The sequence below is a fragment of the Kitasatospora phosalacinea genome, assembly GCF_000716545.1.
GTDB lineage: Bacteria > Actinomycetota > Actinomycetes > Streptomycetales > Streptomycetaceae > Kitasatospora > Kitasatospora phosalacinea.
In genome coordinates, this window is sequence record NZ_JNWZ01000055.1 from 1 (window position 1) to 46,093 (window position 46,093).

37 protein-coding genes and 1 pseudogene are annotated in these 46,093 nt (G+C 75.8%); 10 read left to right on the forward strand and 28 right to left on the reverse strand.

All coding sequences use genetic code 11. The features are described 5' to 3' along the window. The 3 genes from OO48_RS24785 to OO48_RS24795 form a co-directional block, all read left to right on the forward strand. Positions 1 to 1,554 (forward strand): hypothetical protein (locus OO48_RS24785; protein WP_033220017.1); only part of this gene is annotated, 1,554 nt, incomplete at its 5' end. Positions 1,555 to 1,630: 76 nt separating this feature from the next. Then, positions 1,631 to 2,512: a hypothetical protein gene (locus OO48_RS24790; protein WP_033220018.1), complete on the forward strand. Its 882-nt coding sequence runs from the start codon at positions 1,631 to 1,633 to the stop codon at positions 2,510 to 2,512. Between the two features lie 81 nt (positions 2,513 to 2,593). Next, on the forward strand, positions 2,594 to 7,144 hold the full coding sequence (locus tag OO48_RS24795) for a hypothetical protein (protein WP_033220019.1): 4,551 nt from the start codon (positions 2,594 to 2,596) through the stop codon (positions 7,142 to 7,144). Between the two features lie 82 nt (positions 7,145 to 7,226). Here the strand turns inward: OO48_RS24795 and OO48_RS24800 are convergent, their stop codons facing one another. From OO48_RS24800 to OO48_RS24810, 3 genes are all read right to left on the reverse strand, one after another. Beyond that, the gene (locus tag OO48_RS24800; protein ID WP_033220021.1) at positions 7,227 to 10,079 is read right to left on the reverse strand and encodes an acyltransferase family protein; all 2,853 of its coding nucleotides are present in this window, start codon (positions 10,077 to 10,079) and stop codon (positions 7,227 to 7,229) included. A gap of 15 nt (positions 10,080 to 10,094) precedes the next feature. Continuing rightward, positions 10,095 to 11,786: a glycosyltransferase family 2 protein gene (locus tag OO48_RS24805; protein ID WP_033220023.1), complete on the reverse strand. Its 1,692-nt coding sequence runs from the start codon at positions 11,784 to 11,786 to the stop codon at positions 10,095 to 10,097. Between the two features lie 287 nt (positions 11,787 to 12,073). Beyond that, positions 12,074 to 12,418: an ArsR/SmtB family transcription factor gene (locus OO48_RS24810; protein ID WP_033220072.1), complete on the reverse strand. Its 345-nt coding sequence runs from the start codon at positions 12,416 to 12,418 to the stop codon at positions 12,074 to 12,076. Positions 12,419 to 12,529: 111 nt separating this feature from the next. Here OO48_RS24810 and OO48_RS24815 point away from each other — a divergent pair, with 111 nt between their 5' ends. Further along, entirely contained in the window at positions 12,530 to 13,624 is a 1,095-nt protein-coding gene (locus OO48_RS24815; RefSeq protein ID WP_033220026.1) for an NADH:flavin oxidoreductase/NADH oxidase, read from the forward strand. Positions 13,625 to 13,680: 56 nt separating this feature from the next. Here the strand turns inward: OO48_RS24815 and OO48_RS38515 are convergent, their stop codons facing one another. From OO48_RS38515 to OO48_RS24825, 3 genes are read right to left on the reverse strand one after another with little or no spacing between them, the layout of a single operon-like run. Next, the gene (locus OO48_RS38515; RefSeq protein ID WP_157845527.1) at positions 13,681 to 13,827 is read right to left on the reverse strand and encodes a hypothetical protein; all 147 of its coding nucleotides are present in this window, start codon (positions 13,825 to 13,827) and stop codon (positions 13,681 to 13,683) included. A 28-nt stretch (positions 13,828 to 13,855) separates the two neighbouring features. Then, positions 13,856 to 14,326: a PPOX class F420-dependent oxidoreductase gene (locus OO48_RS24820; protein WP_033220028.1), complete on the reverse strand. Its 471-nt coding sequence runs from the start codon at positions 14,324 to 14,326 to the stop codon at positions 13,856 to 13,858. Positions 14,327 to 14,336: 10 nt separating this feature from the next. Beyond that, complete coding sequence (locus OO48_RS24825) at positions 14,337 to 15,539, reverse strand: MFS transporter (protein ID WP_033220030.1); 1,203 nt, start codon at positions 15,537 to 15,539, stop codon at positions 14,337 to 14,339. Between the two features lie 55 nt (positions 15,540 to 15,594). Between OO48_RS24825 and OO48_RS24830 the strand changes: the two genes are divergently transcribed. Continuing rightward, complete coding sequence (locus tag OO48_RS24830) at positions 15,595 to 16,431, forward strand: helix-turn-helix domain-containing protein (protein ID WP_245194789.1); 837 nt, start codon at positions 15,595 to 15,597, stop codon at positions 16,429 to 16,431. 7 nt (positions 16,432 to 16,438) lie between these two features. Here the strand turns inward: OO48_RS24830 and OO48_RS24835 are convergent, their stop codons facing one another. Together OO48_RS24835 and OO48_RS24840 are read right to left on the reverse strand one after the other, a co-directional pair. After that, on the reverse strand, positions 16,439 to 16,735 hold the full coding sequence (locus tag OO48_RS24835; RefSeq protein ID WP_157845528.1) for a hypothetical protein: 297 nt from the start codon (positions 16,733 to 16,735) through the stop codon (positions 16,439 to 16,441). A 240-nt stretch (positions 16,736 to 16,975) separates the two neighbouring features. Further along, positions 16,976 to 17,674 carry a FadR/GntR family transcriptional regulator gene (locus OO48_RS24840; protein ID WP_033220034.1) on the reverse strand — a complete coding sequence of 233 codons (699 nt, stop codon included), beginning with the start codon at positions 17,672 to 17,674 and terminating at the stop codon, positions 16,976 to 16,978. 167 nt (positions 17,675 to 17,841) lie between these two features. On the opposite strand from OO48_RS24840, the gene OO48_RS24845 reads away from it, so the two are divergent. Both OO48_RS24845 and OO48_RS24850 read left to right on the forward strand, forming a co-directional pair. Further along, positions 17,842 to 18,366, forward strand: coding sequence for a gluconokinase (locus OO48_RS24845; protein WP_051732706.1), 525 nt, complete (start codon positions 17,842 to 17,844; stop codon positions 18,364 to 18,366). 62 nt (positions 18,367 to 18,428) lie between these two features. Then, positions 18,429 to 19,862, forward strand: a complete 1,434-nt coding sequence (locus OO48_RS24850) for a GntT/GntP/DsdX family permease (protein ID WP_051732708.1) — start codon at positions 18,429 to 18,431, stop codon at positions 19,860 to 19,862. A gap of 76 nt (positions 19,863 to 19,938) precedes the next feature. Here OO48_RS24850 and OO48_RS24855 read toward each other — a convergent pair whose 3' ends face one another. The 7 genes and pseudogenes from OO48_RS24855 to OO48_RS24885 all read right to left on the reverse strand — a co-directional run bounded on the left by OO48_RS24855 (position 19,939) and on the right by OO48_RS24885 (position 27,581). Beyond that, a complete protein-coding gene (locus tag OO48_RS24855; RefSeq protein WP_033220036.1) occupies positions 19,939 to 21,543 on the reverse strand; it encodes a glycerol-3-phosphate dehydrogenase/oxidase in 1,605 nt (534 codons plus the stop codon). A 73-nt stretch (positions 21,544 to 21,616) separates the two neighbouring features. Further along, the gene (gene glpK, locus OO48_RS24860; RefSeq protein ID WP_033220039.1) at positions 21,617 to 23,137 is read right to left on the reverse strand and encodes a glycerol kinase GlpK; all 1,521 of its coding nucleotides are present in this window, start codon (positions 23,135 to 23,137) and stop codon (positions 21,617 to 21,619) included. 209 nt (positions 23,138 to 23,346) lie between these two features. Further along, positions 23,347 to 24,114, reverse strand: a complete 768-nt coding sequence (locus OO48_RS24865; RefSeq protein WP_033220042.1) for an IclR family transcriptional regulator — start codon at positions 24,112 to 24,114, stop codon at positions 23,347 to 23,349. Between the two features lie 129 nt (positions 24,115 to 24,243). Continuing rightward, positions 24,244 to 24,540 (reverse strand): annotated as a pseudogene (locus OO48_RS24870) (class I SAM-dependent methyltransferase); the annotation flags it as partial. A 203-nt stretch (positions 24,541 to 24,743) separates the two neighbouring features. Beyond that, positions 24,744 to 25,928, reverse strand: coding sequence for a serpin family protein (locus OO48_RS24875; RefSeq protein WP_033220044.1), 1,185 nt, complete (start codon positions 25,926 to 25,928; stop codon positions 24,744 to 24,746). Positions 25,929 to 26,015: 87 nt separating this feature from the next. Next, positions 26,016 to 26,957 (reverse strand): homocysteine S-methyltransferase, encoded by a 942-nt coding sequence (gene mmuM, locus OO48_RS24880; RefSeq protein WP_033220046.1) that lies wholly within the window; start codon positions 26,955 to 26,957, stop codon positions 26,016 to 26,018. A 129-nt stretch (positions 26,958 to 27,086) separates the two neighbouring features. Beyond that, complete coding sequence (locus OO48_RS24885) at positions 27,087 to 27,581, reverse strand: carboxymuconolactone decarboxylase family protein (protein ID WP_051732710.1); 495 nt, start codon at positions 27,579 to 27,581, stop codon at positions 27,087 to 27,089. Positions 27,582 to 27,919: 338 nt separating this feature from the next. Between OO48_RS24885 and OO48_RS24890 the strand changes: the two genes are divergently transcribed. Next, complete coding sequence (locus OO48_RS24890; RefSeq protein WP_033220047.1) at positions 27,920 to 28,459, forward strand: EF-hand domain-containing protein; 540 nt, start codon at positions 27,920 to 27,922, stop codon at positions 28,457 to 28,459. A 145-nt stretch (positions 28,460 to 28,604) separates the two neighbouring features. Here OO48_RS24890 and OO48_RS24895 read toward each other — a convergent pair whose 3' ends face one another. Genes OO48_RS24895 through OO48_RS24920 form a run of 6 tightly spaced genes read right to left on the reverse strand, consistent with a single transcriptional unit; the run spans position 28,605 to position 34,590 of the window. Further along, on the reverse strand, positions 28,605 to 29,018 hold the full coding sequence (locus tag OO48_RS24895) for a DUF6917 domain-containing protein (RefSeq protein WP_033220049.1): 414 nt from the start codon (positions 29,016 to 29,018) through the stop codon (positions 28,605 to 28,607). Continuing rightward, positions 29,015 to 29,971 carry a Gfo/Idh/MocA family protein gene (locus OO48_RS24900; protein WP_033220051.1) on the reverse strand — a complete coding sequence of 319 codons (957 nt, stop codon included), beginning with the start codon at positions 29,969 to 29,971 and terminating at the stop codon, positions 29,015 to 29,017. The genes OO48_RS24895 and OO48_RS24900 overlap by 4 nt, the downstream gene beginning before the upstream one ends. Next, entirely contained in the window at positions 29,968 to 31,119 is a 1,152-nt protein-coding gene (locus OO48_RS24905; protein ID WP_033220053.1) for an Ldh family oxidoreductase, read from the reverse strand. Before OO48_RS24905 ends, OO48_RS24900 begins: the two co-directional genes overlap by 4 nt. A 54-nt stretch (positions 31,120 to 31,173) precedes the next feature. Then, positions 31,174 to 32,559, reverse strand: coding sequence for a M20/M25/M40 family metallo-hydrolase (locus OO48_RS24910; protein WP_245194790.1), 1,386 nt, complete (start codon positions 32,557 to 32,559; stop codon positions 31,174 to 31,176). After that, positions 32,549 to 33,556, reverse strand: a complete 1,008-nt coding sequence (locus tag OO48_RS24915; RefSeq protein WP_063830733.1) for a sugar phosphate isomerase/epimerase family protein — start codon at positions 33,554 to 33,556, stop codon at positions 32,549 to 32,551. The genes OO48_RS24910 and OO48_RS24915 overlap by 11 nt, the downstream gene beginning before the upstream one ends. Next, entirely contained in the window at positions 33,553 to 34,590 is a 1,038-nt protein-coding gene (locus OO48_RS24920) for a Gfo/Idh/MocA family oxidoreductase (protein WP_033220054.1), read from the reverse strand. Before OO48_RS24920 ends, OO48_RS24915 begins: the two co-directional genes overlap by 4 nt. A gap of 215 nt (positions 34,591 to 34,805) precedes the next feature. Here OO48_RS24920 and OO48_RS24925 point away from each other — a divergent pair, with 215 nt between their 5' ends. Together OO48_RS24925 and OO48_RS24930 are read left to right on the forward strand one after the other, a co-directional pair. Next, the gene (locus tag OO48_RS24925) at positions 34,806 to 35,987 is read left to right on the forward strand and encodes a DegT/DnrJ/EryC1/StrS family aminotransferase (RefSeq protein WP_033220059.1); all 1,182 of its coding nucleotides are present in this window, start codon (positions 34,806 to 34,808) and stop codon (positions 35,985 to 35,987) included. Positions 35,988 to 35,994: 7 nt separating this feature from the next. After that, positions 35,995 to 37,134, forward strand: coding sequence for a DegT/DnrJ/EryC1/StrS family aminotransferase (locus tag OO48_RS24930; RefSeq protein WP_033220061.1), 1,140 nt, complete (start codon positions 35,995 to 35,997; stop codon positions 37,132 to 37,134). A 52-nt stretch (positions 37,135 to 37,186) separates the two neighbouring features. Here the strand turns inward: OO48_RS24930 and OO48_RS24935 are convergent, their stop codons facing one another. From OO48_RS24935 to OO48_RS24965, 7 genes are all read right to left on the reverse strand, one after another. Further along, a complete protein-coding gene (locus OO48_RS24935; RefSeq protein WP_033220091.1) occupies positions 37,187 to 38,836 on the reverse strand; it encodes a class I adenylate-forming enzyme family protein in 1,650 nt (549 codons plus the stop codon). 70 nt (positions 38,837 to 38,906) lie between these two features. Beyond that, complete coding sequence (locus OO48_RS24940) at positions 38,907 to 40,490, reverse strand: CoA transferase (RefSeq protein ID WP_051732715.1); 1,584 nt, start codon at positions 40,488 to 40,490, stop codon at positions 38,907 to 38,909. Between the two features lie 29 nt (positions 40,491 to 40,519). Beyond that, complete coding sequence (locus OO48_RS24945; RefSeq protein ID WP_033220065.1) at positions 40,520 to 41,320, reverse strand: class I SAM-dependent methyltransferase; 801 nt, start codon at positions 41,318 to 41,320, stop codon at positions 40,520 to 40,522. Beyond that, positions 41,320 to 42,750, reverse strand: a complete 1,431-nt coding sequence (locus tag OO48_RS24950; protein ID WP_245194791.1) for a protoporphyrinogen/coproporphyrinogen oxidase — start codon at positions 42,748 to 42,750, stop codon at positions 41,320 to 41,322. The genes OO48_RS24945 and OO48_RS24950 overlap by 1 nt, the downstream gene beginning before the upstream one ends. Positions 42,751 to 42,777: 27 nt before the next feature. Then, positions 42,778 to 44,412 (reverse strand): class I adenylate-forming enzyme family protein, encoded by a 1,635-nt coding sequence (locus OO48_RS24955; RefSeq protein ID WP_209439539.1) that lies wholly within the window; start codon positions 44,410 to 44,412, stop codon positions 42,778 to 42,780. Continuing rightward, entirely contained in the window at positions 44,409 to 45,380 is a 972-nt protein-coding gene (locus OO48_RS24960; RefSeq protein WP_033220068.1) for a UbiA family prenyltransferase, read from the reverse strand. The genes OO48_RS24955 and OO48_RS24960 overlap by 4 nt, the downstream gene beginning before the upstream one ends. A gap of 243 nt (positions 45,381 to 45,623) precedes the next feature. After that, entirely contained in the window at positions 45,624 to 45,935 is a 312-nt protein-coding gene (locus OO48_RS24965) for a hypothetical protein (RefSeq protein ID WP_033220070.1), read from the reverse strand. Positions 45,936 to 46,093: the final 158 nt, after the last annotated feature.

The following is a 46,093-nucleotide window of genomic DNA, read 5'->3' on the forward strand; positions in this document are numbered from 1 at the left end:
GACCAGCCCACCCGGCCCGCCCCCGGCCCGGCCGCCGACGAGGGACTCGCCCGCCGGCTCAAGGCGCTGGCGTGCACCGCCCCGCTGCACGACCTGGACAGCCGCAAGGTCAACCTGGCCGGCGAGTACGCCTCGTACACCATGGCCGAGGTCGGCCTCGCCGCGATCGACCTGGTCACGCTCAACATGGACTTCGACACCGGCGCCGACCGGGACATAGTGCTGAGCCGGCTGCTGCCCCGGATCGCCGCCCAGAACCCGCGGCGGGCCGTCGCCGAGCACGAGCGGGTCGCCCGCTGGGTGCTGGAGTCGCTGATCAACGTCGGCAGCGTCGACCGCGGCTTCCGCGCCGTCTACGGCACCTTCGGTCCGGACGGCGAGTACACCCGCCGCGACTACGACTTCAAGCTGATCGAGGAGGTCCCCGGCCAGGACGGCGGGGTCTACCTGCGCACCACCGACGAGGCCGTCAACGTCCTGGTCGGCGCCCTCGACACCGACGTGACCAGCGCCCAGATCGCCGCCGAGGTCAAGCTGGAGGTGCTGATCCGGCGCGGCCGCCTCGCCGACGCCCAGCTCGCCGCCGAACAGGCCCGCTACCGCACCGTCCAGTACGCCGAGACGCTGCGCCGCGCCCTGGAGGCCACCCGGCGCAACGTCCGCGCGGTCGACTGGATGGAGACCGTCCCCGACCTGATCGACGAGGCGCTCGACCACATCGCCGACCGCTACCGGCACGAGAACGCGATCCTCACCAACATCCGCAAGGCCCGCGACGAGAGCATCGACGGCGAGCACAAGCGCCGCGCCGCCGAACTCGTCGACATCGTCAAGGACTGCATCCGCCGCCACACCCAGCTGCAGACCCGCCTGCTGGAGGCCGGCCCGCTGTTCCGCGCCGAACAGGACCGGCAGGCCTTCGCCGCGCCCGCCGCGCGCAGCGGCATCGACCTGTACGGCCAGTTGCTCGCCCCCGTCCTCACCCTGCCGCTCGGCGACGCCACCCGCCCCACCGACGCGTTCTTCGCCCGCGCCACCGGCCTGCGCACCCCCGTCTCGGTCCGGGTCACCGACCTGGTCGACCTGCTGCTCACCCCGCCCGTCGAGCGCGAGCACCTCGGCGCCGAGCTCCCCGAACCCGACCTGGTCGCCACCCCCGACGACAGCCGGTTCTCCGAAGCCCAGCTGGAGGCCGCCCTCGACCTGCTCGACCTGCCCGCCGACGCCCCCCGCCGGCTCTCCGGCCTGCTCGCCGACGCCCGCCGGCGGGCCCGCGACCTCGACGAGGAGGAGGACCGGGACGGCGACGAACTCGCCTACCTGGTCGCCCTGCTGGCCGTGCACGCGGCCAGCCCGCCGGTCGGCACCGCCTACCGGCAGGGCGAGGAGCGGCTGCTGTTCGCCGTCGACGACGGCACCCGGCTGGACGACCCCGGCTTCGGCGGCGCCGACCTGATCGTCGGCAGCGCCCTGCTGGACGCGGCGGGCATGGCCGCCGACCGCAAGGACGCCAAGGCCGCCAACGCCGCCCGGGACGCCGAGGGCGCCGGGTGACCCGTACCGCCCGCAGCGCCCGCAGTACCCGTACCGCCCGCACCACTCGCACCGCCCGGATCGAAGGAGCCCCCGGATGACCACCACCAGCGAGGCGTGGACACCGCCCGAGGGCGAACCGGCCGCCGCCGCCCCCGCGCCGATCAGCCCGGCGGACGTCGCCGAGGCCGCCCGGCTGGTCTCCTTCGGCCTGCAGGCCAAGCTGCTGCCCGCCCGGGACGCCGAGTACGGCGAACTGGTGCGCCGCTACCGGGATGACCCGCCGTTCGGGCGGCTCGCCGACGCCGTCGCCACCGGTATGGGCCTGGTCGTGCTGGAGGTCTCCGCCCGGGCCGGGATGGCCGTCGCCGCCGCCGAGGACTCGGTGTTCGCCGTCCGGATGGGCGACTACTCGCGGCGCGCCGCCTCCGAGTCCACCGACCGCTTCCTGCACGGCCTCGCGCACCTCGCGGTGGCCGCGCTCGCCTTCCCCCGCCCCGAGGACCTCGCCGACGACGGCTACCTCGGCCGGGTCACCGTCAACGGCGTGGACGCCTTCGTCCGGCAGGCCTGCCGCCGTCTGGAGGAGCGCGCCGAGGCCGAGGGCGCCAACACCGACCCGGCCAGCGACGCCCCCGGCCTGGAGGCCGCCTGGCGGGTCTGGGCCCGCCGCTCCGCGACCGGCGCCACCAAGGACGCCCGCCGCCTGGCCGGCTCCACCACCGGCATCGTCTCCAAGGCGGTGTCCTTCCTGGTCGACTCCGGCTTCCTGCAGAAGACCTCCGACGACTCCGGCGGCACCTACCGCACCACCGCCCGCTACCAGTTGCAGGTCCGCGACCTGGCCGGCAGCGCCGCGATGGCCGAACTCCTCGACCTGGGCGTCGTCCCGGTCAGCGACGGCACCCCCACCCTGGCCCCGCCCGACGAGAGCGACGAGCTGGTGGCCGACGCCGGCCTGCCGTTCCACGCCCTCTGACACGCCTGCCGACACGCCCGCCGACACGCACTCCGATCCACCCTCGGCACCGCCGAGACAGCTTCAGGAGAACCACCGCACATGTACGAGCTGAACCGGGTCCGCCTGTACTCGATCGGACCGGCGGGCGCCCGCTACGCCGACACGGTGCTCGACCTGCGCGGGGTCGGCGAGCCGGTGCCCGAGCCGCAGCCGCAGCAGATCGGCCTGTTCGGCGAGGAGCCCGAGGGCCCGCAGCGCCGCCCCGCGCCCGCCGGCGTGCTGTTCCTGGAGAACGGCGGCGGCAAGTCCGTGCTGCTCAAGCTGATCTTCTCGGTGATGCTGCCCGGCCACCGCAACACCCTGGGCGGCGCCTCCTCCGGCGTGCTGCGCAAGTTCCTGCTCGCCGACGACTGCGGCCACGTCGCCCTGGAGTGGCAGCACACCGTCACCGGCGAACTCATCGTGGTCGGCAAGGTCAGCGAGTGGCGCGGCCGCCAGGTCTCCTCCGACCCGCGGAAGTTCGCCGAACTCTGGTACTCCTTCCGGCCCGGCCCCGGCCTCACCCTGGACGGCCTGCCGGTCGCCGAGCGCCCCGCCCTCACCGGCGACCAGCAGGCCCGCGGCCGCCGCCGCACCATGAAGGGCTTCCGCGACGCGCTCACCGAGGCCGGCAAGGCGCAGCCCCACCTCGACGTCACCTTCGAGGAGATCCACGACCGCTGGATCGAGCACCTCGGCGCCCTCGGCCTCGACCCCGAACTCTTCCGCTACCAGCGCGAGATGAACGCCGACGAGGGCGAGGCGGCCGGCCTGTTCGCCGTCCGCAACGACGCCGACTTCACCGACCTGCTGCTGCGCGCCGTCACCGACACCCGCGACACCGACGGCCTCGCCGACCTCGTCCACGGCTTCGCCGCCAAGCTCGGCCGCCGCGCCGAACTCACCGCCGAACGCGACTTCACCGCCGGCTCGGTCGACCTGCTGCAGCGCATCGTCGACGCCACCGCCGCCCGCGAGACCGTCCGCGAGGGCCACCGCGCCGCCGAACGGCGCACCCGCAAGCTCGCGCTGTCGCTCGCCGCCCGCTCCGCCGTCGAACGCGACCGCGTCCACGACCTGGCCGTGGAGGTCGCCGCCGCCGCGAGCGCCGTCACCGCCGCCGAGACCGACCGCACCCGGCACTCCCTGATCGTCTCCGAACTGACCTACCGGCACGCCACCCTGGGCCTGGAGGCGGCCACCGGCGAAGCCGCCCGGCTGCGCCGCGAACTCACCGACGCCCGCTCCCAGTTCGCCGCCTGGCAGGCCGCCGAGGCGGTCCTGCGGCACCGCGCCGCCGCCGACCGGGCCGGCCGGGTCGCCGCCGCCATCCGCGAGGCCGAACTCGACGCCGCGCCCGCCCTCGCCGCCCGCGACCGCGCCGCCGGGGCCCTCGCCCGCGCCCTCGAAGCCGCCGCCGCGAACGCCGAGACCCGCGCCGACCAGGAGGAACTGCGCGCCGGGGAGCTCCAGGAGGACGGCGCCGCCGCCCAGTCCGAGGCCACCGCCGCCGCCACCGCCGCCCAGAAGGCCCGCTCCGAGGCCGAGCACCTGCGCCAGCGCCTCAGCGAGGTCGAGCAGGAGACCGCCGCCGCCGTCGAAGCCGGCTGGATCGACGACTCCGGCGCCGAACCCGACCCGGCCCGCGCCGCCCTGCACGCCGCCGACGCCGAGCAGGCCGCCACCGAGGCCCTCGGCCAGGCCCGCGCCGCCGCCGAGCAGAGCGCCGTCCGGGTCCGCGAGACCGCCGCCGCCGAGGCCCGCGCCGAACTGGCCGCCGCCCGCGCCGCCGACGCCCGCACCGCCGCCGAGCGCGCCCTGGCCGCCGAACAGCGCACCGCCGCCCAGCTCGCCGCCGAGCCCCGGCTCGCCGAACTGCTCTCCCTGACGCCCTATCAGGACGGCGCCGAGGAGACCGAGGGCTTCCTCACCCCGCGCGGCCTCGACACCTGCGCCGAGGACCTGCGCGAACTGCTCGACCAGTCCGTCGCCACCGCCGAACGCACCCTGTTCGACCTGCGCACCGCCGCCGCCGACGACTCCCGCATCCTGGCCGCCCTCGGCGACGGCGGGCTGCTGCCGCCCGGCCCGGACGTCCTCGCCACCGTCGAGCACCTCGGCGAACAGGGCATCCCCGCCCTGCCCGGCTGGCGCTACCTCGCCCAGTCCGTCGACCCCGCCGACCACGACGCCATCCTCGCCGCCCGCCCCGAACTCGTCGACGGCGTCGTGGTCACCGACCCCGCCTCGCTGGAGCGGGCCCGCGAGGCACTGGCCGCCGCCGCCCTGCTGCCGCGCTCCACCGTCGCCGTCGGCACCGCCGCCGCCCTGATCGCCCCCATCGAGGGCGAACCGGGGTTCTTCCTCGTGCCGCCCAACCCGGCCATGCACAACGAGACCGCCGCCGACGACGAGCGCCGCGCACTGCGCGCCCGCGCCACCGCCCGCGAGGAGCACATCCGCGAACTCGCCGCCCGGCTCGGCGGCGACCGCGCCCTGGCCGCCCGGCTCGCCTCCTGGCACGCCAGCTGCCCGCCCGGCACCCTCGCCGAACTCGCCGAGAACGCCGCCGCGGCCGCCCTGCACGCCGAGACCACCGCCGCCGAACTCGCCACCCTGCGCGCCGACCACGCCGACGCCGACGCCGAGCACCAGGCCGCCGCCGCCCGCCACGAGGAGTGCCGGGAGGCCGCCCAGCGCGCCCGCCGCCGCGCCGACGCCCTCGAAGGACTCGCCTTCCGCCTGCGCGAGCGCGCCAACTGGACCCGCCGCCTGCGCGAACTCGCCGACGACGCCGCCGAGTGCGAACGCCGCCAGGCCCAGTGCGCCGAACGCGCCCGCACCTGCGACGAGGACCGCCGCGCCGCCCAGCGCGCCGCCGACGACGCCCGCCGCACCGCCCGCACGCTGCGCGGCGAACGCGCCGAGATCGCCGCCGTCGGCTCCGGCGCCGAACCCGACCCCACCGTCGCGCCCACCTCGCTGCCCGCCCTGCGCGAGGCGTACCGGGCCGCCGCCCAGCTCTACGAGAAGGTCGGCGTCGGCGCCGACCTGCGCGCCGAACAGGCCCGCGCCGAGAGCGACGAGACCGCCGCCGCCGCCGAGCTGGACCGGCTCAGCAACAAGGTCAAGGCCCGCGCCGAGGAACTCCTCGCCAGCCCCGACGGCGCCGACGGCCCCGCCCGGCAGGCCGCCGCCGCCCGCGCCGAGGAACTCGTCGCCATCATCGAGGCCCGCTCCGGCGCCGCCTCCGAGGAGGTCGGCCGGCTGCGCGGCGACGCCGAACGCTCCGCGCCGGTCAACGGGGAGGCGCACACCGAACTCCCCGAGGACCTGCTCCCCGCCGACCCCGAGCACGCCCAGGCCCTGCTGCGCACCGCCACCGCCCTGCTCGCCGAACGCCGCGAGCGGGTCGACTCCGCCCGGACCGAGCACGGCGACCTGCAGCGGACGCTGGACCAGGCGCAGGCCGCCGCCGCGGACTTCGAGGAACTCGCCGGACAGCTGCGCGACGCGCTGCGCGACAACGGCGAGGAGACCGACCCCGAAGCCGACGCCTACCTCGGCTCGCTCGCCGCCGCCCGCGCCGCCGTCACCGACACCCGGCGCGCCATGCGGACCGCCGCCACCGAACTCACCGGCGCCGAACTCGCCGTCCGCGACGCCGCCGACGCCCTCGTCCGGCACGCCAACGCCGCCCGCTACGAGGCAGTCCGCACCCCCGCCCGCCAGCAGATCCGCGAGCTGCCCGCCGCCGCGCTGCCCGACCACGCCGCCGCCTGGGCCGCCGCGTTCGCGCCCCGGCTGCGCGTCCTCACCGACGAGCTCGCCCAGTTGGAGCGCAACCGCTCCTCCATCGTCGACCGCCTGCGCGGCCTGGTCGAGACCTCGCTCGGCACCCTGCGCGCCGCCCAGCGGCTCTCCCGGCTCCCCGAGGGCCTCGGCGACTGGTCGGGGCAGGAGTTCCTGCGGATCCGCTTCGAGGACCCGGACCACGCCGTCCTGGTCGAACGGCTCGGCGAGGTCATCGACGAGGCCACCCGCTCCGCCGTCAAGAAGAACTCCGACCTGCGCCGCGACGGCATGTCCCTGCTGCTGCGCGGCGTCGCCGCCGCGATCGGCCCCCGGGGCGTCTCGGTGGAGATCCTCAAGCCGGACGCGGTGCTGCGCGCCGAGCGCGTCCCGGTCGGCCAGATGTCGGACGTCTTCTCCGGCGGCCAACTGCTCACCGCCGCCATCGCCCTCTACTGCACGATGGCCGCGCTGCGCGCCAACGACCGCGGCCAGTCCCAGCTGCGGCACGCCGGAACGCTGTTCCTCGACAACCCGATCGGCCGCGCCAACGCGACCTACCTGCTGGAGCTCCAGCGCGCCGTCGCCGACGCGCTCGGCGTCCAACTCATCTACACCACCGGCCTGTTCGACACCACCGCGCTGGCCGAGTTCCCGCTCGTCATCCGCCTGCGCAACGACGCCGACCTGCGGGCCGGCCTCAAGTACATCTCGGTGGAGGAGCACCTGCGCCCCGGCCTCCCGGCCCCGCAGGACCCGGACGGGCCGGCCGTCCACGGCGAGATCACCGCGACGCGGATGTTCCGCAAGCCGGAGTAGGCGCGACGCGGGGATCGCGGCGCGGTGCACGCGGGGCACCGTGCCGCGATCCCGGACGTGCCGCGATCCTGCGGGGTCCTCGCTACCCCCTGGTGGAGACGGTGACGGAGGCGACCTTCATCGGGTGGCCCGGTTCCGTCCCGGCGGTGGGTGAACTGCCGTACGCGGCGGGGAGGTCGCCGCCGACGGCGACGTTCAGGATCAGGAAGATCCCGTGGTGGACGGCCTGGTCCCAGGCGGCCGGGTCGACCCGGTCGGCGGTGACCTCGAAGTACTCCCTGCCGTCACGCAGCCAGCGGACCCGTTCCGGGTCGGTGGAGCGGTCGATCTCGACGGCGTAGGTGTGGAAGGCGCCCCAGCAGTCCGCGCAGGGCTGCTCGCCGGAGCCCAGGCCGTTCGGCTCCCGGCACGGCCCGCCGGGGGTGGTGCCGCAGTGCACGGTGCCGAACACGCCGCGCCCGCCGACGGATTCGAGGACGTCCAGCTCGCCGACGCCGGGCCAGCCGGTGTACCCGTCGCGGAGCTTGCCGCCGAGCGCCCAGAACGCGGGCCAGTACCCGGCCGCGGCCCCGCCGTGCACGTCGGGGAGCGCCAACTCGGCCTCCACCCGCAGGATTCCGCCCGCCGGGGCGGCGAAGTCGGCCCGCCTGGACTCGATCCGCCCGGAGGACCAGCGGCCGGCCGCGTCCCGGGTGGGCGTGATCTCCAGCGCGCCCCTGCCGTCCAGGTGGACGTTCTCGGCGGAGTCGGTCATGGTCTCGATCTCGCCGGTGCCCCACCGCGGGGCCGGGCAGCCCGGGTAGCAGGTGCCCAGGTCGTACTGCCAGGCGGCCGGGTCGGGCCTACCGCCGGCCGGGCCGTCGAACTCGTCGCGCAGCAGCGTCGTCCAGCCGTCCTTGGGGCCGAACGCGCCGCTGTCGATCAGGAGTTGGTCCAGACGCGGGGTGAGCACCACGGCTGCGGCGTTGGTCAGGTGGGAGTCGTCGCGGTACAGCAGCACGTGCTCCAGGACGGCCGGGCAGCCGCGCCCGCTCGCCGGGCAGAGCACCGAGTTGACCTCGACCGTCCGCACGCCCGGGAACTTCCCGGCGGCGATCTCCTCGGCCAGCGGGTCGGCGTACAGGCCCGTGGTGCGCGGGAAGTCGCAGGCGGAGGTGGTGTCCGGGTGCCCGGAGACGCAGGCCGGGACGTCCAGGCCGGGGTTCGGGGTGTCCTGCAGGTAGACGACCGGGACGCCCAGCTCCCGCAGCGGGGTCAGGGTCCGCTCCCAGCCGCGCAGCAGCGCGGCCCGGTCGGCGGTGTAGCGGTTGAGCGTGGAGACGACGATCAGCTTGGGCCTCGGACCGTCCTTCAGCCTGGTCAGGGTGTTCGCCCGCCAGGTGTCGCACTCGTGGTAGGTGCGGCCCAACTGTGGGTTGGTGACCGTGATTTCGGGCAGCGGGCAGCCCTGCTTGACGAGCTCCTCGACGGACAGGCGGTGCTGGGCGGCGATGCCGAGCACGGCGGAGAACCACTGTCCGGCGTGCGAGTCGCCGAGCAGCACGATCCGGTCGTCGCCGGTGCCGAAGCGGCACGGCGGGCTGGTGGTGTCGGCCGGGTCCACCTCGCAGGCGCCGTCCGGCGGGAAGTCCTGCCGGGCCTGGACGGGGTTGGGCACGGTCGGCGCGTGCGGGGGCGGCGCGGCGGCCAGCAGGCTGCTGCCGGTGCGGGCGCCCGGCGGCAGGCCGGACGGGTCCGGGGGAGTGGCCGGGCCGAGGTTGCGGATGGTGCCGGAGCCGACGACCAGCGCCAGCAGCACCGGGAAGACCACCGCGGTCAGGCCCAGTGACAGCCCGCGGCGCGGGATCTCGCCCAGCACCCGGCTGCGGCGCAGCGGCTGCTCCAGCCAGCGCAGGGCGGCGTACGCGGGCAGCGCGGCGGCGGCGGTGAGGGCGGCCTTGACGCCCCAGTGCAGGGCGCCCCACCGGGCCTCGGCGAGGACCAGCACCGGCCAGTGCCACAGGTACAGGTTGTAGGAGAGCCGGCCGATCGCGCGCGGCGCGCCGAGCGACAGCGCCCGTCCGACCAGGTGGGCGCCGCCGGAGCCGGCCAGCAGGATCGCGGCGGTGCCGGCGGTCGGCAGCAGCGCGGCGTACCCGGGGTAGGGGGTGCGCCCGTCGAACAGCAGCAGTGCGGCGAGCACCGCAGCCAGGCCGCCGAGGCCCAGCAACTCCCTCGCCAGTCTGGGCAGCTGCCCGATCGGCAGCAGGGCGACGGCGGCTCCGGCGGCGAACTGCCAGGCCCGGGTGGGCGTGGAGAGGTAGGCGCCGGCGCTCCAGTGCAGGGAGAGCCAGAAGGAGCCGGCGCCGAGCAGCAGGGTCAGGCCGAGCAGGGTGCGGCGGCGCCAGGCCCAGCGGGCGGCGAGGGCCAGCAGCGGGGCCCAGAGCAGGTAGAACTGCTCCTCGACGGCGAGCGACCAGAAGTGCAGCAGCGCGCTCGGGTCGCGGCCGGCCGCCAGGTAGTCGGTCTGTTCGGCGATGAAGCGCCAGTTGGCGACGGACAGCGCGGAGGCGAGGACGTCGCGCTCCAGGTCGGCGCGGCGCAGCGGCGCGGTGAGCAGGGCGCCGACGACCGCGACCACGGCCAGCACGACGGCGGCGGAGGGCAGCAGCCGGCGGGCCCGGCGGGAGTAGAACTCGGTGAGCCGGACGCGCCCGGTGTGCGCGGTCTCGGTGCGCAGCAGGCCGGTGATCAGGTAGCCGGAGACGACGAAGAAGACGTCGACGCCGGCGAAGCCGCCCGCGAAACCGGGCACGGCGGCGTGGAAGGCGAGGACGGCGAGCACGGCGACGGCCCGCAGGCCCTCGATGTCGGGTCGGAACTTCGGCCGCTCGACCGGTGCTTGGCTCAGCACGACGGTGAGCGGGGCGGTACTCGGGGCGGTACTGGTGGACACGGGAGCGTGGACCTTTCAGCCCAGCCAGGGCAGCATCGGGGCTGCCCAGCCGGAGGCGAGCAGGGCGATCAGGGCGAGCGTGCTCGTGACGGCGAGGGCCTCGGGCCAGCGCCGCGGCCGCATCGCCGGGCGGGCCCCGGAGTCGGCGGAGTCGGTGGAGTCGGTGGAGTCGGTGGAGTCGGCGGTGCGGGGCCGGAGTTCGGCGTACAGGTCGCGGATCAGCGGCAGGCCGAGGTGCAGTTGCACGGCCAGGTACAGGGCCAGGCCCCAGGTGGTGTGCCAGCCGTGCAGCCAGGTCGCGGCGGCCACGCCGATGCCGGTGGCGGCCAGGGTGCCGGCCGTCCACAGCAGGGAGACCAGCAGCACCTTGCGGGCCATGCCGCCGGAGCGGCCGGGCTTGGCGACGCCGGTGGGCACCCAGGCGGCGCTGCGGCCGCGAACGGTGTGCCAGTAGGCGGTGGCGGCGGCGAAGCTCATCAGCACGTTGGCGCGCAGCACCTCGGAGCGCCAGCGGGTGCGGCTGACCCGGGGCAGCAGCACGTGCCACAGCCACAGCAGGGAGAGCATCGGCAGCACGTACCAGGCGCGGACTTCGCCGGGGAAGGCGAACAGCATGACCAGCGGCGGCAGCGGGGCGGTGAGCACGTTCACGGCGGCGGCCAGGTAGCCGACGATGCCCTCGTCGAAGCAGCGGCGCATCCGCCAGGTCATCGCCCTGCGGGTGGCCCGGTCGCCGATCAGGTGCAGGTTGCCCATCGTCCAGCGGTACTGCTGGTTGACGAAGCTGGTGGTGGAGTCCGGCGAGGTGCCCTTGGCGACCAGCACCGGCACGTACCGGGTGGTGTAGCCCTGCTGGTGCAGGGCGAGGCCGGTGTACATGTCCTCGCTGTGGTCGAGCCGGGCGAAGCCGCCCGCGGCGTCGATCGCGGCGCGCCGGTAGACGGCGTTGGAGCCGCAGCAGATGGCGGCGTCGGAGGCGTCCCGGCTGGGCTGCACCCAGCGGAAGAACCACTCCTGGGCGGAGCCGGCGGCGCGCTGCACCCAGCCCATCGAGGCGTCGGTGTCGAAGCACTGCGGGCTCTGCACGATGCCGACCTTCGGGTCGCCGAAGTACGGCAGCAGGTGCCGCAGCAGGTCGGCGCGCGGCGCGAAGTCGGCGTCCAGGATGGCGATGAACTCGCCGTCGCCGAGGGTCAGCGCGTGGTTGAGGTTGCCGGCCTTCTTGAACTCGCCGCGGTTCGGCCGGACCACGTAGTGGTAGCCGAACTCCTTTGCCAGGCGGGCGACTTCGGGACGGTCTGCGTCGTCGAGCACCCAGACGTCGAGGCGTCCCGGGTACTCGCTGCGGGCGACCGCGCGGTAGGCGTTCTCCAGGATGTCGAGCGGTTCGCCGCAGGTCGGCAGGTACAGGTCGACGGACGGCGGCCGGGTCGGCTGCCAGGCGGCGACCAGCAGTTCGTGGCCGGCCCGGGTGAAGCGGCGGCGGCGCAGCCCGTTCAGGCAGGTCAGCGCGAGTGCGACGGCGTTGATGCCGAGGACGGCGAGGAACGGCCACAGGGCCGGGTTGCGCAGCGAGAAGCTGAGCATGGTGCCGGCGCTGACCGTGAAGGCGAGCGCGGACAGCAGCGGGACCCAGCGGCGCTGAGGCCCGAAGTACCAGTAGAGCTCCTGATCGGAAGGTGGTGACGGAAGGTGATTGGCAGTCATTGGGCCCCCCACGGCCGGACATTGACACCTGTCGTCGGTCAGATTACCTGATTGGTATAGACCAAATGACCACGGTGGATGAACGCCGGGACAACTCGGGTGAAGGCGGCATGACCAGGCGTGACCAGGCATGACCGTGTCAGGAAAGATCGCCGCCGAGGTGCGTGCGGGGCCTCCGGGGCGGTTGACGCGCAATGTGGCGCAGTGGTTCCGGGCCCGGCGCGGCGGGCGTCCGCCGGATGAAGTGGCGGCGTTCCGCCAGGGCTTGACGGGGCGTCAGGTGGCCCTCAGTGACGGGCCGGGCATCCGGCGGCGGCCAGCACGGCGTCCAGCAGGCCGGGGAAGCGGGCGGCCAGGTCCTCCGCGCGCAGGGTGTTCATCTTCGAGGTGCCGCGCCGGTGCTGGCGGATCAGCCCGGCCTCCCGCAGCACCCGGAAGTGGTGCGTCATCGTCGACTTGGTGACCGGCAGCTCGAACGCCAGGCAGTTCAGCTCGTCGCCGCCCGCGTCCGCCAGCTCGGAGACGATCCGCAGCCGGATCGGATCCGCCAGCGCATGCAGGACGCACGCCAACTGCAGCTCCGCGGTGGGGGGTTCGGGGAGCAGCCCGGGGCAGTCCTGGTCGTGGTCGATGGTCACGCTGCCATAGTACGACATCTCTCGTAGTTTGACAGTTCTCGTAGTACGGTGGGTATCGTACGAAGTGGAAGAAGCCGTGTCGGACCACAGGAAGGACGGGCAGTCGTGAGCGCCCTGTTCGAGCCCATCACCCTCCGTTCGCTGACCATCCCCAACCGGATTTGGCTCAGCCCGATGTGCATGTACTCGGCCGCCCCCGAAGGCTCCGACACCGGCGTCGCCACCGACTTCCACCTCGCCCACCTCGGCTCCCGCGCCGCCGGCGGCGCCGGACTGGTGATGGTCGAGGCCACCGGCGTCCGCCCCGACGGCCGGATCTCCCCGTGGGACCTCGGCCTGTGGAACGACCGCCAGCAGGAGCAGCTGGCCCGGGTCGCCGCGCTGATCGCCCAGCACGGCTCCGTCCCGGCGATCCAGCTCGCCCACGCGGGCCGCAAGGCGTCCACCAACCGCCCCGGCCTCGGCGGCGGCCCGCTCCCGGTCGAGGAGGGCGGCTGGCCGGTGGTGGGCCCCTCCCCGCTGCCGTTCAAGGAGGGCTACCCCGTCCCGGCCGAGCTGACCGAGGAGCAGATCGCCGAACTGGTCGAGGACTTCGCCGCCTCGGCCCGCCGCGCCCTGGCCGCCGGGTTCAAGGTCGTCGAGGTGCACGGCGCGCACGGCTACCTCACCCACCAGTTCCTCTCCCCGGTCTCCAACCACCGCACCGACGGCTACGGCGGCGACTTCGCCGGGCGCAGCCGCTTCGCCCGCGAGGTCGCCGCGGCGGTCCGGGCCGTGTGGCCCGCCGAACTCCCGGTGTTCTTCCGGATCTCCGCCACCGACTGGCTCCCCGAGGAGCCCAGCTGGACGGTCGAGGAGTCCGTCCTGCTCGCCAAGGAGCTCCAGGCCCTCGGCGTCGACCTGATCGACGTCTCCACCGGCGGCAACGTCCCGCACGCGGAGATCCCCGTCGAGCCCGCCTACCAGGTCCCGTTCGCCGAGACCGTCCGCCGCGAGTCCGGCCTCCCGGTCAACGCGGTCGGCCTGATCACCGACGCCGCCCAGGCCGAGGAGATCGTCGCCGAGGGCCGCGCCGACGCGGTCATGCTCGGCCGCGAGCTGCTGCGCGACCCGTACTGGCCGCTGCACGCCGCCCGCGAACTCGACGTCCCCCGCAGCTGGCCCGCCCAGTACGGCTACGCGGTCGGCCCGCGCGGCTGACCCCCGCGCTGCACCACGGCGCGCAGGCCCCGGCCCGGGTCCGCGCGCCGTGGCGCTCAACGCGGGGCGTTGACCAGTGGCCCGGTCAGGACGCAGGCGAACCCGACCTCCACCTCGGCGCCGTCGTCGTGGCGCAGCTCCCGGTCGCACCGGGCGTCCAGCAGGTCCTCCAGCGGGACGACGACGGGCTCGGCGCCCGGCACGGTTCTCCGGCCCGCCGCCTGCGGGCGGCTACTGCTCGGGCGCCAGCCGGGCCGGGAAGCCGCCGGTGGCGATCGGGCCCCAGCGCCGCGGGGTGATCCGGATCAGCGACTTGTCCTGGCGGCGCATCGCCTCGCGGTACTCCTCCCAGTCCGGGTGCTCGCCGGCGATGTTGCGGTAGTACTCCACCAGCGGCTCCAGGGCCTCCGGCATGTCCAGCACCTCGGCCTCGCCGTCCACCTGCACCCAGGGGCCGTTCCACTCGTCGGAGAGCACGACCACGCTCACCGCGGCGTCCCGCTTGGCGTTGCGGGTCTTGGCCCGCTCGGGGTAGGTGGAGACGACGATCCGGCCGGCGTCGTCCACCCCGCAGGTCAGCGGGGAGGCCTGCGGGGTGCCGTCGGTGCGGCGGGTGAGCAGCAGCGCGCGGTGGCGGGGGCGGACGAACTCCAGCAGTTCGGCCAGGCCGACCCGGGTGTTGGTGGCGATCGAAGGACTCATGCCGCCCAGCCTAGGAGGCGGCGCTCCCGGCCGGTTCGAGGTCGGGGGCCGCGTCGTCCGTGTCCTTCCAGCGGCCCGGCTCGACCATGAACGCGCCGAGCGCCACGCCCAGCAGCGGGATCGCGGGCAGCACCGTCAGCACGCCCTGCGGGCCGTGGTGCTGGGCGAGCAGTCCGAACAGCGGGGCGGCCAGGCCGCCGATGCTGACGGCCAGGCCGAGGGTGACGCCGGCGGCGGTGCCGGGGCGGTTGGGCAGGTAGTCCTGGCCCAGCTTGACCAGCACGGCGAACGGCAGGTTCAGCACCGCGCCCGCCAGCACCGCGAACAGCAGCGGCGCCCACGCGCCGGGCGTCACCCGCAGCAGCACCAGCGCCGGGACGGTCAGCGCGGTGCCCCACTGCGCGGTGCGCACCATGCCGATCCGGTCGGCCAGCCGCCCGCCGCCCAGGGTGCCCGCGACGCCGCCGAGCAGGAAGCAGGTCAGCGCCGCGCCCGCCAGCAGGTGCGAGGCGTGCAACTGCCGCAGCCAGTACAGCTCGATGAAGGTGCTGACGCCGAAGAACACCACCGAGCGGACGACCTCCACCCCGGTCAGCACCAGGAACGGCCGCCAGCGGTCCTTCCCGGCGCGCCTCGCCCCGCCGCCCGGGTGCGGGTACGTCCGGTGCCGGGCCCGGAACAGCACCGCCGCCATCAGCAGCGCCGGCAGCACGAACACCGCCGTCGCCCGCACGCCCCACGCCGACAGCAGCGGGGTGGCCAGCACCGGCGCCAGGAAGAACCCGACGCTGCCGCCCGCCGCGAAGACGCTCATCGCCCCGGTGGAGTCGCCCGCCGCCTCCCGGGCCGCCCGCCCCGCCGCCGGGTGGAAGGCCGCCACCCCGAGGCCGGAGAGCAGCACCAGCAGCCACACCAGCGCGTACCCGTCGGCCAGCCCGCTCAGCCCCGCGCCCAGCCCGGCCAGCGCCAGCCCCGCCGCCGACAGCCAGGGCAGCGGGCGCCGGTCCACCAGCAGGCCCACCAGCGGCTGCGGGACGGCGCTGCCCAGCGTCGCCGCCAGGGTCAGCCCGCCCGCCGCCACGTACCCGTAGCCGCGCTCCAGGACGAAGTACGGCACCACCGCGGGCACCAGGCCCTGGTACAGGTCGTCCACGGCGTGCGCCGCGCCCCACATCCGCATCCGGCGCCACACGCCGGGCAGTTCGTTCGTCATGCGGACCAGACTGGCGGCCGCGGCCGGGTGCGGGCTTCCGCTACTCTGCCAACCTGTGTCGCCAACCCGCCAACCCGCCGAGGACGGCCCGCCGGACGCCATGCGCCCCGGCGGCGGTCCGCCGGACGCCGTGCGCCCCGGGGACGGCCCGTCGCGCGCCGCGCACCAGAAGGAGACCGGGCCCAGTCGGCACCCGCTGGCCCACCGGCAGCGGATCGACTGGCACTGGCACGACGTCGACCAGCTGATCACCCCCGGCCTGGGCGTGCTGGAGGTGAGCACCCCGCGCGGCCGCTGGGTCGTCCCGCCGCACCGCGCGGTGTGGCTGCCTGCCGGCGTCCCGCACGCCCAGCAGGCGTACGGGACGAGCGAGTTGCGCTGCCTGGTCTACCCGGCCGGTACCGACCCGCTGCGGCTCGCCGCGCCCGCCGTGCTCGCCGTCACCCCGCTGCTGCGCGAGATCATCGCCCACCTGACCGGCCCCGACGCACCCACCGGACGGCCCGCCCGGACGCTCGAACAGGCCGCCCTGGACCAGCTCGCGCACGCCCCCGAACTGCCGCTCGGCCTCCCGCGGCCCACCGACCCCCGGCTGCGCGACCTCGCCGCGCTGCTCGCCGCCGACCCGGCCGACGACCGCTCGCTGGCCGAACTCGGCCGCGCCGTCGGCGCCGCCGAACGCACCCTCAGCCGGCTGTTCCGGGCCGAACTCGGCCTGGGCTTCCCGCAGTGGCGCACCCAACTGCGGCTCCAGCACGCCCTGGTGCTGCTGGCCGGCGGCCGCTCGGTCACCGCCACCGCCGCCGCCTGCGGCTTCCGCTCGCCGAGCGCGTTCGTCGAGGCGTTCCGGCACGCCTTCGGCACCACTCCCGGCCGCTACCAGCGGGGCTGACGGGACGTCAGCGGTGCCGAGGGTGGCCGTGGTCGCGCGAACCCTCCAGCGGGGCGGCCGAGTTGGGGGCGCGGCGGCGGGAGGCGGCGACCTGCCGGGAGACCGCCACGTCGATCAGGCACCAGGCGAGCGCGAAGACGCCCAGCGCCATCAGCGCCAACGCCGGTGTCAGCAGCCCGGTGCGGGCCCAGGAGGCGAACAGCGCCACCACGAAGGTGAACACCGTGAAGGCGAACGACATGCCCGCCCGGACGGCGGCCGCCCGCACCTCGTCCGGCAGCCGACCGCGCCGACGAACGGCCATCGCCAACCCCCTGTCGGTCGCGCGCCCCGGTCGGGCGCCCCAAGACCAGCCTTGCCCCGTCCGGGGGGAGCCATGCCACCGGCCCGGCCGGTCCAGCCGATCCAGCTGATCCAGCCGGTCCGGCCGGTCCGGCCGGTCCGGCCGACCGCAGCCGTGTCGCGGCGGGGCCTCCCCGAGCACCCGTCAGGATCGTAACGGGGCCCGCAAGGGCGCCCCTGCGGCCGCTCCGGGTGGGGGAGTTCAGTCCGGCAGGGTGGCGTCGAGCTCCTCCAGGGCGCCGACCACGATGGTCCGCATCGCCCGTTCCGCCCGTTCCGGGTCGCCCGCGCAGACCGCCTCGGCGACCTCCCGGTGCAGCTGCACCGCGTACTCGCGCGGCCGGTGCGGCATCAGGCGGTGCTCGGTGCGGCCGGTGAGGACGGCGCCCACGGTGTCCTTCAGGTGCGCGAACATCTCGTTGCCGGAGGCCCGCAGCACCACCGCGTGGAAGGCGATGTCGTGCGCGAGGAACGCCTCCAGGTCGGCCGCCCGGGCGGTGACCGTCAACTCGACGGCCAGCGCGCTCAGTTCGCGCCGGTCGTCGTCGTCCGCGCAGCGGGCCGCCAGCGCCGCCGCGGCGGGCTCCACCGCGACCCGCAGCGAACCCAGCGAGCGCAGCTGGGCGGAGCGGTCCGCCCCGGCCAGCCGCCAGCGGATCACCAGCGGGTCGAACACGTCCCAGTCACCCTTCGGCCGGACGGTGATGCCGACCCGGCGGCGCGGCTCGACCATCCGCATCGACTCCAGGATGCGCACCGCCTCCCGGACCACCGTGCGGGACACCCCGTGCCGCTGCTCCAACTCCTCCGCGCGCAGCACCGTGCCCTCCGGCAGCGCGCCGGAGGCGATGGCCGGACCGAGGTCGGCGAGCAGGCGGCCGGGCAGGCCCTGGATCTCCATCCGGCCACCTTATCGGCGCGGTCAGGGGGAAGGCGGCCCTCGGTCCGGACCGGCTCCGCTCAGTCCGAACACTCAAAAGTATGACGATTAGGTTTCGGTCGCTTGAATAAGTCATACCTTTGCGCCAAGGTTGCCCACGCAAGCAGGCAAGGACAGGAGCACCACCCATGGCTCTCAGTGCCGAGAACCAGCAGCCGCCCGTCGTCGTGGTGATGGGCGTCTCCGGAGTCGGGAAGACCACCGTCGCCCGACTGCTCGCCGACCGCCTCGGCCTCCCGTACGCCGAGGCCGACGACTTCCACCCCGCCGCCAACATCGCCAAGATGAGCGCCGGCACCCCGCTCGACGACCACGACCGCCAGCCCTGGCTGCGCGCCCTCGGCGGCTGGCTGGGCGAGCGGGCCGCGGCCGGCAGCGGGGGAGTGGTCACCTGCTCCGCGCTCAAGCGCCGCTACCGCGACGTCCTGCGCGCCGCCTGCCCGGACGCGTTCTTCCTGCACCTGTCCGGCAGCCACGACCTGGTCGGCGACCGGCTGGCGCACCGCACCGGCCACTTCATGCCGCCCTCGCTGCTGGACTCCCAGTACGCCACCCTCGAACCGCTCCAGGCGGACGAGCGGGGCACCGTGCTGGACGTCGGCGCCGAGCCGGAGACGCTCGTCACCCGCGCCGTCGCCGCCCTGGCCCGCTGAGGCACCCGACCCCCACGTCACACCCCGCCACCGCCCGACAGCCCGGCGGTGCCGGCCCGTCAATGGAGACCCCCGTGACCCCCACCCTGCTGGCCGCCGGCGCACCGGCGCTGCCGCACACCGCGAGCAACGGCCAACTGCTGCTCGCCGTGCTGCTCAGCATCGGCGCGATCGTGCTGCTGATCACCCGGTTCAAGCTGCACCCGTTCCTGGCGCTCACGCTCGGTTCCGGGCTGCTCGCCGCCGTCGCCGGGGCGCCCTTCGACAAGCTGCTGGCCAGCTTCTCCACCGGCTTCGGCTCCACCGTCGCCTCGGTCGGTCTGCTGATCGGCCTCGGCGCGATGCTCGGCAAGCTGCTCGCCGACTCCGGCGGCGCCAACACCATCGCCGACACCGTGCTGGCCCGCACCGGCCCCAAGCTGCTGCCCTGGGCGATGGCGCTGATCGCCGCCGTGCTCGGCCTGCCGCTGTTCTTCGAGGTCGGCGTGGTGCTGCTGGTGCCGATCGTGCTGCTGGTGGCCCGGCGCGGCAACGCCCCGTTGATCGGCATCGGCATCCCCGCGCTGGCCGGCCTCTCGGTGCTGCACGGCCTCGTCCCGCCGCACCCGGGCCCGCTGGTCGCCGTCGACGCCCTGCACGCCGACCTCGGCGTCACCCTGGCGCTCGGCCTGCTGATCGCGGTCCCGACCCTGATCGTCGCCGGTCCGCTGTTCGGCCGCCTCGCCCAGCGCTGGGTCGGCCCGCTGGCACTGCCCGAGGAGACCGGGCCCGCCGGCACCGCCCCGGCGGACACCGCCCCCGTCGACGCGGCGGGGAAGGGCGAGCGGACGCCGAAGTTCGCCGCCGTCCTGGCCACCATCCTGCTGCCGGTCGTGCTGATGCTCGGCAAGGCGCTCGCCGACGTGGTGATCGACGACCCGAAGGCCACCGTCCAGCGGCTCTTCGACTTCATCGGCTCCCCGCTGATCGCGCTGCTCGCCGCGACCCTGCTCGCCATGCTCACCCTGGGCCGGGCGGCCGGCTTCGACAAGGGCAGGATCTCCGAGACGGTCGGCTCCGCGCTCGGCCCGATCGCCGGCATCGTGTTCATCGTCGGCGCGGGCGGCGGTTTCAAGCAGACCCTGATCGACGTCGGCGTCGGCCAGGCCGTCAGCGAGTGGTCCGGCAAGTGGCACGTCTCCGCGCTGCTGCTCGGCTGGCTGATCGCGGTGCTGATCCGGCTGGCCACCGGCTCGGCGACGGTCGCCACCATCACCGCCGCCGGCATCGTCGGCCCGCTGGCCGCCGGGATGTCCACCAGCCACGCCGCGCTGCTGGTGCTGGCCATCGGCGCCGGCTCGCTGTTCCTGTCGCACGTCAACGACGCCGGGTTCTGGCTGGTCAAGGAGTACTTCGGGATGAGCGTCGGCCAGACGCTGAAGTCCTGGTCGGTGATGGAGACCATCATCTCGGTGGTCGCGATCGCCCTGATCCTGCCGCTCAGCCTGATCATCTGACCGACGGCCCCACCCCCCGAGCCGCGACGCCCTCCGGATTCCCGCTTCTCCCCGGAGGGCGTCGCTCTGTGCCGGGCTACTCGGCCAGCAGCTCCGCGGTGCGCTTGCGCACCTCCGCGCCGTCCAGCCCGCGCACCGTCAGCGTGGTGCGCCGCCGCAGCACGTCGTCCACCGTGTACGCCCACTCCTGCTCGGCCGCGTACACCACCTGCGCCCACACGTCCGGCCCGTCCGGGTGGACGCGCTCGCCCAGCTCCGGGCGCTCGGCGATCAGGCGGGCGATGTCGAAGGAGAGCGTGCCGTAGTGGGTGGCCAGGTTCCGGGCCACCAGCGGATCCATCCGGCCGCCCGGCTCGCGGTCGGTCAGCAGGCGGCGGGCGACGGCCTCCGGGGTGCCGATGCCCGGCAGCGGCACGGTCGGCGGGATCGGCGAGACGTCCTCGGCCAGGCCCACGCCCGGGGCGTGCTTGAGCTTCTCCAGGATCACCCGGCCGATGTGCCTGTACGTCGTCCACTTGCCGCCCGCGACCGACAGCATCCCGGCCCGGCCCTCGGTCACCACCGTCTCCCGCCTCGCCGCCGCCGTCGCCCCCGGCCCGCCCGGCAGCACCCGCAGGCCCGCGAAGGAGTACGTGATGTCCTCCCGCCGCAGGTGCTCCCCGCGCACCGCGTGCCCGGCCTCGGCGAGGATCTGCTCGACGTCCGCGTCGGTGGCCCGCACCTCCAGCGGATCGCCGGTGTACTCCTCGTCGGTGGTGCCGAGCAGGACGTGGTCCTCCCACGGGATGGCGAACGACACCCGGTAGTGGTCGATCGGGATGGTCAGCGCCGCCCGCCACGGGGCCCGCCGGCGCAGCACCACGTGCGCGCCCTTGGACAGCCGGATCGACGGCGCCGCGCCCGCGTGCTCCATCCGCCGCAGGTGGTCCACCCACGGGCCGGTGGCGTTCAGCACCAGCCGGGCGTCCACCCCGAACTCGGTGCCGTCCAGGGTGTCGCGCACCTCCGCGCCGGTGACCCGGCCGCGGGTGAAGCGCAGCCCCGTCACCTCGGCGTGGTTGAGCACCACCGCGCCCGCGTCCACCGCCGCCCGCACCGTCATCACGGCCATCCGGGCGTCGTTCATCTGGTGGTCGCCGTACACCGCGACCCGCCGCAGCCCCTCGGTGCGCAGCCCCGGCACCGCGCGCGCCGCCACCGACGGGGAGACCACCCGGCCCAGGCCGTCGCGGAACGCCGACAGCGCCGAGTACAGGAACACGCCCGCGCCGAGCTTCGGCGCCGAGTGCGGGCCGCCCTCGTACACCGGCACGAAGAAGGTCAGCGGGTTGACCAGGTGCGGGGCCACGTCGGTGGCCAGCGCCCGGCGCTCGCGGTGGTTCTCCGCGACCAGCCGCACCGCGCCGGTCTGCAGGTAGCGCAGCCCGCCGTGGACCAGCTTGGACGAGGCCGAGGAGGTCGCGTTGGCGAAGTCCCCGGCGTCCACCATGGCCACCTTCAGCCCGGCCTGGGCGGCGGTCCACGCGGTGGCGGTGCCCAGGATGCCGCCGCCGATCACCAGCAGGTCGTAGCGGGCCCGGCCGAGCAGTTCTCGGGTGGCGGCGCGGGGGACGAGGCGGCCGGCGGCGCGCTCGGCGCCCAGGGTCGGGACGGTCGCCGCGGGGTGCGGGGTGGTTGCCATGGTGTGTGGTGGGCGGCCCGGTGTGCGGCCGGTCCGCTGCTCCTTCCGATCGGTGGGTCCTGCCGGGCTCGGCTCAGAGCTCCGACTGCTCGTCCTGGTCGATCCAGCCCATGGTGCGCTCCACCGCCTTCAACCAGTTGCGGTGCTCGCGCTCGCGCGTGTCGGCGGCCATCTTCGGCGTCCACTCGGCGGCCCGGTGCCAGTTGGCCCGCAGCGTCTCCAGGCCGTCCCAGAAGCCCACCGCCAGGCCCGCCGCGTAGGCCGCGCCGAGCGCGGTGGTCTCGGCGACGTAGGGGCGCTCGACGGGGACGTCCAGCACGTCCGCGATGCCCTGCATCAGCAGGTTGTTGGAGGTCATCCCGCCGTCGACCTTCAGCGCGGTCAGCGTGACGCCGGAGTCCTTCTGCATCGCGTCCACCACCTCCCGGGTCTGCCAGGCCGTCGCCTCCAGCACCGCCCGCGCCAGGTGCCCCTTGGTGACGTACCTGGTCAGCCCGGTGATCACGCCGCGCGCGTCGGAGCGCCAGTACGGCGCGAACAGGCCGGAGAACGCGGGCACCACGTACGCGCCGCCGTTGTCCTCGACGGTGCCCGCCAGGGTCTCGATCTCGGCCGCCGTCGAGATGATGCCGAGCTGGTCGCGCAGCCACTGCACCAGCGAGCCGGTCACCGCGATCGACCCCTCCAGCGCGTACACCGGCGGCCGGTCGCCGATCCGGAAGCCGACCGTGGTGAGCAGCCCGTGGTACGAGTGGACGATCTTCTCGCCGGTGTTCAGCAGCAGGAAGGTGCCGGTGCCGTACGTCGACTTGGCCTCGCCCTCGGCGAAGCAGGTCTGGCCGAACAGCGCCGCCTGCTGGTCGCCGAGCGCCGCCGCGACCGGCACGCCCGCCAGGTCGCCGACCGCCTCGCCGTACACCTCGGCGGAGGAGCGGATCTCCGGCAGCATCGCCAGCGGGACGCCCAGCGACTCGGCGATCCGCTCGTCCCACCGCAGGGTGTGCAGGTTCATCAGCAGGGTGCGGGAGGCGTTGGTGACGTCGGTGACGTGCCGGCCGCCGTCCACCCCGCCGGTCAGGTTCCAGATCAGCCAGCTGTCCATCGTCCCGAACAGCACGTCCCCGGCCTCGGCGCGCTCGCGCAGCCCCTCGACGTTGTCCAGCAGCCAGCGGATCTTCGGCCCGGCGAAGTAGCTGGCCAGCGGCAGGCCGGTCTCCCGGCGGAACCTGTCCTGGCCGACGTTGCGGCCCAGTTCGCGGCAGAGCGCCTCGGTGCGGGTGTCCTGCCAGACGATCGCGTTGTGCACCGGCACGCCGGTGTGCCGGTCCCACAGCACCGTGGTCTCGCGCTGGTTGGTGATGCCCACCGCCCGGACGTCCGCCGCGGTCAGCCCGGCCCGCTCCAGCGCGCCGCGCACCACCGACCGCACCCTGGTCCAGATCTCCGCCGCGTCGTGCTCCACCCAGCCGGGCTGCGGGAAGACCTGCGAGTGCTCCTGCTGCTCGACGGCGACGATCCGGCCGTCCGCGTCGAACAGGATGCACCGGCTGGACGTGGTGCCCTGGTCGATCGCGGCGATGTGGCTGGCAGTCATGCGGTACCTCGGCTCGTGGGCGGCAACGGGGCGGGGGTGACCATTCGTCAGTCCCCGTACGCGCGGGTCCGGCAAACCAGTCGGACGGGCGGTCCGCCGGGGCGGGCCGGACACCGTTCGACAATGTCGAACGGACTTCGGAAGCCAACCGCAGCCGGACGCCCCCCGTCAAGGAGGTGTGACGCACCCCGCTCCCCGCCGCCGGACCGTCAGAACCGGTGCGCGCCCAAGTCCCGGGAGATCGCCCGGGCCGCCGTCCGCACCGAGGCCACCAGCGCCGGCCGCACCGCGCCGTCCGGGCCGCACACCGTCTCCACCGCGCCCGACACGCACACCGCGCCCACCGGGTTGCGCCGCCGGTCCTGGATCAGCGCCGCCACCGAGGCCACGCCCTCCCAGGTCTCCTCCACCGCGTCCGCCCAGCCCCGCTCGCGCACCAGCGCGCACTGCGCGTCCAGCGCGGCGGGCTCCGTCACCGTCCGGGCCGTGAACGCCTCCCACGGGCCCCCGCCCAACTCGCCCCGCGCCACCGGGTCGTACGCCAGCAGCACCTTGCCCAGCGCGGTCGCGTGCAGCGGCTGCATCGAACCGACCTCCAGCACCTGCCGCGAGTCGTCCGGCCGGAACACGTGGTGCACCACCAGCACCCCCCGCTGGTGCAGCACCCCCAGGTACACCGTCTCCCCGGCCGCCCGCGCCAGGTCGTCCGCCCACACCAGCGCCCGGGCCCGCAGCTCGTGCACGTCCAGGTAGCTCTGGCCCAGCCGCAGCAGCTCCGCGCCCAACTGGTACTTGCCGCTCTCCGGGTCCTGCTCCACGAAGCCCTCCTGCTGCAGCGTGCGCAGGATCCCGTGCGCCGTGCCCTTCGCCAGCCCCAGCCCCGTCGCCACCTCCGACAGGCCGAGCCGGCGCTCCCCGCCCGCCAGCAGGCGCAGGATCGCGGCCGCCCGCGACAGCGACTGGATCGCACCGGGCACCCGCCCACCTCCACTGAACACCGGTCGGCAACGCCGACCACCAGGCCGAGAACGGGCGAGGCGCCCTCGAAGACCGTACTACCCGGCCGCCCCGCCCCGCGGCACTCAGCCGCTCACGCCCGGCAAGGCGCGCAGCCCGGCGACGTCCCCCACCTCGTACGCCACCCCCAGCGGCTCCCGCTCCTCCGCCGCCCGCGCCGCGTCCACCATCGCCGAGGAGATGTCCACCCCCAGCACCCGGCAGGCGCCCCGACGCCGCAACTCCCGGCTGTAGAACCCCGTCCCGGACGCCAGGTCCAGCACCGACCGGCCCCGCACGTCCCCGACCATCCCCAGGAAGGCCGGCACCTCGCCGTACCGCGCCAGCGGCAGGGTCTTGAACCCCTCGAACGACTCGCCGATCCCGTCGTACAGCTGGCCACCCATCAGGCAGGTCCCCTCGCTCCGTGGCGTCGGCTCCCGGCCGCGGCCCCCGCCCGGAATCCTCCCGCCGGGCCGCCGCGGCGGCGTACTGGCCGAAGCCACGAAGCCGGGGGCGCCGCCACCCGGCGTAGGGGACCGATCCGCCAAGGGCCCGTGCGGACGGGCGGTTCCCGGCGGGACGGGCCGCGGCGGGACGGGCGGGCCGCTCAGGCCGCGGCGGGCTCCGCCACCCAGCCAGCCACCAGCACCAGGCCGGTCGGCCGGTGCACCGCCAGGAAGCCGAACGGGCGGTCGAAACGGGCCGTCGCCCGGCGCGAGCGGAACCGGGCGGGGCCGCCGACCATGCTCCGGGTCATCTCCACCACGGTGACCGCGCTCGCCTCGAAGCCCGTCGCGGTGAACTCCGCCACCGCGGCCTGCTCGGCCGCGCAGACCCGTAGCGGGGTGCCCCGGCTGATGCCCGGGAAGTGGCCGCCCGGCCCGGCGGCCGCGCCCAGGCCGAACAGCCCGGCCCGGGCCAGCAGGTCGTGCTCGGCCCGCACCCGGAAGGCCACCGTCTCCAGCACGCCCGAGTCCCGGGGAGCCGAGGACTCCACCGACTCCAGCTCCAGCCCCGGCCACGCCTCCCCGTCCGACAGGCCCGCCACCGGCATCCGCCGGGCCGCGCCCGACAGCAGCTCGAACCCGGCCGCCACCACCGCGCCCGGCTCGGCCGCCTCCGCGCCGAGCACCAGGTGCACGTCCACCTCGCCCCCGCCCACCACCCGGACCTCCGTCACCGGGCCGGCCGAGGTCTCCGCCACCGCGATCCGTTCGTACAGCTCCGGCCCCGACGCCGTGAGCCGGGTGAACCGCCGCCGCGCCCAAGGGCCTTCGGCCGCCCGGGACCGGGACGGCCGGAACGGCTTCGCCCACTCGGTGCGCACCGTCAGCGCCGAGGCCAGCACCAGCAGCGCCCCGGACAGCTCCACCGGCATCCGGTCGACCAGGCCGCCGGTCCGCTCCCGCACCCAGCCGTCCAGCGCCGCCCGGTCCTCGGCCTCGTCACCGGTCAACCTCCCCCACAGCGAGGCGTCCAGCCGCTCCAGCCAGTCGGGCTCCACCTCGACCCCGCCCGCCGTCCACAGCCCGAGCGCCGCCGTGCAGCCCGGCACCGAGCCCACTCGCGCCAGCAGCTCCCGCGCGGCGGCCGGGGCCCGCTCGACCGGGACGCCCAGCGCCCCGGCCAGCTCCTCCCGGGCCGGGCCGCCCGCGCCCGCCGCCAGCACCGCCAGCAGCGGCCACACCCCGAGCGCCGTCCACACCTGGCCGCCCGTGAAGTCCAACCCCCGCCCCCAGCGCGCGCCCAGGGCGTTCACCCGCTCGATCACGGCCGCGTCCGCACCCGTCACGACCCACCCCTCTCCCCGGTCCGTCGTCCCGCCACCAGTACCAGTACCAGTACCGGTACCAGGCCGGCCGGGCGGCGCGCCGCCGGGCTACCCGCCGACCGCCGCCGCGAGTTCCGCGATCGCCTCCGGGCCGACCCGGCAGCAACCGCCGACCAGCCGGGCCCCGGCCGCCACCCAGCCCGCCGCCGACCCGGGGTCGAACGCCGCCGGGCCCGTCCAGTCCCGGACCGCCGCGTCCCAGCCCTCCCCGCTGTTCGGGTACGCCACCGCCGGCAGGCCGGTCACCTCCGCCGCCAGCGCCACCGCCGCCCCGACCTGCTGCGGCGCACAGCAGTTGACGCCCACCGCCACCGCCTCCGGCACCTCGGCCACCAGCGCGAACGCCTCCGCCAGCGGCTCCCCGCCCCGGGTCCGCCCGTCCGCCGCGCCGAACGAGAACCACACCGGCACCCCCAACCCCCGTACGCACTCCGCCAGTACGGACGCCTCCAGCAGGTCCGGCACGGTCTCCACCGCCAGGACGTCCGGCCCGGCCGCCGCCAGCACCTCCAGCCGGGGACGGTGGAACTCCGCCAACTCCGCGGCCGACAGGCCGTAGTGGCCCCGGTACTCGGAGCCGTCCGCCAGCACCGCCCCGTACGGGCCCACCGAGGCCGCCACCCAGCGCGGGCGGCCGTCGCCCAGCTCCGCCGACGCCTCCTCGGCCGCCAGCCGGGCCACCTCCACGCTCAGCGCCAGCAGCCGGTCGGCCTTCGCCGCGTCCAGGCCCCGGGCGGCGAAACCCGGACGGCTCGCCTGGTAACTCGCCGTGGTCGCCACCCGGGCGCCCGCCTCGAAGTACGCCCGGTGCGCCGCCACCAGCTGCCGAGGTTCGTCCAGCAGCAGCCGGGCCGACCACAGGGCGTCCGACAAGTCGCATCCCTGGGCGGCCAGTTGGTTCGAGAGACCGCCGTCCAGCGGCACCGGCCCGGCCGCCATCGCCGCGACCAGTGCCGCACCGGCGGGGGAGCCGTCGAAGTCGGTCACCATCCCTCCAGCCTGCACCCGCCGCCGGCTCCCGGCCAACCGGTTCCCGGCCGACCGGCCAGCTCCCGGCCGACCGGCCGACCGTTCCCGATGTGACCGGCTCCCGGCCGACCGACCGGCCCGGGTCGCCGGTCAGAGCGTCTCGGCCGCCACCGGGCGCGAGGTGACCGCGATCCGGTTGTAGGTGTTCACCACGGTCGCGGCCCAGGCCACGAACGCCGCCTCCGGCTCGGACAGCACCGCCCGCGCGGCCCGCCGGGCCCGAGTGCCCTCCGTCCGGTCGGTGAGCCGGGTGACCGCCTCGGCCAGCGCGAGCGCGGCCCGCTCCCGGGGCGTGAACAGCGCGGACTCCCGCCACACCACCAACTCGGCCAGCCGCTCGTCCCGTTCGCCCGCCTTCCGGGCGGACTCCGTGTGCAGGCCGACGCAGTACACGCAGCCGTTCAGCTGCGAGCAGCGCAGCCGCACCAGCTCCAGCAGCAGCGGCTCCAGCCCGGCCGACGCCGCGGCCCCCTCCACCGCCCCGTGCAGCGCGTGCACGGCGGCGAACGCCTGCGGGCCCAACTCGGTCATCGGCAACGGCGGCAGCGGGGGAAGGGCGGCGGCCGGCGGAAGCGTCTCGGTCATCCTTCGAGCGTAGGCGCAGGTCGGGGCCCGGACGGGCCCCGACCGGGGCCGGATCACCCACTCGGGAGGCCGCCGCCGAAACAGTTGACGGTGTCCCCAAATCGTGGCGGGCAGCGACGGCGCAAGGGCCGTCGAGCCGACCGAGCGTCAACGAACGGAGGAAGTCACCCGGTTGGCGGCAGAGGCGTGATCCGTTGCGCAGCGTGCCGGTAGTGTGACGTTCCGTTGCCGCACCGATTGTGTGACGGCTCAAGCGAAAGCACTGCCGGGCGTCGTCCGCCGGCCCCGTCCCTGGGGCGGCCGCCGCCCGCACCGGACCCACACTGGAGAGAACCGCGATGACCACTTCCGTTCAGCTCGACCGTGCCCAGAAGCGTTTCGACCTCTGGGACGTCAACGGTGACGGCCAGATCGACCGCTCCGACTGGGACGCCGAGGCCAAGCGCATCCTGCAGGCCTTCGGCGAGGCCCCGGTCTCCCCGGCCGGCCGCGCACTGACCGACGCCTACCTCGGCATGTGGAGCTTCTTCGCCGACAAGGCCGGCATCGACGAGCAGACCGGCGCGCTCACCCCCGAGCAGTTCAACCACATCGCCGAGGAGCACATCCTGGAGAACGGCGGCGCCGGCTTCGGCCGCGTCGTCAAGCCGACCATCCAGGCCATGGTCGAGCTGGTCGATGTGGACGGCGACGGCCAGGTCAACCCGGCCGAGTTCAAGACCTGGCTGGACGCGATCGGCGTCGGGAACATCGAGCCGGCCGAGGCCTTCCGCCAGATCGACGCCAACGGCGACGGCCAGCTGTCCGTCGAGGAGCTGGTCCAGGCCGTGCGCGCCTACCACCTGGGCGAGATCGACGTCCCGCTGCTCGGCCGCTGACCGCAGCCGACGCCCTGACGAAGGGCCCGGAACGGGGATGGCGCCCCCCGTTCCGGGCCCTCGCCCGTTCTCCCGCCGCTGCCGCTGCCGCTGCCGCTACCGCTGCCGCTACCGCTGTCGGCCCGGGTCGTCCCGGCCGGGCGGGTCAGTCCCCGGCCGGGACGAACCGCACCGGCAGCTCCGGCCGCAGGTCCAGCTTCTCGCCGGTCAGCAGGTGATCGGCCGCGATCAGCACGTTGTAGTGGTTCGGGAAGTGGCAGGCGTCGAAGCCCAGCACCGTGCCGACCCGGTGCTCGCCGACGAACACCTCGTCGCCCCGGTCCAGCACCCCGGCCACCGCGATCTCCGCGAAGCCCAGGAACCCGACCCGGTCGATCCGCGCCCCCGCCGCGGTCTCCCGCTGGTCGGTGGTCACCAGCTCGTGCACCTCGCCCGCCCGTACGCACCGGCTGGCGAACGGCTCCAGACTCATCCCGCGCTCGGTCCGGCTGTGCAGCAGCACCTTCACCAGCGTGCCGGTGACCGTCCGCTTCGGCCCGTCCTCCCGTGCGCCGCTCACCCGCGCACCCCCGCCCGGGCCGTCGCCTCGGCGCGGTAGGCGGCCTCGACCACCCGCAGCGCGTCCACCCCGTCCGGGCCGCGGTCGGTCGCCGCGTCCGCGTTCCCGCCACCCCCGCCGCGCAGCAGCCCGGCGAACTCGCCGACGATGCCCTCGTACTCGTGCCAGAGCGACTGCTTGAAGCCCTCGTGCCCGGCCAGCAGGTCCGCCCGCAGCACCGTGCCGTCCGCCAACTCCACGGCCACGTCCTTGAGTTCGCCCGGGTACGACCAGTCCAGCTCGATCCGGCCGCGCACCCCGTCCCGGCCCGCCAGCTCCAGTGCCGCGTACCGGTCCACCCCGGTGCCGTCGCGCACCACCTCGGCGCCGCGCAGCTCCATCGGGCCGGCCAGCAGCCGCAGCAGGTCGTACGCGTTGGGCCCGTTGTCGGCGACGCAGCCGCCGCCGCACCGCTCCGGGTCCAGGTACCAGCGGTCCCGGCCGACGTGCTCCTCGATCAGTTCGAAGTAGCGCGCGGTCACCGACCGCACGGGGGAGGGGTGCCGGGCGAGCGCCGCGCGCAGCTCCCGCACCGACGCGTTGTACCGGCGGTGGAACGCGGTGAACAGCGGCACCCGCCGCTCGGCCGCCAGCGCCGCCAACTCCGCGCCCTCGGCGGCCCGCAGGGCCAGCGGCTTCTCCACGCACACCGGCAGGCCCGCCCGCAGCGCGTCCCGGCAGACCGCCAGGTGCAGGTCGTTCGGGACGGTCACCACCACGGCGTCCAGCCCGCCCGCCGCCAGCATCTCCCGGTGGTCGGTGAAGCCGGGCACCCGGCCGCCGAACGGCTCCAGCACGGCGGCGTCCCGGTCGCACACCGCCGCCGGCCGCACCCCCGGCACCCGCTCCAGCGCGGCCAGGTAGAACCGCGAGATCACCCCGAGCCCGACCACCCCGAACCGCAGCGCGCTCACCGCCCGCCCTCCGTCCCGGCCGAGGCGACCGCCACCGGGCGGATCCCGAACTCGTCGGCGACGGAAGCCAGTTCGGCCAGCAGCCCGGCGGCCAGCGGCACCCCGTCGCGGCGCGCCTCGGCGGTGCGCCGGGCCTCGTGCCAGCCCGGGTACGCCACCGGGCCCGCGCTCCCCTCGGCCGGCGGGCAGTCCAGCACCGTTCCGAACAGCGTCCGGGCGTCCAGCGCCACCTGGTCGGCGTCCCGGAGCGTCGCCGGGGCGATGGCCAGCGCGAACACGCCGATGTCGTCGTCCCGGCCGGACGGCCGCCCGTCGCCCTCCAGCGCGGCCGGCTCCGGGCCGAGACCCGCTCCCGGCAGCAGCGCCGCCAGCACCTCCACCATCAGCCCGAGGCCGAAGCCCTTGAACTCGCCGCCCGCGCCGGACCCGAGCCACAGCAGGTGCGCCTCGCCCCGGTCGAACGCGCCCGGGTCCGTCACCGGCCGCCCGTCCGGCCCGGCCAGCCACCCCTCCGGGATCGGCCGCCCCGCCCGCTCCGCCGCCCGCACCCGGCCGGTCGGCACCGCCGTGGTGCTCATGTCCAGTACGTACGGCGGCAGTTCACCCGCCGGTGCGGCCACGCTCCACGGGTTGGTGCCCAGCAGCGCCACCGCGCCGCCCGGCGGCCGGGCGATCCGCTGCCGGCCGCAGTTCGACGCCAGCAGCCCGATCATGCCGCGCCCGGTGACCCGCGCCGCGTGGTGGCCCGCACAGCCGAAGTGGGTGGCCCGGCGTACCGACACCAGCCCGATCCCGTACCGCTCGGCCCGCTCCGCGGCCAGCTCCATCGCCGCCCCGGCCTGCCACAGCCCGAGCGCCCCGGCCGCGTCCACCAGCACCGCGGCCCCCCGGTCGGCCACCACCGTCGGCTCCGCCAGCGGATCGGCCCGGCCCTCGGCCAGCAGCGGCAGGTAGAGCCGGGTCAGATTGGCCAGCCCGTGCGAGTCCATCCCGGCGGCGTCGCCGTAGCACAGCGCCTCGGCCGCCTCCCCGGCCCGCCCGGGCGGCAGCCGGTGCGCGACGAACACCTCGGTGGTGAAGCGGATCAGATCGGCGTACGGGACGCGGACGGTGCCGGTGGTACTGGGCGCGGGTGCCACGGTGTTCACGGAAACGACCTCCAGTGGGGGCAGGGGACTTCGAGCGGGAGACGGACGGAAGAGTCAGGGGCGGCGGCGGGCGAAGGCCACCAGCAGCCGGGCCACCGCCGAGGCGAAGGCGTCGAGTTGGGCCGCCTCGGCGAACTCGCCCGCCGCGTGCGCCCGGTTGGCGCCGAGCTCGCCCGGGCCGAGCACCACGGTGAACGCGCCGTCCGGCAGGCCGGCCGCCCAGATCGCGTCGCAGGTGAACGCCGGCTCCGCGTCCGGCATCCGGGCGATCCCGGCCCGCCGGGCGAGCAGGTCCTCCAGCTCCGGGTGCCGGTTGTCGAGGACCGGCAGGCCGCGCTTGGGCCAGTCCAGCCGGGTGATCCGGGCGCAGTCGGCGGCGGTCCGGGCGAACTCCGGCAGCCCGGCGAACGCCGCGCGGAACGCCGCCAGCCCGGAGCGGACCGCCGCCTCCACCGCGGCCTCCGCCCGGCGGCCCGAACCCGCGTCCCGGTAGGGGAGGTTGAGCAGCAGCTCGCCGCTCCCGTAGACCCGGTTGTGCAGCGGGCCGGTGCTCGTCCCGGCCACGCAGACCGGGTCGCGCGGGCCGGGCGCGCCGCCGAGCTCCCGGGCCAGGTGCTGGGCGAGGAAGCCGAGCAGCACCGTCGCGTTGTGGCCCGCGCCCGGGCAGTCGTCGATCGCGTCCTCGCCGCGCACCCACAGCCGGGCGGTGGCGGCGGCCGTCGCCCGGGGCAGGTAGCGCAGGCCGGTCGGCTCGCAGAACACGTTCAGCGCGCCCGTGTACCCGGCCTCGACCAGCGGACGGGTGCCGAACACGCCCATCGCGCCGCCCTCCTCGCCGGACACCGCCTGCACCAGCACCGCGACCTCCCGCCCCACCCGGGGCTCCGCCGCCACCGCGGCCCGCACCCCGGCCAGCAGCGCCACCGCCGGGCCCTTGGCGTCGATCGCGCCCCGCCCGGTGAACCGCCGCCCGTCGAAGCCCACCGGCTCCGACCCGGCGACGGTGTCCAGGTGCACGTTGAACATCACGGTCGCCGCCCGCGGCAGCGCGGGCCCCAGCCGCAGCACCAGGCTCGGCTGGCAGGCCAGGAACCCGGGGGAGTCGGCGGCCGCCCGGCGCACCGTCAACGGCACGTCCGGACGGTCGAGTCCGGCCTCGCCGGGCGCGCCCCGGTACAGCTCCGCCAGCCCGGTCCCCGCCGCCGCCCGGGCGTACGCCTCCAGCGCCTCGGGCAGCAGCGGCGGCGGCGCGCCCGGCCCGGTCTCCAGCGGCCCGGCGGTGGGCAGGCGCAGCAGGTCGAGCAGCAACTCCTGCTCGTCCGGCGAGAGTCCGGTCGTCACCTCGGTCGTCACCTCGGTCGTCACCTCGCTCGCCGCCTCGGCAGGCGTCCCGGCCGCGACCTCGACCGCCGTCCCGGCCGTCGCCGGCTCAGCGGGCATCGGAGAGCACCTCCGGCCGCTCCGCCTGCCGCGGCACCGGGGCGTCCAGGACCAGACCGCCCGGGACGAGCCGCCAGCCGGGCGAGTGCGGCAGCACCTCGCGCTCGACCAGGGCGGTCAACGCCCGTCCGGCGGCGACGAATCCGCTCTCGGCGCGGCCGTCCGCGGCCAGGCCCTCGTGCGGCCGGGTGGCCAGGTGCGGCTCCAGCGACCACACCCCGCGCCAGCCGCGCGCGGTCAACAGCCGCAGGGACTCGGCGAGTCGGGCGTCCCCCTCGCCGGGCAGCACGTACCGGGTGTCCGCGCCGCCGCCGACCGCGTCCTTGACGTGCACGTGGTCGACGTGCTCGACGGTCCGGCGCAGCAGCTCGTACCCGTCGTAGCCGTACGGGATCCCGTTGCCGGTGTCGTGCAGCAGCCGCAGCCCGGGGTTGTTCACCGAGGCGATCAGGTCGAGCGCCTTCTCGGCCGAACTCCCGGCCCAGCCCGCGCAGTTCTCGTGCAGGGCGAGCTGGCCGCCGCGGTACAGGCCGTCCGCGATGTCGCGCATCCGTTCCAGCACCCGGCGGCGCCACTCGGCCTCCGGCAGGCCGGTGCCGTTGGGGTAGGACATCACCCGGATCCGGTCGACGCCGAGCAGGGCGGCGCGGAAGGCGAGCGCGGCCTGCTCCAGTTCGTCCGGTCCGTAGTCGTCGGTGATGTCGGAGGCCCAGTTGCCGGTGCGGGAGGCGACGGCGGAGATCCGGATGCGCCGTTTGCGCAGGGTGCGGGCGATGTCGAGGACCTGCCCGACCGGCAGGTCGGCGATCCAGGCGCCGTCCACCGTGCGCAACTCCAGCTCGTTCCAGCCGAGTTCATCCAGCGCGTCGATCTGCCCGGCCAGGTCGGGGGCGGCCTCGTCGCCGATGCCGCCGAACCGGATCGTGGGCCGCCGGGCCACCGGCGTCCGGTTCGCCCGTCGGCGCTTCGTCCGGCCGCCCTTGCGCAGGGCGCTCACCGGGCCGCCGCCGTCCGCCGAGCGCCGCCGGGCACCGGCTCCGCCGCGATCGCCTTGGCCCGGTCGAGCAGCCGCACCACCTGGGCGTTGACCTCCAGGTCGGGGTGCGGCCCGCGTCCGCCCCCGTCCGCCGCGTAGTAGCGGTAGGTGTGCTCCAGGAAGCCGCCGAGCGCGTCGTCGTGCAGCAGTTCGGTGCGTTCGCCGTCCCGGTCGATGACGGTCAGCCGGGCGTACGCGTCGGCCTCGCTGCCGGGGAAGTGCCCGATCAGGGTGGCGTGCGCCAGCTCCAGGGTGACCCGGCGCTCGCGCACCGGAGAGGTGAGGTCGGAGCGGATCCTGGTCCACGCCCCGCTGTCGTGCTGGAGGTTGAGCCAGGCGGTGCCGAGCCGGGGCAGCACCCGGCCGCCCACCACCATGTCGGTGCCGCCCGCGCCGGTCACCTCGCCGGGCCCGGCCAGCGCCAGGCACAGCCCCAGCGAGTGCGGCAGCTCGACGTCGAACGCGGTCGGGTGCCCGTCCCCGGCCAGCGAGCGGGAGAAGCGCGGCTTGCGCTGGACGACGTGGACGGTGCGCAGCGGCCCGTACGCGTCCTGGGCGAGCAGCGCGCGCAGCCGATCGGTCAGGCGGCTGCCCAGCCACTGGGCGACCACCACCAGGTCGAGCCGGTACCGGTCGCGCAGTGCGAGCAGCTCGTCCAGGCCGCGACTGTCGGCGGCCACCGGCTTCTCCAGCAGCACCCGCCGGTAGCCGAGCCGCCCCAGCGACTCCAGGGCGGCGACCCGCTCGGTGGGCGGGGTGCACAGGTGGACGACGGTGCGGGCCGGGTCGAGCAGCCGGGGCGCCTCGGCCAGGGTGGTCGGGCGCAGGTCGGGGTCGGGGGCGGGGGCGCGGTGCGGGTCGACGGCGAGCACCGGCGCGGCCGCGAACAGGTGCGCGGTGCCGGGCGCCGCGCGCAGCCGGCGCAGCACCGGGAGGTGGAGGCCGCTCCCGGCCCGCCCCATTCCGACGAGTAAGGTCCCGAGTCCGTTCGGCATGGCGAGCCGTCATTCCTTCCGCGTCGCGGTATTGCTTCATCCGGTATTCAAGCAGTATTTCGCCGGCGGTCCGGCCGGACGTCAAATCCCTTTTCCACCAGGCCATTCGAAGGAGTGAAACATTTCCCGGTCCGGGGTGGACGGGGTGCGCGGGGCATAAATTCGGAGGCAGGGCTTATCCGCCCGTCCAATCCATACAATCCGATGAGAGTTTCATGGGTGCCACTACTTCCCCGGGTACCTCTCCGGGCGTTCCCTTCTTCACCCAGGCCGCGACCTTCGAATCCCTCTGGCCCACCACCCGGCGCCACCTCGACGAACTGATGGACCGCGGCAAGTACTCGCACGGCCCCAAGGTCGAGGAGTTCGAGGCCGCCCTCGCCGCCTGGACGGGCGCCCGGCACGTGATCGGCGTCAACAGCGGCACCGACGCCCTGGTCCTGCTGCTGCGCGCCGCCGGACTGCGCCCCGGCGACGAGGTGATCGTCCCCGCCTACACCTTCGTGGCCTCCGCCACCTCGGTGGTGCTGGCCGGCGGCCGCCCGGTCTTCGCCGACATCGACCCGGTCACCTACAGCCTCGACCCGGCGAGCGTCGAAGCCGTCCGCACCGACCGCACCCGGATGGTCATGCCCGTCCACCTGTTCCACCAACTCGCCGACCTGCGCGCCCTGCTGGGCTTCGCCGACCGGCACGGACTGACCGTCGTCGAGGACAGCGCCGAGGCCTTCGGCATGCGCTGGGACGGCGTCCACGCCGGCCTGCACGGCGCCGGCGGCGTGCTCTCCTTCTTCCCCACCAAGACCCTCGGCGCGCTCGGCGACGCCGGCGCCGTCCTCACCGACGACCCCGCCCTCGCCGAAGCCGTCTCCGCGATGCGCCACCACGGCCGCACCGGCCGCACCCTCGACGACTTCCCCACCATCAACCGCCCCACCGAACTCCTCGGCACCAACAGCAAGATGGACGACGTCCAGGCCGCCGTCCTGCTCGCCAAACTCGGCCGCGCCGACCAGGACATCGCCCGCCGCGCCCGCCTCGCCGCCGCCTACACCGAACGCCTGACCGGCACCCCCGGGCTCACCCTGCCCACCGTCGTCCCCCGGGACGCCGCCACCGACCCGGTCTGGTACGTCTACCTGGTCGAGTCCGACCACCGCGACGAACTCGCCGCCCACCTCGCCCGGCACGGCATCCAGACCGAGACCTACTACCCGACGCCGCTGCACCTACAGCCCTGCTTCGCCGAACTCGGCCACCGCCCGGGCGAGTTCCCGCACGCCGAAGCCGCCTGCGGCCGCGCCCTCGCGCTGCCGCTCTACCCCGACCTCGCCGACCACGACCTGGACCTGGTCAGCGACCTGGTCCGCGACTTCCAGTACGGAAAGCAGCGGTGACCCGCCGATGACCACCACCGACACCGTGACCGACACCACCATCCCGTTCTTCCCGCCCGACCTGTTCGAGGCCGACCGGGACGTGCTCCTCGACGTCGTCCGCGAAGTCGCCACCGACCCGGCCCAGCGCTTCATCCTCGGCGAACGCACCGCCCGCTTCGAGGAGGTGCTGCGCGCCGACCTCGGCAGCGCGGACGTCATCGCCTGCGGCAGCGGCACCACCGCGCTCACCCTGGTCCTGCGCGCCATGGGCGTCACCGCCGGCGACGAGGTGATCGTCCCCGCCTTCGGCTGCGCCCCGCTCGCCAACACCGTCCTCGGCGTCGGCGCCACCCCGGTCTTCGCCGACATCGACCCGCACACCCTGGTCATCGACCCGGACGCGGCCGAGGCCCTGGTCACCCCCCGCACCAAGGCCCTGATGCCCGCCCACGTGTTCTCCGTGATGGCCGACATGCCGCGCCTGCGCGCCCTCGCCACCCGGCACGGCCTGCGCCTGATCGAGGACTCCGCGGTCGCCCAGGGCGCCGTCCTGGAAGGCCGACCCGCCGGCACCTGGGGCGACGCCGGCGTGTTCTCCTTCGTCCAGGTGAAGTCCTTCGGCGGCCCCGGCGAAGGCGGCGTCGTGGTCACCGGCGATCTCGAACTCGCCCGCACCGTACGGATGCTGCGCAACCACGGCCAGGACGGCACGCACCGCTTCCGGCACCACCTGATCGGCCTGAACAGCCGCTTCGACGAGATCCTCGCCGCCTTCCAACTGCGCCGCCACCCCGGCCTGGCCGGCCGCCTGGCCCGCCGCGCCGAGATCGCCGCCCACTACACCGAACGCTTCACCCCGCTCGCCGCGCACGGCGTCGTCCCGCCCCCGCCCGGCACCGACGGCCGCTGCTACTACGTCTACACGCTGCTCGCCGAACGCCGCGACGACCTCAAGCGGCACCTCGCCGCGCACGGCGTCGAGAGCCACGTCTACTACCCCCACCCGCTGCCCCACCAGCCCGCCTTCGCCGCCGCTGCCCCCGACGGCCACTGGCCGCACGCCGAACGCGCGGCCCGGCAGTGCCTCTCCCTGCCGGTCTACCCGCACCTGACGGACGCCCAGGTCGAGCGGATCACCGAAGCCGTCCTCAGCTTCCCGACCTGACCCGCCGCCCGGTGGGCGCCTGCGCACGCAGGCGCCCACCCGCCGCGACGACTCAGCCCGCCGCCCCCACCGCCTCGCCCGCCCCCACCGCCTCGTTTGACCGCGCGGCCGCCGCCGCCAGCTCCGCGACCACCCGCCGGTCCGGTTTCCCCGACCCGCCCAGCGGCATCCGCTCCAGCAGCACCAGCCGCTCCGGCAGCTTGTACCGCTCCAGGCCGCACGACTCCGCCAGGAAGAACGTCAGCCCGGCGAGGGTCAGGCCCCCGCCGTGCGGCACCGCGCAGACGCACATCCGCTCACCGAGATCCGGGTCCGGCACCGGCACGCACACCGCCTCCGCCACCTCCGGATGCCCCTCCAGCAGCCGCTCCACCTCCGCCGTGGAGATCGACACCCCGCCCCGGTTCACCAGCTGCCTGGTCCGCGCCAGCACCCGCAGCGAACCGTCCGCCTCCAGCACCCCCCGGTCACCGGAACGCACCCAGCCCCCGTCCACCCGCAGCCGGGCGTCCAGCTCCGGCTCCCCGACGTGGCACAGCGGCGACATCGGCCCCAACGCCTGCAACTCGCCCGGCACCCCCGCCGGCACCGGGCGCCCGTCCGGCCCGCACACCCGGAACTCCGCGACCCGCGGATCCGGCCGCCCCACCCGCAGCACGTCACCGTCCGGATCCGTCCACCGGACATGGCAGTTCAGCCCGTCACTGGCCCCGTACACGTTCACCACCGGGCAGCCGAACCGCCGCAGCGCCGCAGCCAGCACCGCCGGGGACAGCACCGCCGAACTCGACACCACCGCCTGCAACGAGGACAGGTCCTCACCCGGCGACGGCGGCCGCTCCGCCATCCGGCGCAGCATGGTCGGCACCGCCGCCAGGTGCGTCGGCCGCCAGCGCCCCACCGCCGCCAGCGCCCCCACCGGGTCGAACCGCTCCCCGGTCGGCGGCAGCACCACCGTCGCCCCGCACCGCACCAGCGCCACCACCGCCAGCGACCCGTACGCCGTCGCCGGGCTCACCAGCAGCAGCACCCGGGCCGGCCCGCCGTCCGCGGTCTCCAGCACCCGCTCCACGTAACGCCCGCGGCCGCCGGCCAGCGCGTTGTGCGAGTACGCGATCAGCTTCGGCACCGCCTCCGACCCCGACGACACCAGGATCCGGGCGGGCGCCTCCGCGTCCACCGCCGCCGGCACCCACTCCGCCCGCTCCGGCCACGGCGCACCGTCCAGCACCACCACCTCGCGCAGATCCGGCAACTCCGGCCGCAACCCGTCCACCAGCCCCTTCCACTCCGGCACGGTCACCACGGCGTCCACCCGCGCCACCCCCCACACCGCCAGCAGATCCCGCCGACCGTGCCCCGGCGTGCACGGCAGCACCACCGCCCCCAGCGCCGCCACCGCCAGATCCACCGCCGGCGCCCACCGGTCCGCGGGCACCTTCACCCCCACCACCGACCCCGGCCCCACCCCACGGGAAGCCAGACCCGCCGCCAACCCCCGCACCAACCGGCCCAGTTCCGCGTACGAGAGCTCACCGCCCCCGTCCACCACGGCCACCCGCTCCCCGTCCGCCGCCACCCGCTCCGCGAACAGCTCGTACAGCCCCCGCCCCGGACACCGCCCCTCGGCCACCCACCGCTCCCGCAACCCCCGGTCCACCCGATCGGGGAACTCCACCCCGGCCACCGAAACCCACGTCACAGCCACGCTCCCGTCCACCGATCCACCGGTCCATTGATCCACCGAACAACCGAACGATCCGCCCGCCCGCTCACAGCCCGAACTCCCACGGCGCGCGGACGAACGCGCAGCCGTCCGGGCCGAACTCCAGCGCCGCCGCCAGCCGCGGGTCGCGCACCAGGGCGCCCAGGTCCGTGCACACCCCCGCCCCGCCGCCCGGCGCGTCCGCGCCGCCCGCCGCCCCGCACAGCAGCCGGGCCGCCGACAGCAGCGAGGACTCGACCCGCTGCGCCCGCCCGGTCCGCTCCCGGGCCTCCAGCGCGGCGACCGTCCCCGCCGCGCAGACCAGGCCGCCCAGCACGTCGCAGACGGTCAGCAGGGTGGGGCGCGGCGGCAGCCCGTCCGGGGCCAACAGCGCGGCCAGCCCGGAGTGCGCCTGCACCGGGTAGTCGGTGCTCAGCCCGGGCCCGCCGCCGCTGGCCTGGGCGTACACCAGCCCGGGGTGCAGCGCGGCGACCGTTTCGGCGTCCAACCCGAGCCCGGCCACCTTCGCGGGCGCCAGGCTGTGCAGCAGCACGTCCGCCCCGCCCAGCAACTCCCGCACGGCGGACCGTCCTTCCGCGCTCCGCAAGTCGGCCTCCAGCACCCCCTTGCCGCGGTTGAGCGCCGCGAACCGCGCCGACACCGCGCCCGCGGCCGCCCCGCCACCGGCCTGCGCCATCGGCGGCACACCGCGCAGCGGGTCCCCGCCCGGCGGTTCGATCCGCACCACGGTGGCCCCGAGCAGCGCCAACACCCGCCCCGCCACCGGGCCCTGGACCCGCCGGGCGATCTCCACCACCGTCACGCCGCCCAACGGCCCGCCCCCGGAGCCGAGCCCGCTCCCGCCCGCCGCAAGCCCCGCCGTCGGGAGCCCCGCCGCCGGAGCCCCCACCGCCGCCCCCGCCCGCAGCCGCCACGGCATCCCGCCCAGCACGGCCGGCCGCCGGGCCGCCTCCGTGAGCTCCACCCCGCACTCCGCCGCGACCCGCGCCAGCCGCCGGTACCCGAACGCCCGCGCCGCCGCGAACAGTTCGGCCGGCAGCGGGCAGACCGCCGTCCCGTACCTGGTCTGGAACGGCAGCCAGCCGCGGCCCACCACCCGCCGCTCGACGCCCAGTCCGGACCAGAACCGCAACCAGCCGTCCGCCTCCAGCGCCTCCAGTTCGAACCACACCCCGTCCGCCGACACGAACGGCGGCCCGCCCGTCCCGTCCGTCCGGCCCGCCCCGCCCGGCTCGCCGCACCCCCCGTCGGAGGCGTCGGCGACCGAGGCCGCCGCCAGGTACTGCGACAGCCCGAGCAGCGCGGCCTGCGCCACCGACACGCCCACCTCGCGGTACGCCGCCCCCAGCCGCCGGGCCCGCAGCGCGGCCAGCACGCCGGTGGCGGCCAGCACCCCGGCCGCCACCGAGGCGAAGTCCACCCGCAGCGGCGTCGGCCGTCCGTACCGCCGTCCGTGCACGTGCATCACCCCGCAGGCCGCCTGGACGTCCGCCTCGCTGTCGAGCGCGAGCTCCAGCGGCCCGGCCCAGTCGATCCGGCAGGCCAACCCGCCGCCGACCTCCAGCGGTTCGCCCTCGCCGACGTCCACCCCGGAGGCCCGCAGCAGCCCGGCCGCGACCTCCCGCGCCACCCGCGGCCTGGTCCCGAGCGCGGCGCCCCTCACGGCCGCCGCCCGCGCACCGCGTACACCACGTTCGAACAGGCCCGGAACCGGGGATCGGTGAACAGGGCCCGCAGCTCGGCGAGTTCGTCCTCGGTCAGCCCCTCCCGCAGCAGCGCCTCCCGCAGGTGCCAGGTGTTGTGCGACTGCATCTCCAGTTGCGGCGTCCCGGGCGCCAGCGTGCCGATCCGCACCTCGGCCTCCACCCCGGTGAAACCGGCCCGCACCAGCGCACCGGCGCACTCCCGCCCCCAGCCCTGGTGCGAGCCGCGCGCCCGGAAGGCCCGCAACTTCGCCTGCTGGTAGCGCCGGTAGAGCTCTCCGGCCCGCTGGTCCGGGACGGTGAGCACCGGCGCGTACTCGGCGTCGAACTCCAGCAGGTGCAGCACCCCGCCGGGCCGCAGCGCGGTGAACAGCCGGGCCAGCACGGCCTCCCGCTCCGGCAGGTGGGACAGCACCAGCCGCACGTGCACCAGGTCGAAGGCGCCCTCCGGCAGTTCGTCCCGCACCACGTCGTGCCGCAACACCGTCAGCCCGGGCCGCCCCGGCACCGGCAGCGGCACCAGGTCGGTCGCCAGCACCGAGCCCCCGGGCGCCACTCGACCGGCCAGCCAGAGCGCGATGCTCCCCGCCCCGGTGCCCACGTCCAGGCAGCGCATCCCGGGCCGCACCCCGCCCGCCCGCAGCGCGCCGACGCTGATCGGGTCCAGCCACGCGGCCAGGCAGCGGTGCTGCCCGGCCGCGTGCGCGCTCCCGTTGTCGAACAGGTACGACCCCAACTCCCCGACCGCGCCCGCCATCAGACCCGCTCCGCCGAATCCGCACCCGCCGCCGCTGCCGCCGCCGAAACCGGAGCCGCCCCCGCCGCCGCGTGCGCGAGCACCCGCCGCGCCGCCAGCTTCCCGGCCCGCACCGCCCCTTCGCTGCTCGGCCGCAGCATCACCCAGTCCCCGGCGTACTCGACCGCCCGGGTCGGCCGCTCCAGGAACGCGGCCCGCTCCCGGACGGCCGCCGGCGCGCCCTGCGGCAGCCCGAGCGGGAAGCGGTGCACCAGCGTCCGGACGGTCGCCTCCCGCAGCCCGGGCAGGAAGCGCTCGGCCTCCGCGCAGAGCACCTCCGCCACCCGCTCGTCGGGTTCGCCGAGCAGCCCGGGGGAGGCCCACGGCGAGGCGAACACGCTGACCAGCCCCTTGCCCTCGGGCGCCCGCCCGTCCGTCTTCAGGTGGTCGAGGATCAGCCCGGTGCACACCCGGCTCTCGCTCTCCGGCACCGACAGCGCGTAGCTCGGCGCCCCGGTCGGGCTGGGCAGCGGCCGGTCCAGCAGGCAGGCCGCCTTGAGCATCGGCGCGTACGTGCTGGCCTCCAGGTACGGCCGCTCCCCGTCCGGCAGGTCGTCCCCGCGCAGCCGCAGCGCCAGCGGCGCGGGCACCGCCAGCACCGCCTGCCGGGCCCGCACCCGCGCCCCGTCCGCGAACTCCAGCAGCACGCCCCCCGCGTCCTCCCGGACGGCGGACACCCGGCGGCCCAGCTCCACCGGCAGCCGCTCGGCGAGCCGGCGGGCCAGCGTGTCCATCCCGTCCCGGTAGGTCATCCAGCGCGCCCCGGCCCCGCCGACCGACAGCAGGGTGGCCACCATCGGGGCGACGGCCGAGCTGTCCGGCCGCCAGCCGAAGCAGTGGCTGGAGAGCGGCTGGAGCATCGCCGCGAGCAGTTCCTCCCGCCCGGCCGAGCCGGTGCAGAACTCGCTCAGCGTGGCGTCCCCGCTGGGCGCGGTCTCCGGCCGGTCCGGGTCGAACCCCCGCCAGGCGGTGGCGAGTTCGGCTGTGAAGCGCAGCCAGGCCCAGCGGCCCCGCCAGGACAGCCCGGCGCCGGTCAGCAGCCCTTTCGGGTGCCCGAGGTGGGCGTGCGCCCGCCCGTTCCGCCACAGCGCGAACCCGGGCTCGATCACCGGCACCTCGGACTCCGGCACGCCGACCGCCCGGATCAGCTCCCAGGTGGCCTCGTACCCGGCGCCGGCGATGGTCTCCGCGCCCTCGTCCAGCAGCCACCCGTCCACCCGGCTGGAGGCCATCCGCCCGCCGACCCGGTCCGCGCCCTCGTAGACCCGCACCGACCGTCCGGCCGCCGTCAGGTGGTGCGCGGCGGACAGCCCCGCGATCCCGGCCCCGACCACCGCGACGTCGACCTCGACCTCGCCGCCGACCTCGTCCACGTCCCACTCCCCACTCACGTCAACCCACCTCCGCCGGGCCGCGGTTCACGTCCACAGCCCGGTGCCGATCGGGGCGCTGCCGGCCAGCACCCGTTCCCGCAGCTCGTGCCGCCGGACCTTCCCGGTGGCCGTCCGCGGCACCTCGTCCCAGCCGACCACCAGCGGCTCGGCCAGCGGCGGCAGGTCGCGCACCGCGGCCCGCCAGCGCGCCGGGTCGAGCCCGTCGCCGGAGGTGACCAGCACCGGCTGCGGGCGGCCGTCGGCGACCGAGAGCAGCACGGCCTCCTCGACGTCCGGCAGCCGCTCGTGCAGCACGTCCTCGATCTCGACGCAGCTCATCCCGGGCACCATGTCGACCTCCCGGTCCAGTACCAGGATCCGGCCGTCGCGGGTCCTGGTGCCGAGGTCCCCGGTGTTGAACCAGCCGCCGTCGAGCTTGCGCCGCCAGCGCTCCGGCTCGTCCAGGTAGCCCAGGCACAGCGCGCCGGTGCGGGCGTGCAGCATCCCGGCCTGCCCGGGCCGCGCCGCCCGCCCGGGCCGCCGGGGGTCGGCGACCCTCACCCGCACCCACCCGGGCACCGGACGCCCCAGGTCGCGGGTGGTCGGGTGCCGCCCGCCGGCCGCGGCCAGCGCCCCGCGGGTGAGGAACCGGAAGCTCAGCGGCCCGGTCTCGCTCTGCCCCCAGCCCTGCATCCACAGCGGGCGCCGCCGCCGGGTGGCGTCCAGGAACGCCCGCACCGTCGGCGGGTGCATCGCGTCGAAGGTCGAGATGAACAGCCGCACGTCCCGGAACGGGTTCGAGCCCGCCGCCGAGCCCGCCAGCCGCTGCCAGCGCACGTAGCTGGACGGCAGCGCCTCCAGGACGGTCGGCGGGTGCTCGCGCAGCAGCGCGGCGGCCGTCGCCGGGTCCGGGTCGGGCAGCAGCACGACGGTCCTCGGCGCCCGCCAGAACGCGCTGACCGTCCAGGTCAGCGCCCGGCCGTGGGCGAAGGAGATGGCGCTGGCCACGGTGTCCCCGCGGCGCACCGACAGCACCGGCCAGGGCCGCGCCTCGAACGCGGACAGCCGCCGGATCAGCGTCCGGGTGGAGTGCACCACCAGCTTGGGGACGCCGGTGGTGCCCGAGGTGTGGATCACCGCCAGCGGCTCGTCCTCCCCGCGGGTGCGCACCGCGGGCACCGGCCCGCCGCGCAGCTCGTCGACCGCCAGCGCGCCCTCGGCGGGCCCGTCCAGGCACACCGTCCGCCCGGCGAGCGCGGTCAGCTCCACCCCGGCCGCCCGCGCCCCGTCCAGCACGTCCCGCTGGGTGACCAGCACGTCCGGCCGCAGCCGCCGCAGCAGCGCGCCCAGCCCGTCCGGCGGCACCCGGTCCGACAGCAGCGCCGGCACCGCCCCGATCCGGGCGGCCGCGCAGGCCAGCAGCACGTAGTCCCAGTGGTTGTGCTTGACCACCGCCACCGAGGAGCCGGGCCCGGCCCCGGCGGCCACCAGCCAGGCCGCGGTCTCCCGCACCAGCTCGGCCAGCGCGGCGGTGTCGTACGCGGTGCCGCGCTCCGGCGCCAGGTCCAGGGGGCGGCCCAACCTCACGTCCACCGAGGGGCGTTGCTCGGCCAGCGTGTCGAACAGCGGCCCCAGGTCGAGCGGCAGCCGGCGCAGCAGCGTCCCCGTCCCGCCGGTCACAGCCCACCGCCGAACACCACGAGCGCCAGGTCGGTGCCGACCAGCAGCGCGCAGCACACCCGGTGCAGCCGGATGCCCAGCCGGCGGGCGAGCAGGATCTCGCCCCGGACGAACCCGAGCACCCACTGCCTGGCCCGCAGCGCGATCACCGGCGCCATCACCAGCGGGAACCACCAGGGCGCGAACCCGGCCACCGCCGAGCCCACCAGCAGCACCGCCTCCAGCGCCGAACACCCGGCCACGAACGCCGCGTTGCCGCGCGGCGACAGCAGCACCGCGGCGGTCTTGCGCCCCACCGCCCGGTCGCCGGCGATGTCGTTGGTGTTGGAGTACACGCCGAACAGCAGCGGGCCCAGCCCGAACACCAGCGCCTGCACCACCGCGAAGCCGTCCGCCCGCCCGGTCAGCAGCCCGTACAGCGGCAGTACGAAGAACCAGCCGAGCGCGGCCAGGAAGACCTCCTGGAAGCCGTTGTAGCTGATCCGCAGCCACCAGGTGTACTGGAAGCCGAACACCGCCAGCGCCGCCGTCCCGGCCACCGCCCACCCGGGCCGGGCCGGCGCCGCCGCGAGGGCCGCCGCCCAGCACAGCACGCACGCCGCGACGGTCGCCCACCCGAACCTGATCGCCTGCCGCTCCGTCAGCGTGCCCGCCACCAGCGGCTTGCGGGCCAGTCGCCGGGCCGGCGCGTCCGGCCCGTAGTTCACCGCGTCGCTGCCGTCCCGGTACCCGGTGACGTCGTCGAAGGTGCACATGGCCGCGCTCATCGCGACCTCGCCGCCCAGGAACAGCACCAGCACCGCCAGGCTCGTCCCGGCCCCCGCCCCCGCCCCGGAGGCCAGCGCCAGCGCGGCCGCCAGCGGCACGCTCAGGTAGTAGTCCCAGATGTCGAGCTTGGCCAGCCTGGCGTACGCCCGCCAGGGGACGGGGGCCGCCTCGGCGGCAGCGGGAAGTGCGACGTGCTCCACGGGAAACGCAGTCCTCTCGACAGCGGCCGCGACCCGGGACGCGACTGCCGCGGGGGGCCGGAGACAACGGGCCGACCGCGCTGACGGCGCGCCAATTCGTCACGAAGGACGAGAAGTCGGCGGTCGCCATCATGACATAGTGCGACCGTTCGGGCGCATTCCTGTGATCAATCGAAAAGCGGGCGATCGGCTGTTCCGCCGACCGCCCGTGCGATCATCCGATCGCATTTCCACCGGCATTCGTCAGGCCGAGAAGCTCCCCGCCCCACCCGGCACGTGCGTGCCGTAGCCCGGCTGCACCGCCACCGACGGGCCCAGGCAGAACGGGTTCCCGTAGACCTTCACCGGACGGTCCGTCTGGTTCGTCAACACATGTGACAGGGAGGGGAGTTGATGGCACCCGACCGGATCGGTGTAGGTGTCCAGCGGCTGCGCCTCGGTCGAGAACACCACCACGTCGCCGACCGCCGCGCGCGGCGCCGCGGGAGCCGGGGCGGCCAGCGCGAGCACCGAGCCCGTCGCCATCAGGGAAACCAGAATCGCTCGCACAATCATCCTTAATGAGCACACGATTCCCGCGTCCGTCGCGGGACCACCCCATCGCTACCGTGTGCACACCATCGAACTCCAATCCCGCCCGCCGGATTCACCCGCCCGGCCGGAACCCGCCCCCGCCCGCCCCGCGCCACCCGCACCACCGCACGCCCCTCCAC

Coding starts and splice junctions, on each gene's coding strand:
- OO48_RS24945 (WP_033220065.1), bottom strand. CDS start 41,320: ATGGCGGGCGCGGTCGGGGAGTTGGGGTCGTACCTGTTCGACAACGGG.
- OO48_RS24920 (WP_033220054.1), bottom strand. CDS start 34,590: ATGCCGAACGGACTCGGGACCTTACTCGTCGGAATGGGGCGGGCCGGG.
- OO48_RS24885 (WP_051732710.1), bottom strand. CDS start 27,581: ATGACCGAGACGCTTCCGCCGGCCGCCGCCCTTCCCCCGCTGCCGCCG.
- OO48_RS24820 (WP_033220028.1), bottom strand. CDS start 14,326: ATGAGTCCTTCGATCGCCACCAACACCCGGGTCGGCCTGGCCGAACTG.
- OO48_RS24825 (WP_033220030.1), bottom strand. CDS start 15,539: ATGACGAACGAACTGCCCGGCGTGTGGCGCCGGATGCGGATGTGGGGC.
- OO48_RS24855 (WP_033220036.1), bottom strand. CDS start 21,543: ATGGCAACCACCCCGCACCCCGCGGCGACCGTCCCGACCCTGGGCGCC.
- OO48_RS24930 (WP_033220061.1), top strand. CDS start 35,995: ATGACCACCACCGACACCGTGACCGACACCACCATCCCGTTCTTCCCG.
- OO48_RS24845 (WP_051732706.1), top strand. CDS start 17,842: ATGGCTCTCAGTGCCGAGAACCAGCAGCCGCCCGTCGTCGTGGTGATG.
- OO48_RS24835 (WP_157845528.1), bottom strand. CDS start 16,735: ATGGCCGTTCGTCGGCGCGGTCGGCTGCCGGACGAGGTGCGGGCGGCC.
- mmuM (WP_033220046.1), bottom strand. CDS start 26,957: ATGGTGACCGACTTCGACGGCTCCCCCGCCGGTGCGGCACTGGTCGCG.
- OO48_RS24910 (WP_245194790.1), bottom strand. CDS start 32,559: ATGCCCGCTGAGCCGGCGACGGCCGGGACGGCGGTCGAGGTCGCGGCC.
- OO48_RS24890 (WP_033220047.1), top strand. CDS start 27,920: ATGACCACTTCCGTTCAGCTCGACCGTGCCCAGAAGCGTTTCGACCTC.
- glpK (WP_033220039.1), bottom strand. CDS start 23,137: ATGACTGCCAGCCACATCGCCGCGATCGACCAGGGCACCACGTCCAGC.
- OO48_RS24965 (WP_033220070.1), bottom strand. CDS start 45,935: ATGATTGTGCGAGCGATTCTGGTTTCCCTGATGGCGACGGGCTCGGTG.
- OO48_RS24805 (WP_033220023.1), bottom strand. CDS start 11,786: ATGACTGCCAATCACCTTCCGTCACCACCTTCCGATCAGGAGCTCTAC.
- OO48_RS24850 (WP_051732708.1), top strand. CDS start 18,429: ATGGAGACCCCCGTGACCCCCACCCTGCTGGCCGCCGGCGCACCGGCG.
- OO48_RS24840 (WP_033220034.1), bottom strand. CDS start 17,674: ATGGAGATCCAGGGCCTGCCCGGCCGCCTGCTCGCCGACCTCGGTCCG.
- OO48_RS24795 (WP_033220019.1), top strand. CDS start 2,594: ATGTACGAGCTGAACCGGGTCCGCCTGTACTCGATCGGACCGGCGGGC.
- OO48_RS24790 (WP_033220018.1), top strand. CDS start 1,631: ATGACCACCACCAGCGAGGCGTGGACACCGCCCGAGGGCGAACCGGCC.
- OO48_RS24925 (WP_033220059.1), top strand. CDS start 34,806: ATGGGTGCCACTACTTCCCCGGGTACCTCTCCGGGCGTTCCCTTCTTC.